This window comes from Mitsuokella jalaludinii (assembly GCF_928722185.1).
Taxonomy (GTDB): domain Bacteria; phylum Bacillota; class Negativicutes; order Selenomonadales; family Selenomonadaceae; genus Mitsuokella; species Mitsuokella jalaludinii.
The window spans coordinates 1,839,485-1,897,155 of record NZ_CAKMXA010000001.1 but is presented as its reverse complement, the minus strand read 5'-3'; the positions used below and the strand labels follow the sequence as shown (position 1 = coordinate 1,897,155).

The following is a 57,671-nucleotide window of genomic DNA, read 5'->3' as shown; positions in this document are numbered from 1 at the left end:
TCCTTGGTGATGACGCCTTCCGTGTTGCCCGTCAGTGCGCTCGAACCCGTGATCGACAGGTCGCGTGTACCGTCACCATTGACGCCCGTGAAGACTGCCTTACCGAAATCGGCTTTCGTACCGTAGACCGTCTTGTACGTCGCGTTCGTGATGAAGTCGTTGACGTTGTCTTCCGTGATGTTCAGCGGCTTGATGTCGACGTAGTTCGTGCCAGCATCGTGGACGTTGTAGTTCCGCAGGACGTTGCTCTTGCTGTTGAGCGTCGCCTTGTAGTCGTACTTGCCGACGTTGTTTGTCTTCGTCAGTTCATCATTGTAGGCCGTACCGTAGTTGCCATTGTCGATGACAATATCGTTCTTGTCGCCATTGACGAGCGTCGTGTAGGTCGTCATATCGCCCGGATCTGTCTTGACCGTGCCATAGACCGTCTCGATGCCCTTGCGCGTGACCGTGAGGTCGGCCTTCTCGACCGTCGCGCTCTTGTCGAACGTGAAGGAGCTCGTGTCTTCGAGACCGTAGTTCTTCTTGTCCTGTGCGCTGAGGCCGTCGAGCGAGACAACCGTGTCATACGCATTCTTGGCTGCATCCTTGGTGATGACGCCTTCCGTGTTGCCCGTCAGTGCGCTCGAACCCGTGATTGACAGGTCGCGCGTACCGTCACCATTGACGCCCGTGAAGACTGCCTTACCGAAATCGGCTTTCGTGCCGTAGACCGTCGTATACGTTGCGTTCGTGATGAAGTCGTTGACGTTGTCTTCCGTGATGTTCAGCGGCTTGATGTCGACGTAGTTCGTGCCAGCATCGTGGACGTTGTAGTTCCGCAGGACGTTGCTCTTGCTGTTGAGCGTCGCCTTGTAGTCGTACTTGCCGACGTTGTTTGTCTTCGTCAGTTCATCATTGTAGGCCGTACCGTAGTTGCCATTGTCGATGACAATGTCGTTCTTGTCGCCATTGACGAGCGTCGTGTAGGTCGTCATATCGCCCGGATCTGTCTTGACCGTGCCATAGACCGTCTCGATGCCCTTGCGCGTGACCGTGAGGTCGGCCTTCTCGACCGTCGCGCTCTTGTCGAACGTGAAGGAGCTCGTGTCTTCGAGACCGTAGTTCTTCTTGTCCTGTGCGCTGAGGCCGTCGAGCGAGACAACCGTGTTATAGGCATTCTCGGCTGCATCCTTGGTGATGACGCCTTCCGTGTTGCCCGTCAGTGCGCTCGAACCCGTGATCGACAAGTCGCGTGTACCGTCACCGTTGACGCCCGTAAAGACTGCCTTACCGAAATCTGCTTTCGAGCCGTAGACCGTCTTGTACGTCGCGTTCGTGATGAAGTTGTTGACGTTGTCTTCCGTGATGTTCAGCGGCGTGACCGTTGCCGTGCCTTTGAGGTACGTGACGTTGTAGTTCGTCAGGCTGTTGGCACCTTCGCCCGTGAGGTCGTAGTTGCCGACTTTCTTCGTCCACTTACCGCCCGTGCCGTCAAGCGCTGCATCGTTCGTATAGTTCATGCCACCGAATGCCGCATCCAGAGTCTCCTCCGTGTCGCCATTCGTGATGCCGGATGCATAGTTGTAACCATACTGCGATTCGTCGAACTTCGTGCCATAGACCGTCGACGCATTGCCAATCTGAATGGTCAGATTAGCTTTGTCAACTTTAAGGTCACCCTGCGTGTTGACGATTTCGTAGTTGACACCTGCACCATTCTCGAAGCCGACATTTACCATATTGACAGCATCTTCATACGAATCTGGGCTAGCATTAGCCGTCGTACGACCATTCTGATTCTCAGCATAGCTGCTGCCGGATTTGATGGAAAGGTTATCGGTACTCTCGTCGAGCTTATCGCCATTGACAATCGCTTCGCCCGTCACGCCTTCTTGTTTACTGGTGAGCGTTGCGGTGAGCGTCCAGTCGTTGATGGTTGCGTTGCCGTAGGTCTGGCTGCCGCTGCCGTTGACGTTGATCTGGCGTCTGAGGATTTCGACGGTGCCGCCATCCTTTGTAGTGGCATCTTTATAGCCGCTTGCTTTACCTTTGTCCGTCAGGTCATAGCTTTCCGAAGCAGCTTTGATGTTGTAAATCGCCTTGTTATCGGGTTCACTGGCCGGTGCTTTATCGCCGCCCGTACGCGTTGCGGTCTTTGCCCAGCCTTTGCTCGTGAACGTGCCGCTGCCATTGTAGTAGTCGGCTACGTCGCCTTCGTTGAAGGCATTCGTATATTCGTTGACGTTATGTTCGTTCTCATCTTGTCCAACGAACGTTGCTTCAGTTGTGGTCGTGACATTGTCATTCGTCAGTTCTTCGCCGTAGACTTTCGTCATGTCGTTAGCGGTGACATAGACGGTCGGCTGTACCTGGAAGATGTACTTGTTGTCATCGTTCTGACTTGCCGAATACGAAGTGCTCGTCGCACCCCACTGTGCGTTCGTGCCGCTGTTGAGGTTCGTGCCGAACTCATCGGCATCTGGCGAGTAAGAATAGACCTTCCAGTTGCCGCCCGTGCCAGTCGTGATGGCTTTCGCTGCCGTCGTGTTATTATGGAAGGAACCGTTCGTGCCGCGAGCATCGATGACAACAGCATCGTTGGCATTCGAAGATGTAATTAAAGCACCGCTGCCGTCTGTATTGTTGGCGAGCGTAATAGCACCATCACCGTTTGCGTCCGTAGAAACAAGACGAATTTTATCAGCATTCTGAATGCCGTGTACGGTGATATCATCTACGGATTCAATCGAAACCAGTCCATCCGTGGCAATCTTGCCATTGACGTTGACATGTTTTTCTGCACCTGTGGACGAAATCTCGACCTTCTTATCTGCGGTGATCTTTCCTACATCGACATTGCCCTGCGTCGTAATTTTGACATTGCCATTTTCCAGATCCGAAGCGGCATTCGTATTGCTATCGTGAACATAAATGGAATCGAGAACCTTGACATCGCCTGTAGTCGTTTTAATCGAGACGTTGCGCAGACCTGTACCTACGCCGCTGCCCAACTTTCCAGTATTGGCAGTTCCTTTTGTACCGACCGTAACAGCACCAGCGCCGCTGTTGATAGAAAGAGCCGAGTTTGGCAGTTCTGTCTCACGGATAAAGCCGTGAATCGTACTTGCGCCGTTGTGGACATCGTCCCAGCCATTCTCATCGGTCCAGCCAATAGCAACATAAGGCTGTTTCATTAAGCCGTTGTTATTGTTCGGTTCGCTGTAGCCATTGCCGCCTTGTACCCAGTTGGTATACATGCCATTCTGGTCGCTGCCCTGGCCGATACCCGAAGAAATATAGAACGTCGTGCCTTTTTCCGGACCCGTAACCCAGGCAAACTGACGTCCGCTTGTACGGCTCGCCGACATATTGGTTGTCTCTTTGCCGCCAGTGAAGTATTCCAGAACCGCGCCATTCTTTTTGACGGCATTGGCCATTGCCGCCGAATTCTCATACTTGTCTGTAATCGTGACAAGATGCATTCCATTCAGCTGATTGCCATCCGGATCCGACACACTATTGCCCTGGGTTGCTGCAAGGTTAGCAAGTTCCCAAGTCTGGGCCAGCGCATTGCTAAGCCGAATCTTTTCAGCAGATGTTAAGTCGCTATAATTAGCAACTATTTTATATCCTCGGGCAATAGCAAACGTCTTTGTAGTGCCATCACTATCTGTATATGTCTTGCCATAGATAGACTGCAGCATCTTTTCCCAAGCCTGGGCTTGTTCAGTTTTTGTCGTTGTTGTTCCTTCATAGTAACTTACAAAGTCATGATCCATGAACGCTTCGTATTTATTCATGGAAGCAACGTTCTTGGCAAATGTCACATTGCCGCCCGACGTATTGATGCTCAGAGTACCGCCATTCAGCTGGAGACGCGCCTCATTCTGGATATTGACTGCGCCACCTGCCGTTTCAATAACACGCTTCGCCTCACCCTCCTGCGTACTGCCAAAGAAAGTAGCACCATTGGCACCGGTAGTCAGGGAGCCGCCACCCGTTCTGATGTCAGCATTGATGTTGACACCGCCTTTATCGTTGCCATCCGAGTCTGCATTCAGGACAACATTCAACGGGCTCGTTGCATTGATATCCGCATTGATATTGACGTCACCCTGCGATTCCAGAGTAAGGGTATTGCGCCCTGTTGTCGTCTGATCGACCTTCAATGCCGAATCCAATGTGATATCAGCATTGCCGTAATCTCTATCTATGGCTTGAATCTTAACATTGTTACTCTTCAGTACATTGACAATAGACGACGTCTTGATGTACGTTGTGCCGTTAGTATACTGATTATTTTCACTTTGAACTTCGGAACTTCCCGTATCATTGATAACAACATTCGTCGGGTCGAGCAGCCACTCGCCTGCTTTGCCGGTCTTGCCGGCTGCGTCGATGTCGACGTTATCGCCGATCTCGAGGTAGTCGCCGGAGGTCTCGATGAGGCCGCCGTCTACTGCGCCGGTTGCATGGAGCGTCGCTCCGTCTTTGACATGGGTCTCTGCGCCGATTGCCTTGATCGAGCCTGCACTCTGCCCGGCCTCCATGCCGGATGCATCAATCGTGCCGCTGAGCTCGACAACGCCGTTATCGCCGCCGTCCAGGAGGATCTCGCCCTTCTCGTTCTGTCGGAGGGTCTTCGCTTCCATCGTACCCGTATTGTTGACGACCGTGCTCATGACATCGCCGGCACTCCTTGCCGTCATGACGAGATAGCCGCCATCTGCCTTGAGCATGCCGCTGTTGAGTGCCTTCGCCTTGGCGAGCGCACCGTCAACGGTAAAGTTGATCTTGCCTGCCGTATCGGCGGACAAGCTGAGGTTCCGCGCGGCTGCAAGTGCCGTCGTACCCTCTGGATTCGTGATCGTACCGCTGTTCTCGACCTCCGCTGCATGCAGCACGACGAGGCCACCTTCTGCGCGGATCGTGCCGGCGTTGATGACCTTGGCCGAAGAATCCTCGGGAATCGCCATCGTGATGCCGTCTGCACCCGCAAAGTTCGTCATGTCGCGGTCGCTGATCCTCGCCGTCGAAGCGACGAGTGAGCCGACGTCAACGCTGGCGTTCTTGCCGAACAGCACACCGTTCGGGTTGATGACATAGACATGCCCGTTGCCCGAGAGCGCGCCGTCGATGACGGATGCGGCATCGCCGACCACGCGGTTCAATGCCACCGAGTCTCTGTCCGGCTGACGGAAGGTCACGCGCTCGTCGTTCGCAATGTCAAAGCCAGCCCAGTCGATGGCCAGGCGTTTGGAGTCCTGGTTGACCGTCATGTCCTTGTCCTGACGCGTGATCTCGCCCTTACCGGAACGGATGACTTCACCCTGCGGCATCGCGTAGGCAATACCGCCGACCGACATCGCCATCATCGCCGCGGTGATTGCTGCGGTCTGGCGCTGCCAAGTCTTTCTTCTTCGCATCGCTCGTTTCATTTTTGGTTCCCCTCTTTTCGTTGTCTAAGTAAACATCTTCTTCCTATCTTGCAAAACCAGAAAAACAGATTGATATAGGCAAACCCATCTGCTTCTCTTCAAACTCACAGCATCAATCGTGCGTTACAGTATTGTCCCTTTCCAATAGGCATACGTACTATTCGCACTATTCTATATATATTATACAAATTATACAAAATTTTTGGACGCGCATCAATAAAAAAGATAAATCCTGATTATATGTTTTTTCAATTCGATAGGATTTATTCATCAATGCGGATAATGTAAGGTTTTCCTCTCAAATCGCAAAAAAAGCAGGCTCCACAAGGAGTCTGCTCTTTTTCATCGGTGCAAATCGATTCGATTTTGATTGGAGGAAACGGTCATCAGAAGTAGACGCCGCCGCGGATCCAGAAGCGGCCGCCCGTGTGGCTCGTGTCGCTCGTCGGCTCTTCGGAGCCGAGCTTCCAGGCGTAGTCGGCGCGCAGGAACCAGTCCTCATAGCGCGACCAGATCAGGCCGAGGCCGATGCCCTGGAGGTTGCGGTGATTCTTGGCACTCGGGTTGATGCTGCTGTCCTTGTTGATCCAGACGCCGCCGTGCTCGAGGTACGAGGCGAGGTGCAGCTGCTGGTCCTTGGCGCCGAGCGGCAGGAGCCAGCGCAGCTCTGCGCGTCAGATAGCCTGTGTCACCCGAAGCCTCGCTCGTTGGATAGGCGCGCACGCCGTACGGGCCGCCGAGAGAGAAATGCTCCGAGGAGTCGAGGTTGTCAAAGGCGTACTGGCCGCGTGCCGAAAGCAGCAGGTAGGTGCGGTCGTTGAGGTCCTGGCGGCGCAGGATGTTGGCGCGGACCTTGTTGTAGGTGCCGAGCGTCTGAGCCGGCGTGAATGCATCGCTCCACGAACTCGAGGAATCATTGCTGATATGGCCAATCTTGTACTCAAAGCGCCAGTCTGTCGCACCCTTACGGTCCTGTTCATCGCCGTAGAGCGAGAGAACGCCCGCATTGCCCGTCTTATCGGCGTACTTGCCGATCTCAGGGATATCGCGGTACTCATCCTGGATATCGCTGTACTCGTAACGGATGCCCGTGTAGAGGTTGTGGCGCTGGCTGCGCTGGATGGCGTAGTCGAGGCCGAGCGAGGCGACGCGCGAATGGCCGAGAGCGTCGAGGCCTTCGTAGTCATCGCCGAGCTGATACGTCAGGACGTTGTAGCCCGCTGTGAGCTTCATACCGTCGCGGATGACCGGGATCGTGTAGTTCGCGCCCCAGTTGAAGAGCTCGTTGCCCGTCGTCGTGATGCCAACGGCCAGGTGGTCGCCCTCATGCGCGAGGTTCAGGAAGTCGTAGTCGACACCGTACTCGTTGTAGCCTGTCGAGCGGTTACCGTAGTTGTCAATCGTGAACAGGCCCTGCTTGCCGTTGTGCGGATTGAGGTCGAGCGTCACATGGACCGTGCCCGGATTCTCGCCCGTCGTCAGGACGGCCTTGGCGTCAGCACCCGCGAGGTCGGAGAGCAGCCAGACGGCGCGCTCAAGGTTGGCGCGCGTTAGGTAGTCGCCCTTCTTGAGGAAGGCCGTCTCGCGCTTGATGACGCCCTCGTGGATCTTCGTGTTGTTCTGGATCGTGATGCCGTCAAAGCGTCCGACCGTTACGGCGTACTCGACGACGCCGTTCTCAATCTTCTGCACGGGCAAGTAGGCGTGTGCCGCGATATAGCCCTTGTCGCGGAAGTAGCGCGAGAGCGTGTCGGCGCCGTCCTGCAGGTCCTTGAACGTCACGAGCTTGCCCTTCTTGTCGGCGAGCAAGCTCTTGAGGGATTCCTCGCTGTAGATATCCTGGCCCGTGATCTTGAAGTCATTGACCTGGACCTTGAGCGTGTCCGGCAGGTCGAGGCTCGGGCGCTGCTCCTGCTCGATCTGGATGTCGGCATTGCCGACGGAGACTCCCGCCTGATCGAAATCCTTCTTATTCCGCTGTTCTTCGACCAGCTGACCGGCATTGACCAGGCGGTCGCGATTTGCGTCAAGGGCCGCCTTGTCCGGCATCACCGGCGCTGCCGACGCCGAGCCCATATTCAGTAAGCCAAAGGCCACGGCTGCCGCCAGCATGCTGAGGCAGTTGCCCGTACTCTTGGCAGCATGTCTGCCATGTCTTCTGTGTTTCATCAAAAAGCCCTCCTCTTTTTCTTCATGAGTTCCTCTCTCATTCATTGCTGCATTTCCTTGCTGTCTATCTTATCCTCATTTCCTTCCAGAAGTTCTCAGAAGCAGAGTTAAGCAGAGTTTGCCTATATTCAGTATTACATTTCGCTTACATTTCGCTTTCTTGAACGCCAATTCCTGCTCGATAAGAAAAATTCTTTCTAAATACCGCCAGGAATACACAAATTGACACTTCTTGCCCATTTGTCCAACGCAAAAGAACAGGCAGACTCCAAACGGAGACTGCCTGCCCAGAAGATCTGTCAATCTTTGATATTCGTGATGATGCGGCCGAGACGCGTGCCGGAGAAGAGGTTCCAGGTCCACTTGATGGCGACCGTGAAGTTGGCATGGGCACCGGCGAGGCGCAGGAGGTGGACGAACATCCATGCACACCATGCGAGGAAGCCCGTCATCTGCGGGTTCATCTTCGTCTTGTCGACGACGGCTTCGCCGCGGCCGATCGTGGCCATAGCGCCGAGGTCTTTGTAGTGGAACGTCGCGAGATCCTGCTGGCCGCGGATGAGCTTCATGATGTTGTCATGAGCTGTCTGCGCCTGCTGCATGGCAACCGGTGCGACCGTCGGCAGCGGACGCTCCGTGCCGTGCTGATAGTGTGCGCAATCGCCGATGGCGAAGACGCAGTCGCTGCCTTCGACCTGCAGTTTCTCGTTGACGATGATGCGGCCGCCGCGGTCGACTTCGCCGCCGCAGTCCTTGATGAACGGCACGGCCTTGACGCCTGCGGCCCAGATGACGGTCTGCGTCGGGATCGTCGTGCCGTCCTTGAGCTTGAGGTCATTGCCGTCGTAGCCGACGACCTGGGTGTTCAGCATGACGTCGACGCCTTTCTTGCGCAGAACCTTGACAGCGTGCTCGCGCAGGTTCGGGGCGACCATCGGCAGGACATTGGCCGTAGCCTCGATGAGCTTGACGCTGACTTCGCTGAAGTCGAGGTTGTGGAACTCCTTCTGCTGGATGCCGAAGAGCTCCGTCAGCGCGCCGGACTCCTCGATGCCCGTCGGGCCGCCGCCGACGACGACGAAGGTCAGCATACGGCGGCGAACCGCCGGGTCCGTCTCCTTGTTGGCGCGCTCGAACATGTGCAGCACGTGGTTGCGGATGTGCAGTGCCTCCTGCAGCGTCTTCATGCCGTAGGAGTGCTCTTCGACTTCCTTCATGCCGAAGAAGTTCGTCGTCGCACCGGCTGCGAGGATGAGGTAGTCGTAAGCGAGCTCACCGTGGTTCGTCAGCAGGACCTTGCGCGCCTGATCGACGCCCTCGGCCTTGGCCATGAAGAATTCCACGTTCTTGGTCTTGCGGAAGAAGGTGCGAACCGGATACGCGATTTCATCCGTCGAAAGGACTGCCGTCGACACCTGATACAGCAATGGCTGGAAGAGCTGGAAGTTGTGGCGGTCGACGAGCATGACGTCGACGTCTTCCTTCGCAAAGAGCTTGGCGAGCTTGACGCCGCCGAAGCCTGCACCGACAATGACAATACGTGGTCTCTTCTGATTCTGCTGATCTGCCATGATAAGTCCTCCCCTGACAATACACACGAAATAAGGAATAATGGAAATAATTGCATAATGGAAATAATTGCATAATTGTAGTGAAAGTGAAAAAATTAACTTTCCGATGAAAAAAATCACATCGTGTAAGCGTCCTTCACGTACCACGATGATTTTGGCGAGCTCTCCGGCAGAGAATGTGCATTTTTTAACTTACCTGTCGGCACTTCTGCACGCCGTTGTTTTCTTTCGGTTACTATCATAGCACGTTTCACGAGTATTGCAAGTCATTTCGCGCTTTTTTTCACAAAGTTATTGTTCATTCCCATTTTCTGTCAGGTTTCCATTTGTTTTACTTCTATGAATCATGGCTATGTCATTCCATACATAGAAGGAATGTAAAAAAGGACTGGTTCTGAGACAAGATGCACAGAACCAGCCTCTATCCGCATACAACGCCTCGGCTCAATAGCGCTTGCGCTTGACGGATGAGTCGTAGCCGAGCTGTTCGCGGTATTTCATGACGGTGCGGCGCGAGAGCGCGATGCCCTCTGCCTTGAGCAGGGTGCAGAGCTTCTGGTCGGAAAGAGGCTTGCGCGGGTCTTCGCCATGGATCAGGTGTTCGATAGCCGACTTGGCCTGCGCTGCCGCGATATCCTCCCCCGCTACCGATTTCACACTGCGGGCCGTGAAAAAACTGCGCAGCGCGATGACGCCCGTCGGCAGCTCGGCGTACTTATTGGCCACGGCGCGGCTGACCGTCGATTCGTGCACGCCGAGAGTATCGGCCACATCCTTCATCGTCATCGGGTGCAGGAAAGACGGCCCGCGCTCCAGGTAGTCTTGCTGACGGCGCACGATTTCCTCGACGACGCGGCGGATTGTCGTGCGGCGCTGCTCGATGCTGTTGATGAGCCAGGCGGCTGCGCGCAGGCGGCTCGCTATGTACTTCTGCGTCGCCTTGTCGAAGGTATCGGACTGTCGGTAGAGCGCGGAGATATGGAGCTGCGGCACGCCGGCCTCTTCGACTTCGACCTCATAGCCCTTCTCGCCCTTCCGGATGATGACATCCGGCGTGATGTAGGCAGAGTCCGCCGCGCCATACGCGGCGCCGGGCTTCGGATTGAGGCGGCGCACGATGTCAACCGCCATCTGGACCTCGGCGGGGCGCACATGCTCGGTAGCGGCAATCTCCTTAAGGCGGTGCACGGCGACTGCATCGAGATAGCGGTCGATGACGGCGGCGACGAGCCCCTCGTAGATGCCCTGGCGCTGGGCCTGCAGGCGCAGGCATTCGGCGAGGTCGCGCGCGCCGACGCCGGCGGGCTCGAAGCTCTGGATGACCGCGAGAATGCGCAGGACCTCTGCCTCACTGCAAGCCATTGCACGGGCCGCCTCCGCCGTCGGCAGCGTCAGGTAGCCGCGGCTGTCGAGTGAGCCGACGAGGAAGGTCGCCACGGCGCGCTCGCTCTCATTCTCGGTGAACGTGAAATTGACCTGCTCGAGCAGCGCCTCCTCCAATGTTGCGTGAAGCGGTGTCGGCGCATCGAACTGGCGCTCGTCTTCATCGGTGAAGTAGGCCGGCTGCTTGCTGCCGCCGTCGAGGTAGTCGGCGAGCGCCCGGACGTTCACGCTGCCGTCCTGCTCATAGCGTTCCCGACGCCCTGTCGAGTACTCCATCTCGAGCACGGGGTTCTCCAGGTATTCTTTTTCAATGGTCGCGCAGAGTTCCTGTGCGGAGAGCTGCAGGATCTCAATCGCCTGCTGCAGCTGCATCGTCATCGCCAAATGCTGCGAGAGATTCATGCCAAGTGACTGCTCGATGGCGCTCACCCCCTTTCTTGTGCCTATTATACCATAAAAAAAACACTGCACCAATGTTCTCGGTGCAGTGTATGTCCTGTGTGATTGTCAAGGCGAAGCGTCTCTTATGCCTGCTGCTGCGACATGGCAGCGGCGATGGCGGCGCCGAGGCCCGAACCGCCGTTCTCGAGTACGGTGTCGACAAGCGGTGCCGACTCACCGAGCAGCTCGGAGAGAGCGCGCATGATGTTCTCTTTCGCCAGCGGCATCTTCTCGTAGACGGAGCCGTCGATGGCGATGTGCTGCTTCTTGATGGCTTCGTCGCCAGCCAGCTGCCAGATGATGCCGACATAGGTGGCCGTGACGAGACGCGCGGAGCGGACGACGAGTGCCGAGGCGAGCTCCTGCAGGCGCTGGCGGTCGACCTCCTCGAGATCGTGGCCCGTCTTGGCGCTGACGATGCGGCCGACTTCTGCAAGGCCTGCCGTCTCGTCGAGGATGATGTTGCTCATGTCAATGCTCGTGAAGCCGTACTTCTTGCCCTTCTCACCGAGCAGCTCAGCGATGGCCATGCCGAAGAGCTCGCCCATGTAGCGGCCGGAGACCATCTTCTCGAGGCGCTGCTCGCCCGGCTTCTCGGACTGAGCATCAAATTCTGCGTCAAAGCGGTTCGGCGCGAGCTTCATGAATCCGCCGGACTCGAGGTTCAGGATCATCGGGCGCTCTGCCTTGCCCTTGAACGGCTCGAAGTAGCAGGTGTTGTGTCCCGTCGCATAGATGGAGCCGATGTAGGTGTCGGCCTGCTTGTAGGCAGCGGCGAGCAGAACGGCGACCGTGTCGTTGATGACAGCCGTCGGCTCGACATTGTCGATGCCCTGGCGGTGCAGCGCTTCCTTGAGCAGGTCATTGACGACCTTGCCCTCGACGCCTGCCGTAGCGAATTCCTTCGTCCAGATGATGAGCTTCGCGTTGTAGAGGTCCGTCTGCTCCGACGGGAAGGAGAAGGTGTGGCCAAGCAGATACTTCGTCGTGTGGTCGCCCTCGATGGCCTCATCGACGAGTTCTGCGATGAAATCGAACTGCTGCTCGGCCGTCGAGCCCTCGCCGACGAAGTCGTAAACGCCCTCGACGCGCAGCGGCTTGGCGACTTTCTTCAGGACTTCGAACTTGCCGTGACCGTCGAGGCGGATGCGCAGGACGCGGACATTCGTGCCGCCGAAGTCGAGTGCGAGGTACTCGCCCGTCTCCTCGCCCGTCGGCAGACCGACGTACGACTTGAGCATGCGCAGCGACGACTCATCCGGATTGTCAAGGCCCTTGCGCAGGTCATAGCGGAAATCCGCTGCGACCTCATGGAGGCGGTCTCCGTCGACCTTGAATTCTTCGATGATCTCAGCAAACTGGTTTTTGTCAAATGCCATGATTACCTTCCCCTTTATTTGAAATAGAGATAAATGATTCGCGTGTTGATTCAGGAGTCCTGCTGTTCGGCGATCTCTTCGAGATAAGCCCAACGCTCCATGAGGTGATCGAGCTCCGCTGCGAGGCGCGTCTCCTCGCGGCCGAGTTCCGCAAGGCGCGTGTAGTCGGACGCATTCTGCTGCATCTCGAGCCGGACGACTTTGAGCTCGCCCTCTTTGCTCGCGATGACGCCCTCGATCTCTGCGTATTCCTTCTGCTCGCCAAAGCTCAGGCGGCGCTTCGCTTCGCGTGCGGGGCGCTCCTGCGCCCTTTTCGGCTCGCGCTCCTTCTTCGCCTCGGCAGCAGGCGGTGCCTGCTGCGCTTTCTTCGCTTCTTCCTCGCGCTCCTTCTCCTTGTAGTAGGAGTAGCCGCCCGCGTAGAGGCGCAGGCTGCCGTCGGGCTGGTAGACGAAGACTTTGTCGGCCAGGCGGTCGACGAAGAAGCGGTCATGCGAGACGAAGAGGATCGCGCCGCGGAAGTCGTCGATGAACGACTCGAGCACGGACATGGTCTCAAGGTCGAGGTCGTTCGTCGGCTCATCTAAGAGCAGGACGTTCGGCTCCTCCATCAGGATGCGCAACAGGAAGAGGCGGCGCTTCTCGCCTCCCGACAGCCGCGCAATCGGCGTCCACTGGAGCTCGCCCGGGAACAGGAAGCGCTCCATGAGCTCCTTGGCCGAGATGCGCGAGCCGTCCGCGAGCGTGATGGCGCGCGCGGCCTCCTGGATGTACTCGATGGCGCGCAGGCGCTCGTCCATGCTGACGGCGCGCTGCGTGAAGTAGCCGATCTTGACCGTCTGGCCAATCGTCACCGTACCGCTCGTCGACTGCAGGCGCCCCGCAAAGATATTGAGGAGCGTCGACTTGCCTGTGCCGTTGCGGCCGAGGATGGCCACGCGGTCATTGCGCAGGACGGTGTAGGAAAAGTCGCGGATGATCGTCCGGCCGCCCACCTCGTAACTCACATGGTCGAGCTCGATGACGGTACGCCCGAGGCGGCTGCCCGCGAGCCCGATCTCGACCGTGCTGCGGTCGAGGTCGACTTTCTTGTTTTTGACCTCCTCGTAGCGCTCGATGCGGGCGCGCTGCTTCGTCGAGCGGGCCTGTGCACCGCGGCGCAACCACTTGAGCTCGTTGCGCAGGAAGTTCTGGCGCTTCTGCTCGCTGGCCTCCTCGCGCTCGATGCGCGCTTCCTTCTGCTCGAGGAACGAAGAGTAGTTGCCCGTGTAGGTGTAGGCACTGCCCTTGTCGAGCTCGAGGATCTTCGTCGCCGTGTTGTCGAGGAAGTAGCGGTCATGTGTGACCATCAGGAGCGCGCCCTTCTGGCCCCTGAGATACTCCTCGAGCCAGGCGATCGTCTCGCTGTCGAGATGGTTTGTCGGCTCGTCTAAAAGAAGCAGGTCACACGGCTGGATGAGCGCCGTCGCGAGAGCCAGGCGCTTCTGCTGGCCGCCCGAGAGCGTGCCGGCCTTGGCCGTGTAGTCGCCGATGCCGAGCTTCTGCAACACCGTCTTGGCCGTGCTCTCGACCTGCCAGCCGTCGAGCTCGTCAATCTTCTCCGCATACTGCATGATGCGCTTCTGTATCGCGGGGCTCTCAGGGTCCTTGGCCGCCTCAGCCAGTGCGAGCTCGTAGCCGCGCAGGGCATCCATCAAGGGCGTCATGCCGCGAAAGACCTCCATGAGCACCGTGTGCTCCGGGTCGAAGACCTTGTCCTGCGCGAGGTACTCGATGCGCAGGCCGCGCATCGTGACCATCGTGCCGTCATCGACGGGCACGAGCCCCGCGATGGCCTTGAGGAACGTCGACTTGCCCGTGCCATTGACACCGACGATGCCGACCTTGTCCCCCGCATCCATGCTGAGGTTGACCCCGGCAAACAGCTGCTTCTCGCCGTAGCTCTTCGTGAAATTCTCGAGTGTTATGATCATCTGTTATCTTCCTGTTTCCACCTGATACGTCTTATTATACTGTCTTTTTCCCGAAAATCCTAGTACAGGAAACGGAATGAGATTCTTAGATTTTACGGCATGTCGACGATCTCATCGTGCTCCTTCACGAGGTCCTCGGCGCAGTGGATGAGCACGCGCGTGATGCGCACGCCGTCAACTTCTTCGACGTAGAAGAGATTGCCGCCCGCAGCCGCCATCTGGCCGACGCGCGGCGTCTGGCCGATCTGGTCGTAGAGCCAGCCGCCGACAGTGTCGACGTCCTCGTCCTCGATGTCGATCTCGAGGATATCCTCGAGCTCTTCGAGCAGCATCTTGGCGTCGACTGAGAAGATGCGCTTGCCGCGGCGCTCGGCCGTCGGACGCTCCTCGTCGAACTCGTCCTGGATGTCGCCGACGATCTCTTCGACGATGTCCTCGATCGTCACCATGCCGGCCGTGCCGCCGTACTCATCGACGACGATGGCCATCTGGGAGCGCTGCTTCTGCATCGTCTTGAGAAGCACGCTGACATCCATGCTCTCCGGCACGATCAGCGCCTTGCGCGCCAAGCGGCGCAGGTTGGGCTTGCGCCCCTCTGCCATGACGCGCATGAGATCCTTGACGTGCAGGAAGCCGACGATATGGTCCTTGTCCTCGCGGCAGATCGGGTAGCGCGTGAGCTGTTCCTCGAGGATGGTCTGGATGTTTTCCTCCATCGTGTTCTCGAGGTAGAGGCAGACCATATCCGTGCGCGGCGTCATGATCTCGCGGACGTTGAGGTCGGTGAAATCGAAGACGTTGTCGACAAAGTCTACTTCTGTGTCATCGATGAGGCCCTGGCGGTGGCTCTCCTCCATGAGCAGGCGTATCTCCTCCTCGGTGTGGGCATCGTCGCCCTCCGAAGCCGTCTGGAAGCCCATGCGGTGCGCGACCCAGTTGGCCACGTGATTGAGCAGCCAGACGAACGGGTACATGACGCGCTGGAAGATCAGCATGGGCAGCGCCACATTCAGCATGATCTTCTCGACATTCTGGATGGCCATCGTCTTTGGCGTCAATTCGCCGAGCACGATGTGCATCCCCGTGATGATGGAAAAGGCGAGTGCCAGCGAAATCGTGTGGCCGACGACATCGTCGAGGCCGACGGCGTGCGTGATCGGCAGGATCAGCGTCGCGACGGCCGGCTCGCCGACCCAGCCGAGGCCGAGCGAGGCGAGCGTGATGCCGAGCTGTGTCACGGAAAGAGATGCGTCAAGGTGGTCGGTCAGCTTCTTGGCGTACTTCGCCTGACGGCTGCCCTCCTGGATGAGCGTCTCGAGACGCGAGGGGCGTATCTTGACGCAGGCAAACTCTGCCGCGACAAAGAAGCCGTTCATCGCGATGAGGAAGATTACGAGCAATAACTGGAATAATATGGGCACAATGTCCAAATCAGAGGAACCTCCTAAGTCCTAAAAAATCGAAAAACATAAAACGCAAAAACACCGCGTGACAGTCACGCTTCTTTTCTTGATGCTTTCTTGATGCTTTACTTATTGTGTTTCTTGGCCGGTCTTGCCGCGCGCGGGCCATGCTGACGGGTCTGCTTCCCTTTTTTTGCTGGAACAGCCGCCCTGGCATGCGGCAGCCGCTCAAACTCGATGCCGAGCTTCTTGCCGAGCTCGGAGAGCTTGACGGCCTCCTTGAAGTCGATCAAGGTGATGACGGCACCCTTTCGGCCAGCGCGCGCCGTGCGGCCAGCGCGGTGCTGGTAGACCTGCGCGCTCTCCGGGAAGTCGAGGTTGATGACGTAGTCGACGGCGGGGATGTCGAGGCCGCGCGCCGCAAGGTCCGTCGAGAGGAGCAGCTGGGCGCGGCCGCCCTTGATGGCGGCGATGGCCGCCTGGCGCGACTGCTTGGCATCCTTGCCGAGAAGCGACTCCGCGCGGATGCCCTCGTAGCGCAGCTTCGCGAGCGTCTGCTCGGCCGCGAACGTCCTGTTGATGAAGACGAGGCCGCGCTCGATTGGCAGGGAACGCGTGAGCTTGCGCACGCGCTCGATCTTCTCGCGGAACGGTACGGTGACGAAGTAATGATGGCAGGCGGCCATCTCCTCGACCGACGCCTCGATCTCGATGCACTCCGGATGGCCGAGGAACGAAGCGCGGTCGCGCGCCTTCTTCGGGTCGGTCGCCGAGAACATCAAGGCCTGGCGGTCTGCCGGCAGCAATTTTACGACATCGGCTGTCGTCATGTCGTTCTGGTCGTCGAGCAGGCGGTCGAACTCGTCGAGCACGAGGAAGCGCACGCCCGCGAGCTTGAGCTTGCCCTTGCGTGCGAGCTCACAGATGCGGCCGCCCGAGCCGACGACGAGCTGCGGCTTCTCCTTGAGCTTGTCGATCTGGCGTGCGATGTTCGCGCCGCCGATGAGGCCCTGCACGCGGATGCCGAGGCCTGCCTTCTGGCTGAGCTCGCGCGCCTCGCCAGCGATCTGCATCGCCAGCTCATACGTCGGGGCCAGCACGACGGCCTGTGTCTCGCGGCGGTCCTTGTCGAGCTGCATGAGGATGGGCAGCAGGTAGGCGAGCGTCTTGCCCGTGCCCGTCGGCGCCACGCCGAGGATGTCCGTGCCAGCGAGGATCTTCGGGATGGCCTGCTGCTGGATGGGCGTCGGCTCCTTGATGTTCTTGTCGGCGAGGACTGCTGCGAGTGCCTCGCTGACGCCTAAGTCGCGAAAGGTTTCCATATCTTCTCCTTATATCTTAAACAGGTATCACTTCTGTCATTTCGTCATTTCAAGAGCGGCTTGCCGTGGTCATCATCGAAGGTCGCCGTGCACCGCGGATAGTTCGAGCAGCCCCAGAAGACGCCGTTCTTGCCGTGGATGCTGCGCAGATGACCCTCGCGGCAGCGCGGGCAGAGGAAGCTCGACGAGGCCGCATCCTTCTCCATATGCTCCATCGGGCTGGCCGAGTACTTGGGCTTGTCGGCCCAGGACTGCCAAGAGGCATCCTTCTGCTGTGCTGCATAGCTCTTTTCGTCGGCCTCCATGCGCGCGGCGTAGTCGTCGGGCGAGAAGAGCGCGTTGAGCGCGGCGATATCGTCGTACGGCTCAGATGCACTGTGCGAGCTGTACGAACTATATGAGCGGTACGATTGGCTCGCGGCCGGAGCATCAGCCTGACGCGACTGCCAGGCCATCGCAGTGGCCGAGACGGCCGCTGGCGCTGCTCTTCGCGACCTGCGCGCGAGACGCGCTTTCGCGTCCTCAAGGTCGGGCTTGCCCTCCTTATCGTTGCAGGTCATGCGGCACTTCGGGTAGTTCGAACAGCCCCAGAATACGCCATTCTTGCCCTTGCGCTTCGTCAGGACGCCCTGATGGCAGCGCGGGCAGACATTCTCACCCTTGACCTCCATGTGGACGTCACCTGCCTTCGCGCAGAGCTTGCGCGTGAAGGCAATCTGCCCCTGCAGGAAATCGGCAAGGCTCTCCCCGCCTTCCGACATCGAGTGGAGCTTGTCCTCCCAGATGGCCGTCGAGTCGGGGTACGTGAGCTCGTCGGGCAAGGCGTCGACGAGCAGATAGGCCGCGGGCGTCGGCACGAGATACTTCTTCTTGCCCTCGGCCTTCATGAACTTGCGGCGGATGAGGTCGTCGATGATTGTCGCGCGCGTCGCCTCTGTGCCGATGCCGTAGACATCCTTGAGCTGCTTCTTCGCTTCGGGATTCTTGACATACTTGTGGATTTCCTTCATGCCGGCCAAAAGCGTCGAGGCCGTGAAGCGCGTCGGCGGCTTCGTCATCTTCTCGAGCATGCGGCCGCGCTGCCAGGCCACGTCATCCTTCTTCTTCATGGCCGGCAATGTCTTGGCGTTGTCTTCTTTGTCTTCCTTTTCGTCCTCCTCATCGGACTCCTGCTTCTTTTTCTGAGACTGGTACATGACCTTCCAGCCGAGGTCGCGCTCCGTGCGGCCACTGGCCGTGAACGTCTCCTCTTTATAGCTGACCTCGACCTTCGTCTGGTCATAGGTGTGGACGGGATAGAACTGCGCGAGGTAACCGCGCGCAATGAGGTGGTAGAGATTGCGCTCCTCCTGCGTCATCTTCGTGACATCGGCCTGCACCGTCGTCGGGATGATCGCATGGTGCGCCGAGATCTTCTTGTCGTTCCAGGCGCGGCTCTTCTGCTTGGGATTGGCCGCCTTCACCCACACGGCAATCTGCGCGTCGCCGGCCTTCGAGAGGTGCGCGAGGATGGTACTTGCATCGCCGAGCTGGTTCGTCGGCAGGTACTCGCAGTCTGAGCGCGGATACGTCGTGAGCTTCTTCTCGTAGAGCTCCTGCGCCGTGTCGAGGACGAGCTGCGGTGCGTAGCCGAAGCGTTTGCCCGCAAGCACCTGCAGCGTCGAGAGCGAGAACGGCAATGGCTGCGGCTCCTGCTTCTTCACCTTCTGGTACGATGAGATCACGGCGTCATGCGGCATCGCCTCGAAAAAGGCGAGCTTCTCGTCCGCGATCTTCTTGTCGACGAGGCGGTTCTCGCTGTCAAGCCCCGCCATCGTGTCCTGCGGCTTCCACTGCGCCTCGAAGCTGCCGTTTGCATGCTGGAAGGTGCCGCGGATGAGGTAGTAGGTCACGGGCTTGAAGTTCTCGATCTCGCGCTCGCGGCGCACGACGAGCGAGAGCGTCGGCGTCTTGACGCGGCCGATCGGCAGCACGAGGCGCTCATGGCCGGCGCGGCGCGCGGCCAATGTGTAGGCGCGCGAGAGATTCATGCCGATGAGCCAGTCGGCGCGGGCTCTGGCAAGTGCCGACTGCTTGAGATTGAAGAAATCGCGGTTGTCGCGCAGGCTCGCATTGGCCTTCTTGATGCTCTTCTCGTCGAGCGCGTTCAAGAGGATGCGGCGCACGGGCTTCTTGTTCCCGAGGTAGTCGAGCACCTCGTCGACGAGCAGCTGGCCCTCGCGGTCCGGGTCACCGCCGTGCACGATCTCGTCAGCCTTCTCAATGAGCGACTTGACGATGGCGAACTGCTTCTCACAGTCCTTGGCGACAAAGAGCTTCCAGTGCTCGGGGATGATGGGCAGGTCGTCGGCGCGCCAGCGCTTGTATTTCGGATCGTACTCCTCAGGCTCCGCCTGGCGCAGGATGTGGCCGAAGAGCCAGGTCACGACGCCGTCCTTCGTCACGAGGTAGCCATCATGGCGCGCGATGGGCCCCGTCAGGCACTTGGCGAGCTCGCGGCCCACACTCGGTTTCTCGGCAATATAAAGACGCAAGAGTCTTGCGGCCTCCTTTCAATAAAATATAGAAAATAAAACGACACAATCACGAGATGAGCTTGTAGATGCCCCAGACGATGACACCGACCCAGGCCAGCAGGAACACGGTCACGAGTATGCCGGCGAGCTTCGCATGGCGGAGAATGTAGTTGGCCTGGCGCTCGCAGTCCGACCGCACGGGGTACGGCAGCATGCGCATGAGCATGGCGATGGCAGCCGGCACGAGCACAGCATCGTCGAGCATGCCGAAGACAGGGATGGCGTCGGGGATGAGGTCAATCGGGCTCAAGAGATAGAAGATGGCCAGGAGCATCATGCCCTTGACCTTCCGCGGTGTCTGGCGGCTCTTGAGCGAGAGCAGCATGACGAGGATGTCATGCCGGAAAAGGCGCAGTACGCCGAGTAATCGTCCCATTTTGCAAACTCCTAGTTCAAAGTAAATACAGTCTCATTTTACCACACAACGAGCCATGCTGTCTGGAAAGGTGCTGAATTTCGAGAAATTGCCGGAATGTCTTATACAATTATAACATAGGAATTGACAGCATTATTCCTATTTGGTATAATAAATTAACATTTTGACAGATAATAATTCTCTTTGGTAGGTTTGTTTTTACAGGAGGACAACATATGAGCAAGAAGACCTTCCCGCTCTCCAAGGAGCAGCTTGAGGAAATCATCAAGAAGTACCCGACTCCGTTCCACATCTACGACGAGCGCGCCATCCGCAAGAACATCCGCAAGCTCCAGAAGGCATTTGCCTGGGCTCCGCGCTTCCGCGAGCAGTTCGCCGTCAAGGCGCTGCCGAACCCGCGCATCCTGCAGGTCCTGCACGAAGAAGGCGCTGGCACGGACAACAGCAGCCTCGCCGAGCTCGTGCTCTCGGAAGCGTCGGGCTACAAGGGCGAGGAGATCCTGCTGACCTCCAACGACACGCCGGCGGACGAGTTCCAGAAGGCCATCGAGCTCGGTGCCATCATCAACCTCGATGACATCAGCCATCTCGACTACCTCGAGAAAAACGCTGGCCTGCCGAAGATCATCTGCTTCCGCTACAACCCGGGCGACCTCATCGAAGGCAACGACATCATCGGCAAGCCGACGGAAGCGAAGTACGGCCTGACGCGCGACCAGCTCTTCGAGGCCTACAAGATGGCACAGGAGAAGGGCGTCAAGCGCTTCGGCCTGCACACGATGGTCGCTTCGAACGAACGCCGCACGGAGGCCTTCGTCTTCACGGCTAAGCTCATGTTCGAGCTGGCAGTCGAGCTCAAGCGCCGCCTCGGCATCCACGTCGAGTTCGTCAACATCGGCGGCGGCATCGGCATCCCCTACCGCCCGGAAGAGGAGCCTGTCGACCTCGAAGCAGTCGGCGAGGGCATCCACAAGCTCTACAATGAGATGATGGTACCGGAGGGCCTCGGCGACGTCGCCATGATGACCGAGAGCGGCCGCGCCATCACGGGTCCTGCTGGCTGGCTCGTCTCGACGGCAATCCACGAGAAGAAGACCTACAAGGACTACATCGGCCTCGACTCCTGCATGGCCAACCTCATGCGCCCGGCCATGTACGGTGCCTACCACCACATCACGATCGCCGGCAAGGAGAACGAGCCCTGCGACCACACGTACGACATCACGGGCTCGCTCTGCGAGAACAACGATAAGTTCGCCATCGACCGCAAGCTGCCAAAGATTGACATCGGCGACCGCGTGATCATCCACGATACGGGTGCACACGGCAGCGCGATGGGCTTCAACTACAACGGCAAGCTCTGGTGCGCCGAGCTGCTGCTCCACGAAGACGGCAGCGTCGAGCTCATCCGCCGCGCCGAGACGCTCGACGATTACTTCGCCACCCTCAAATACCCGGGCAGCGTAATGTAATTTGTGATTGTACGCACATCCGGAGTAGAAGGCGGAGAGGCATGTATTTCGGCTTCGGCGCTCTGCTGAATGGACCCCATGACCAGATTGCGCATCGATGCCGATTCGCCGCCTGCCACGGCGTTCCGACATCGCATGCTTTGCCACGCCTGTCTTGGGGCCCATCCCTGCGGGCAATCGCTTCGCTTCTGCAGGCGAAACACATGCCTCCCCGCTCAGGGCTATGCAAACTGAGTGGCAGGGCTGCTCGTCACGCAGAGCAAAGAGGGGATGGCCGGGCAAAAGCGAAGCGTTTGACCGTCTGCGTCAAGAATCTATTTTTTCCCGACACACATTTCCTGAGGAAAGAGCGTCGTTCAAGCGCAGCGCGTTTAGCTCTTTCCTCAGGCTGCATTAAAAGGGAAAAAATAGATTCAGCAGCCGGTCATCGCGCAGCGTTGCCCGGTCATCCCCGTCTTGCATGCTCCGACACATGCCTCCTCGCCTTCAATGACAAGATGTGAGCATATGCCAATCAGCAAAAAAAGCTGCTACCCAACTCGCTTGGGTAGCAGCTCTTTTTATTCTGTCTTGATTGCCAGACTCTATCAGGCCAGCACGCGTGCGAGGCGCACGAGTTCTGGGTTCAGGGTCTTCGTGTTGTTGACGGCCTCGAAGAGGTTGACGCCTACGACCTTGCCTTCGTTGAAGCCGAAGACGATATCCGATGCGCCCGAGATGATGGCCAGAGCAGCCTTCTCGCCGAGCATCGATGCCTTCATGCGGTCTTCCACCGTCGGCGAGCCGCCGCGCTGGATGTGGCCGAGGACCGAGACGCGCGTGTCGATGCCCGTCTTCTCCTCTACGGCCTTGCCGATCTCGATGGCCGAGCCGGCGCCTTCCGCCACGACGATGATGCTGTAACGCTTGCCTGCATCGTACATTGCCTTGATCTCTTCGCACATCGAGTCGATGTTGAACTTGACCTCCGGTACGAGGACGAACTCAGCGCCGCCCGCGATACCAGACATCATGGCCAGCCAGCCGGAGTTGCGGCCCATGACCTCAACGAGCATGATGCGGCGATGTGCCGAAGCCGTGTCACGCAGCTTGTTGATTGCATCGACAATCGTGTTCGCAGCCGTATCGCAGCCGATCGTGTAGTCCATGCCCCAGACGTCGTTGTCGATCGTGCCCGGCAGGCCGACAATCGGCAGGCCCGTCTCTTTCGAGAGCAGCGAGCCGCCCGTCAGGCTGCCGTCACCGCCGATGATGACGAGGCCTTCGATCCCACGCTTCACGAGGTTCTCAAAGCCCTTGCGGCGGCCTTCCGGCGTCTTGAATTCCGGGCAGCGAGCCGTTCCGAGGAACGTGCCGCCGCGCTGGATGAGGTCGCTGACGCTGCGGCTCGTAAGCTCCTCGATGTCGTCATCGAGCATGCCCTGATAGCCGTTGTTGATGCCATAGACTTTTACACCCTCGTAGAGTGCCGTACGGACAACGGCACGCGCCGCAGCATTCATGCCCGGGCTGTCGCCGCCAGATGTCATTACAGCAATCGCTTTTTTGATCATGGGAACATCTCTCCTATTCCATCAGTTCCATACTTATCCCAATCATCCCGTTGGCCCATGCCGCAGGATAACCAAATGACCTGATAATGTACTTCTTATATATTATCTTTCTTTATTTTACGGAATTCGTCCAAAAATGTAAAGGGTTTCATGCAAAACAACGCCTTCTCCTCGCGGAAAAGGCGTTGCAGATCGTGGATTTTGTTTCAGGACGCGATACACGCATCATTTGAGGACGGCCATGAGATCTCGCTTCTCGTCGGTATCGACTTTGCGGATCTCCAGCTCGATGCCCAGCTCGTGGAGCTTCTTGAAGGCGGCGACGTCCTTGTCATCGACCGAGACGGCGCTCGTGACCTGATGCTTGCCCTCGTAGAAGCTCATGCCGCCGATGTTAACACTCTTGATCGGCACGCCGTGCTCGACGAGGTACAAGACGCTCGTGGGATTCGTGAAGAGCAGCAGGCAGCGGTCATTCTCATACTTCGGGTTGCGGTAGATGCGCACCGCCTTTGCGAGGTCGACGACATGGCTCTTGACGCCCGCTGGTGCGAGCTGCTTCAAGAGCACCGCGCGGATCTTGTCCTTGGCGACCTCGTCGTCACAGACGATGATGCGCTGGCAATCTGTCGCCTTCGACCAAACGGTGGCGACTTGGCCGTGAATCAGGCGGTCATCGATCCGTGCCAATACAATCTTCATAAGAGATCATCATCCTCGTCGTCATCGTCGACAGCAATCTGGCTCGCGTGGAAGAACTGCATGCCGCTCTTGCCAGCTTCTGCCGCTTTATCCATGAGTTCCTGAATGCTCAGGCCTTCGTCCATCATCTGTGCGCTGCACATCTCGATGAGCATCGGCAGGTTGACACCCGTCACGATGCCGTACGCCTCATTGGCGATGACGAGACGGCAGGCTGCATTGTACGGGCTGCCGCCGAAGAGGTCGTTAAGGAAGAGAACGCCGCCCGAGCAGTCAAGCTCCTTGATGGCTTCCTCGTACTTCTTGACGACATCATCCGGCCCCTCGCCCGGCACGAGCGTGACAGCGCGGACATTCTTCTGCTCACCGCAGATCATCTCGCACGAGCGCACGAGCTCCTCTGCAAAAAGACCATGTGTACCAACGATAATCGCAAACATTGGATAACCCCCTTCTGATACTACCTTACCTATACCCTAATACAATGCAAGATGCGTGCCAACTTTGTGTATCAAACCAATATGGATACACAGGTCATCATTCTCGCATCTCTTTGCGTTCAACAACGATGAAATAATACTATCACACTTGCTAGATAATACTCTATCGCGCTATCACCCATCATCCTGATACAGTATCGCCTCTCGCCACCCTAAAAGAAATACACTATCATCTGTATCAGGAAGCATGGCCGTCAGTGTATCAGATCATCTCTGCCATGAAATAATACTCGTCTGCAACCAGTGTCAGGTGCAGCTTCTCCGAAAAGACCTCTGCGGCCTCCTTCAGTGCCTCGACCTTCTCGGTGCGGAGCTCTGACGGATTGCCGCCGTAGTGGAGAGGCTTGCGCATGACGCAGCGCTCGAGCGCACAGCCGCAGTGGACGAGCAGCCGGATGCGCAGGGGATTGGCCAGAGGCTCCCTGCGCCCTGCCTCGAGCCGCTCGTCGAACTCCATGAGGAGCGGCATGACCTTCTCGGGGTTGAGATACGTCAGGAACTTGCAGAGGGATTCTGAGCAGAGACTCTGGACGACGCGGCTTCCCTGACGGTGAGGTGAGGCGCTGCGGCTGCCCGTGACGAGTTCCAAGAGCGCAGCCTCGCCCTCGCCGTCGATGATGGCCTCCAAGGAGATGAACGGGATGCGCATCGCGGGCTTCTTGACGCCGACGGCCGCCACGATGCGATGGCCCTCTGCGATCTCGCGCAGATGCTCCTCGAGCTTGACGATGCCGACGGGAATGACGGGCAAAGGCTGGCCCGCGCCGCGCAGGATCTCCTCGACGAGCGACTTGAGCTTGAGCGCCGTGCCCTGCCCCGTCGAGCAGATGGTCACGACGACGCGGCCGTCGTCCGTCACCTTCTCGAGCTCCGTATCCTGCGTGACGTCGCGCGCCTCGTAGCCGTGGAAGCTCGCGAGCGAGTCGTAGAGACCGTCGAGGTCCATGCCCGCGAGCTCCGCCTTGCGCATGGCCTCGAGGATCAGCGGCGTCGAGACCATGTCAATCGTGCGCACGGGCACATCGAGGCGCTTCTCCAGGCTCGGGCCGAGATTACAGAGCGAGCCCATGTCTGCGAGTATCAGGACGCCCTTGAGGCAGGGCACGGACCGCAACATGGCCGCCATCTTGTCGAGCACGGCCTGCGGACGGACCTCGAGCGGCATGTCGACGGCCAGCACGCTGACGTCCGTCGTGCCGAACAAGCGCTGCGCGACTTCGACCATCGAGGTCGCCGTGCTCTGGCCATGCGTCGCGACGACGAGGACGACGCGATCGTCGCGGTCATCCTCCTGCGACGATTCCAACAGCAGGGCGATGTACTCGATCTCGACGCGCGGCACCTCGATGCGGTAATGCTTCTCGATGAGGCTGCCGATCTCGGTCGCCACCTCGAGGCAGAGCGAGTCCTGCGGCACAGTGCCCTCGAGCTCTTTGTGCGCCGCATCCTTCGACTTGACCCGCTTGAGAAAGGCCGAGAGGTGCAGGCTGAAGGCGTAGAGGAAGCGGTCGTGATAGCTTGCATTCATGCGCTTCTGCACGTAGAGCGCCACCTGCTCCGCGAAGTCGACGAGCGAGGCGTCGACGATCTTCAGCAGGCGCTCGCGCGTCGTCATGTTGACCGAAGCTTTCTTGTTGTAGAGATTGCGCACGTAGACATTGACATCCGCCGCGAGGATCTGCTTGATGAGGTCGCTGCTGATGCCCTCTCCCTTGAGGAGCTCGACTTTCGCCTCGACGACCTGGTAGAGATTGAACTCCGCGCCGCTCACGCCGTCCGTCAGCGGGAAATCCGGCCCCAGCGGCACGATGATGCACGAGTCGCTGCCGAGAGCTTTCGTGACCTCCGTCAAGGCCTGGCGGTTGGCCGAGAGCGTCAAGAGGCCGCTCCGGATCTGCTGCGGCAGCATCTTGAAGTCGACCTCGATGCCCTCCGGGCTGTCAATGCCGTTGAGGAAGGCCTGCGCGCAGAGCAGCTTGATGTTCGACTTGAGCTGGCCGGTATTGCCGCTGCCGATGCTGCCGACGAGAGCCTTTATTGTCTCGACGCCCACGCGGATCGGCTTCTTGACGCGCTGCGCCTCATCCTGGAACATCAGCTTGATGATGTCGAGCTTCTCGTCCGTGCTGCGCTCCGCGAGCGGCGGTATCTTCATGATGTTCGGGATGCGGCGCACGAAGGTCTTCGTCAGCGCGGAGTCGGGGTCCTCCGTCGTCGCCCCGATGATCAGGACTTTGGCCCTGCGGCTGCGCTGCGTCTCGCCGAGCCGGTTGAACGTGCCCGTATCCATGAAGTAGAAGATCATCTCCTGCCCCTCAGGCGGCAGGCGGTGGATCTCATCGAGGAACAGCACGCCGCCGTCTGCCTCCTCGACGAGGCCCGCCTTTGACTGATCCGCACCCGTGAACGCCCCCTTCATGTAGCCGAAGATATGCGAGATCAGAAGTTGCGGGTTGTTGTAGTAGTCGGCACAGTTGAACGTCACAAACGGCGCCTCCTCCGCGAAGCGGTGCATGACCTTGCCGTACTCGAACATCATGTGCGCGAAGAGCGTCTTGCCGACGCCCGTCTGGCCGACGATCAAGGTGTGCAGGCCGTCGGGCGGGTAGAGAATAGCCGCCTTGGCCTGCTCGACTTGGCGCCTCAGGCTCCTGTCCGCGCCGATGAGCCGCGCGAAGGGATTCTCGGGCTCCTGCGGCTTCTTCGACTGGCAGATGGCCTCGACATCGTCAAACTGGCACTCCCCCTCGCCGAGCGTCACGCCGAGTGCCGACTCCAGGCAAGCCCTGTCAAAGTAGAGCACCGGCCGCCCCGAGAACTTCACGATCCTGCCCTGGCGCTGCAGCGCGTTGAGTTCCTTCGAGACATTGTTGCGCAGGATGCCGAGTGCCTCCGCGATTTCCTGCGCCCCAAAGCCGACACGCCCCTTGAGCTTTTCCTCTGGCCAGGCCTCCGACTTCTCTTCGATATACGAATAGATGCGCTCCCCTCGTTTCATCCGCATTCCCCTCCATACCTCAACATACACATCCTATTATAGCATACAGCAAAAAGGAGCAGCGCCTTGCGCTGCCCCTTTTCAAGCCTGTGAATGAGACTCAGCCTACGAGCTCGTAGCCAGCATCCTCGATGACTTTGCGGAAGTCGGCCTCTGGGATGTCGTGAGTTGCCTTGACATCGGCCTTGCCGCCCTCGAGGTCGACGGTGACATCCGTGACGCCGTCCATCTTGGCGAGTGCATCGTGAACGTGTTTCTGGCAGTGGGCACACATCATGCCCTCGATCTTCAGTGTCTTTTCCATGGTAATCGCTTCTTTCTCCTGTACAGATTGTGCGGCTGCCGAGTCGGCGGCCTCGTGATTCTTTCTATCAGATGAAACGGCTGCTGCCGTCTGCTCTGCTGATATTTCTGCCCCATGGTCTGGCTTAAAGAAGCGCAGGCGCAGGGCGTTCATGACGACGCAGACGCTCGACAGGCTCATGGCTGCAGCGCCGATGACCGGCGAGAGCTTGATGCCGAAAGCGGGGTAGAGGATGCCCGCCGCGAGCGGGATGCAGATGACGTTGTAGATGAGCGCCCAGAAGAGGTTCTCCTTGATGTTTTTCAGCACGGCCTTGGAAAGGCGTATCGCACTGACGGCATCGAGAAGGTCGCTCTTCATGAGCACGGCATCGGCGCTCTCGATGGCAACGTCCGTGCCAGCGCCGATGGCGATGCCGAGATCGGCCTGCGCGAGCGCCGGCGCATCGTTGATGCCGTCGCCGATCATCGCGACCTTGTGGCCTTCCGTCTGGAGCTTCTTGATGTGCTCCGCCTTGTTCTCCGGCAGGACACCAGCAATGACCTTCTCGATGCCCATGCGGCGGCGGATGGCCTCCGCCGTGCGCGCATTATCGCCCGTCAGCATGACGACCTCGATGCCCATCTCGCGGAAGTGCGCGATGGCCTCGCGGCTCGTCGCCTTCTCCACATCGGCGGCGGCGAGGATGCCGATGACGCGGTCGTCCTCAGCGAAGATCAGCGGCGTACAGCCGTCATCCGCCAGCGAGGCCAGGTGCGCTTCATATGGTGCAAGATCGATTCCCTTCTCGGCCATGAGCTTGTCGTTGCCGGCCGCGTAGACGTGGCCGTCGGCCTTGGCTTCAACGCCGCGGCCAAAGAGCGCCTGAAACTCCGTCATGGCCTTCGGTGCGATGCCCCTCTCCCTAGCTGCCGTCATCACGGCCTCTGCCAGCGGATGCTCGCTGCCCTTCTCGAGGCCTGCGGCGATGGCGAGGAACTCCTGCTCCGAGACGCCGTCGACCGTCGTGATATCCGTGACCACCGGACGGCCCTCCGTGATCGTGCCGGTCTTATCCATGACGACTGTGTCGACGGACTGTGCGATTTCGAGCGCCTCGCCCGACTTGATGAGGATGCCGTTCTCTGCCCCCTTGCCCGTACCGACCATGATGGCGACCGGCGTCGCGAGGCCCAGGGAGCAGGGGCACGAGATGACGAGGATGCAGATGGCAATCGAGAAAGAGAACTCGACGCTCGCGCCCATGGCCAGCCAGACGGCACCCGCCAGCACGGCAATCGCGATGACCGCTGGCACAAAGACGCCAGCAATCTTGTCAGCCATGCGCGCGATCGGTGCCTTCGAGGCACTCGCCGCATCGACAAGGCGGATGATCTGGCTGATCGTCGTGTCCTCGCCGACGCGCTCCGCGCTGAAATGGATGGATCCCTGCTTGTTGATTGTGGCCGAAGTGACCTTGTCGCCCGCCTGTTTCTCGACGGGAATCGGCTCACCCGTGATGGCCGACTCATCGACGCTCGTCGTGCCCGAGAGCACCATGCCGTCTGCGGGGATGCGCTCCCCCGGGCGCACGATGACTTCATCGCCCGCGACGAGTTCTTCTGCCGGGATGACTTGTTCCACACCGCCGCGCACGACGCACGCCTGTTTCGGCGCGAGATCCATGAGCTTCTCGAGCGCCTTGCTCGTCTGCCCTTTCACGCGCGCCTCGAGGTACTTGCCGACGGTGATGAGTGTGACGATCATGCCGGCCGACTCGAAGTAGAGATTCGTGCTGTACTCCTGCACGAGTGCCATGTCGCCGTGGCCGAAGCCCCAGCCCATGCGGAAGATGGCGAAGGCGCCGAAGAGCGCCGCCGCCATCGACCCCATGCCGACGAGGCTGTCCATGTTCGGCGCACCGCGGAAGAGATTGCGGAAGCCTGCGATGTAGTAGCGGCGGTTGAGATACATGATTGGCAGCACGAGCAAGAACTGCGAGAAGGCAAATATGATGGCATTTTCCGGGCCGTCAAAGACCGCGCCGACAATCTGCGGCACGGGCAGCCCGAAGAGCTTCTCAAAGAGGCCGTGCATCGAGATGTACATCGTCGGCAGCAGAAAGGCAATGGACCAGACGAGGCGGTGCTTCATCTCGTCAATGCTCTTCTTGACCGGATCTTCCTGCGGCGCGGCTTTGGCCGCCGCCTGCTTGCCTTTGACCGAGGCGCCGTAACCAGCATCGACGACGGCCTTGATGATGGCCGGCACACTCGTCTTTTGCTCATCGTATTCGAGCTGCATGCTGTTCGTCAGCAGATTGACGCTGACATCTTTCGTGCCGTCAACCTTCGTGACGGCCTTCTCCACACGGGCCGAGCAGGCCGAGCATGTCATGCCCGTGATCGTGAATTGTTGTTTCTTCATCTTGGATTTCAGCCTCCTTGGTGGCTATTGGGAAACGACGGGTCATTTCATGACCTTCTGGAGCGTCGCAACGAGCTCATCGACTACCTCATCGTGACCGGCGCGGATGTCGTCGACTACGCACGACTTGATGTGCTGTGCGAGCAGTTCCTTGTTGAACGCATTGAGCGCCGACTGGATGGCGCTGACCTGCGTGAGGATGTCGACGCAGTAGCGGTCATCCTCGACCATCTTGCAGACGCCGCGGACCTGTCCCTCGATGCGCCGCAGGCGCGAGACGAGGCACTTGTATTCCTTGCTGTCCTTGTCGCGGTGCTTGTGCTTGACACAGCCACTGCAGGTGTGCTGCTCTGCACTCGCCTCTGCCATAGCAGCCGCCTGACATTTCTTATCTTCACATGATTCCACGAATATACCCCCTAACGGTATATTATCTTATACCACGAGGGGGTATCTGTCAAGTCAAAAAAAAGCTCCCGCAATGCGGGAGAAAAATCAGCGCATACCGGCCATGGCCTGCTCTACAGCAACCTGCCAGCCATCGTAGAGACGTTCGCGCTCCACCTCATCCATATGCGGCTCATAGCGGACATACGGTGGCCATAATTTCCTCAGCTCATCGAGATTCTGCCAGAAGCCAATGGCCAAGCCAGCGAGATAAGCAGCTCCCAATGCCGTCGTCTCCATAATCTCCGGGCGAATGACAGGAAGGCCCATGATGTCTGCCTGGAATTGCATCAGAAGATTATTCTGGCTGGCACCGCCGCTGACCTTGAGTTCCTTGATTGGCACGGGGATATCTGGAGAGAGTGCCTCGTAGATATCACGCACCTGGTACGCCAGCGCCGCCAAAGCCGCCCGGATGATGTGAGCGCGGTTGACATCATCGCTAAGGCCGACGATGAGTCCCTTCGACTCCATATCCCAGTACGGTGCAGAGAGGCCTCGGAAGGACGGCACGAGATAGACGCCATTCGTATCGGGCACGCGCTTCGCGATCCATTCGGACTCCGGCATGGAATCCAAGATGCCAATCCCGTGCTTGAGCCATTCTAGGCTGATGCCCGAAACGAGCGTACTGCCCTCCAGAGCATATGTGACCTTATCGCCAATGCCCCAGGCAATCGTCGTCACCAGCCCGTTCTTAGAACGGACGTGACAGTCACCCGTGTTGACCAGGAAGAACGAACCGACACCATACGAATTCTTTGCTTCCCCCGGCTTAAAGCAAACTTCACCAAAGAGGTCTGCCTGCTGGTTGCCGATGCAGGATGCAATGGGAATCCTTGCCCCGAGCCAATTAGCTGCAGTCTCTCCGTAGAGATGGCTTGACGGATAGACGTCCGGCAAGATCTGGCGGGGAATATCGAGTGCCTCCAGGATATCCTCATCCCAAGTCAGATCCTTGATGTGGAACAGCATCGTGCGGGAAGCATTCGAATAATCCGTCGCAAAAACCTCGCCGCCACTGAGTTTCCACATGAGCCAGGTGTCCACAGTGCCAAAGCGCAGGCGTCCCTTCTGTGCCAGCTCTCTGGCACCTGGAACATTCTCAAAAATCCAGCAGAGTTTCGTGCCCGAGAAGTACGGCGCGATGACAAGAGAAGTCTTCTGCCAGATCTCTTCCTGATACCCTTCCTTGAGCAGTCGCTTGCAGATATCCCCCGTCTGGCGCGATTGCCAGCTGATAGCCGGATAGATGGGGCGTCCCGTCTTCTCATCCCAGACAATCGTCGTTTCACGCTGATTCGTCACGGCAATTGCCGCAATTTCTGACGGTTCCAGTCTCGCTAACTTGATTGCTTTGCGCGCCACAAAGAGCTGTGTCGACCAAATCTCATCTGGGTCCTGCTCCACCCAGCTTTCATGCGGCGTATACATCGATATCTTCTTTTCCGCATACGAGCATATCTGCCCTTCGCGATTGATGATGACTGCACGATTCTTGACCGACCCAGAATCGAGCGCCAGAATATACTGTTTTTTCAAGAACATCCCCCTTCCCGCTACCCCATTCATCATATACCATTCTTATTAAGGTTACGTCTCATTATATCATTGTTGCAATCCTTTTACAAAAAAATCTCCCGCGCAAAACGCGGGAGAAAGACTTATAGGAAAGGAAAGTCTCAAAGTATCATTGGGGAGTCAATGGAATACACAATAAAATGGATAAAGCGATTGGAACATAATTATGATAGGAACAGCTCGTAATAATCAGAACAAGCCAATAGCCGAGCCAACGACATAGGCTGCGCCTGCACCCATGAGCGGAGCAATGACCGGTACCCAGGCGTAACCCCAATCCGATCCGCCCTTGCCAGCAATCGGCAGGATTGCATGAGCCAGGCGAGGTCCGAGGTCACGAGCAGGATTCATGGCATAGCCCGTCGGACCGCCGAGCGAAAGGCCCAGCGCCCAGATGAGTACACCGACGATGTAGGGGCCGAAACCGGCCGGCATAGCACCGACTTGTTTCGAGAAGATGGCCCAGATCAGGAACAGCAGGAAGAACGTCGCAATGAACTCCGTCAGGAACGCTGTTCCCAAATTGCGGACGGCCGGAGCCGTGCAGAAGATGCCGAGTTTTGCGGCAGGATCCTTGGTGAGGCCCCAATGCGGCAGATACGCGAGCCAAACGATTGCCGCACCAGCAATGCCGCCGAGGATCTGGACGATGGACGTCACGACGAACTGGGTGAACGTATAGATGCCCAGAAGCATCTTGCCGAACGTAACAGCCGGATTGAGGTCGCCTTGCGGAGCGCCCAGCGACGTTGCCGTAAAGACACCGAGCGTGACGGCAAAGCCCCATCCGATCGCGATATTGACCCAGCCCGAAGCCTGCCCCTTAGAGCGTTCCAAGGTCAAATTTGCACAGACGCCGCAGCCGAAGACCAGCAGGACCATCGTGCCAAAGAATTCACCTAAAAGATTCTCATAACCGACAACCATAGCGGATTTTCCCTCCTGTTATTCTTCGCTGAGCCAGTGCATCGAGTGCTTGACAGCCTTCTGCCAGCCCTTGTAGTACTTCGCAGCATCTACCTCCGGCATCGTCGGCTCAAAGCGCGTATCGAGCTTCCACGCCGTCTTGACCTCTTCCTTGTCCTGCCAGACACCGACAGCCAGGCCAGCGAGATAAGCTGCACCGAGAGCCGTCGTCTCAATCGTCTGCGGACGGTCCACCGGGCACTGCAGGATGTCGGCCTGGAACTGCATGAGGAGGTTATTCGCGCACGCACCGCCATCCACTTTGAGGGACTGCAGCTTCTCGCCAGAATCTTCTTCCATGGCCATCAGGACATCCTTGGTCTGATAAGCGAGCGACTCGAGCGTAGCGCGGACGATATGAGCCTTTGTCGTACCGCGCGTGATGCCGATGATCGTACCGCGCGCATCCTGATCCCAGTACGGTGCACCGAGGCCGACGAATGCCGGGACAACGTAGACACCTGCCGTATCCTTGACCTTCTTGGCCACCCATTCAGAATCCGGGGCCGAGTCGACGAGACGGATGCCGTCGCGAAGCCACTGGATGGCCGAGCCAGCTACGAAGACAGAGCCCTCGAGAGCATACTCTACCTTGCCGTCCAGCCCCCAGGCAATCGTCGTGACGAGGCCCTTATGGGATTTCTTGAGCTCCGTGCCCGTGTTCATGAGCAGGAAGCAGCCTGTGCCATACGTGTTCTTTGCCATGCCCGGCTCGAAGCAGTTCTGGCCGAACAGAGCGCACTGCTGGTCGCCAGCTGCGCCAGCGACAGGGATTGAAGCGCCGAGGATGCTCGGGACGCTATGGCCGTATACATAAGAGGACGGCTTCACTTCCGGCAACATGGCTTTCGGGATATTGAGATAGCCCAGCAGTGCATCATCCCATTCGAGCGTGTTGATGTTGAAGAGCATCGTACGCGACGCATTCGAGTAATCCGTAACATAAGCTTTGCCGCCCGTCAGCTTCCAGATCAGCCAGGTGTCAATCGTGCCGAAGAGGAGCTCCCCCTTCTCTGCACGCTCCTGTGCACCCTCGACATGGTCGAGGATCCAGCGGATCTTCGTCGCGGAGAAGTACGCATCGATCAGCAGACCAGTCTTATCCTTCACTTCATCGACAAGGCCCTTGGCCTTGAGGTCTTCCGCAATGGATGCCGTCTGACGGGACTGCCAAACAATCGCGTTGTAGATAGGACGTCCTGTCTTCTTGTCCCAGATGACAGCCGTCTCGCGCTGGTTCGTGATGCCGATACCTGCGATGTCACTTGCCACGAGGCCCGACTGTTCGAGTGCCTCTTTCATGACGGTGACCATCGTGCTCCAGATTTCTTCTGCATCGTGCTCAACCCAGCCCGGTTCCGGGAAATGCTGCGTGAATTCCTTCTGAGATACGCCGATGACCTTGGAATTACTGTCAAAGATGATGGCGCGATTCGAGGTCGTACCTGCATCTAATGCCATAACAAACTTCGTTGCCATGTTTTAAAAGCCCCTTTCAAAAACCCCTTATATTTCTCTTATGTATTCGAGCAGACCAATCAGTAATCGCCTGCTTCTTTCTGTGCAAAGTCGAGAATGCCCGCCGCATCAATCTTCCCGTAAAATTCACGCGGGATCAACGCCACTTTGACATTCGGATACTTCACCTTGAGCGAGCCGAGCTCGCTCGCCGTCTGCGGAGCCAGAAGCATGACGTCGGCAAAAGCAGCTGCTTCATCTGCCTCTGCGACAGGATAGAAACTGATGGAACATGGGTAGCCTAGGCGTGCTGCTTCTGCTTCCATGCGCCTGACCAAGAGATTCGTCGAGATACCCGCAGAGCATAACAGGACGATGCGCCGAATTTCGTCGTGCATGAAAATCACCTCCTTTCATCTCACGCAAAGCCTATCGTCTCAGCGATACGCTTCTTCCAATATTTCAATCGGGTGGCAGGGATCAGTCTGCGTCCCGTGCTTGATCTGCATGCGGCACGTCGGGCAGTCACAGATGACGTCATCCGCCGTACTCTCTTTGATCCTCTCGAAAAGCTTCTCTCCTATTTTCATTGAGATATCATACTTTTCCTTCTTGAAGCCATAGTTGCCGGAGATGCCACAGCAACCGGCATCAGCGAGCTCCACCTCAACACCAGGGACCTGCTTGAGCACGGATACGGCCGGCGTCCCGATGCCCTGCGTTTTCAGATGACACGGCACGTGATAGATGAGTTTCTTGTCAACCCGCTTGAAGTCTGTCTTGAGTTCGCCCTTCGACATGAGTTCTTCAAGGAATTCAAAGGCATCGTAGATATTCTCTGCCGCGTCCTCCATACGCTGCTCACCGAAGAGCTCCGCGTATTCGGCTCTCAGCATCAGCGAGCAACTGGTGCAGCAAACGACGACAGGGATGCCCTGCTCCTTCCACTTCAAGATTCTCGATACATTGTTGTCCGCGTGTTCCTTTGCCTCATCGAGATAACCTGTAACGACGAGCGGGGAACCGCAACAGTTCATGCCCTCATCCACAAGGACTTCATAGCCGTTGTGGTTCATGACCTTGACGAAGGCGATGCCGATATGTGGCTCATTGTAGTTGATGGAACAGCCCGGATAGAACAAGACTTTCTTGTCGCTCTTCGGCTGCTTGATGTCCTTGAACTGACGGTAGAACGTCTTTGAAGCGTACGAGGGCATCGAACGCTGGCCCGCAATCCCCATAGCCGAGAGGACGCCGAGCGCACCGCCGACCTTCGTACCGAGGTTCGCAAAGGTCGAGCCGAATGGTATAGCCGAGACAAGTTTTGCCATGCGTTCCCCGTGTGCGAGCATGTCATCACGCTTCGAATGCGGATGATGGCGATAGTATTCGCCACGCATCAGCATATTGAGCGTCGAGACGGCTACACCTGAAGGGCATGCGCGGTCACAGCTCTTGCAGTTCGAGCAAAAATCCAGCGAATCCTCATAGTCATCCTGAGAGAAATGCATGCGTCCGTGTGCCGGTGCCACGAGTTTCGGGCCACGGTACTCCAGAGATGCTGCCATGACAGGGCAATTGGCCATGCACGAGGTGCAGGACAGACAGTGATCACCCGAATAGACGGCTTGTTTGTCTTCTTCAATCATCTTTGTATCGCTCATAGCATCTATCCCCCTCATTCTCTTGCAGCCTTATAGGCCGAGGAAATCGCTACACCGTTGCCCGAATGCTCAAAGCAGAAATCGTATCCAGCAAGCATCCGGCCGCAGACACGCACATTCTCGAGAACAACTTTGCCATCCGCACCGAGCGGGCGCATCGCTGCATCCGTCCGGATGCCAGTCTTGGCAAACCCCTGCGGCTGATCCGAGAACAATTTATCGTTAGCCCAGCCTGCTTCTCCCTTGACAAACGATACCGGCAGATTGAACACCACTTCCTTGGGCTTATCGAAGTCCCGCATCGTGATGCCGCCGCTATAAAAACCACCCGTCGCCAGTATGAAGCGCTCTGCCGTGTATTCCTTCTTGCGCGCACAGCCTTCCGCCGTGACAGAGATTGCCTTGCTTCCCTTGACCTTCGCACCGATGACACGCGTGTTCTCTACGATATTGACACCCGCCTTGCGCAGGGCATCGATCAGGATGCGCTGCACGCGCATGCCGTTGACAGAAGGAGGCAGGCACGTCGTCTCGACGAGCGGGGTCCCCAGCCTTTCTTCCAGTTCTTCGCTGAGCTTGCCATCCTTGAGGCCGAGCACTTGCGGCACGATGAACACCGCATCACTGCCGCCTCTGCTACGCAGCTGTGCCACGAAATCGCGTTTGCCCTTATCCGACTCCAGCCAGCGTGCGACATCCTGTGTCGTGATATCGCGTCCACCGCCAAGGTTCGGATTCACTACGGCGACCTCATACGAACGGCTTTCCCCTAATTCTTTCTTCAGGTTTTCCAGCATGATCGGCCCATAGAAGTCCTTGAGCCCGCGGACGGAGACGACTACGATCTTTCTCCGCCCCTGGAACACACGGCTCCCCGCCAGAGATCCCGGCGCAAAGCTCGTCGGCTTCAGCGTGCCGACAGCCGTCGGCACGAACAAGTGACGATCAAACGAGCCCGCATACGGCAGGCCATTTGCACCCATGACCTCGCGGAAGAATGAGATTCCCTCCTCGACGGCCTCACGGCCGATTCGATGGTAGGGATGCTCTTCCGGCAATGACTCCATTGCCTTCATGGGATCCTCGACGTAATGATGTTGCTGGTCATAGGCCAGGATATCAATCACACCGCTATTCAAGGGAAGCGTTCCTTCACCGTACGTCAGCATCGTCACGCGCTTACCGTCTCTCGCACTGACAAGCGCTGCCACCATGCCAGCGATACCGCCGCCGATGACGATCACATCCGATTCGATCATTTCGTTGCGCCTCCATTCACGTGAAATAAGAGTTCATACATACCGCGCGTCATTTCCATCTCGCGGATGGTGCGACCAAGCAAGACTGGGCGAATGCCCTTCCAACGGCCTTCCAGGAGTTCTTTCATCTGTGCCAGAGAATCCTGCGCAGCGTCATCCTGCCGCCCCTTGCGACAATCCGCAAAGATACTGGCACTGCGCAAAGCGCAGAAGTTTGCCTGACATGTTCCCATGCCGACGCGCGTGCGACGGCGGATATCACTGAGCTGATGGACGGAAGGTTCATTTGCGATTTCCTCCACCTCTGCACGCGTGACGTTCTCGCACTCGCAAACGAGCTCGCGCTTCTCCGGATCCTGCTTGAGTCTTCGCACGACGCTCTTGAAACGATCTGGGCCGAGACGCGTCGCTGCGAGGTCCGTACCGTAAGATGGGAAATACGACCGTGCCTCTTTGCGCTCTTCTTCCGGTACTTCGGGGACAAGCGGCTCCTCAGCCGTCCGGCATGGCATCGTATTGCCCAGTTTCTTGCAGACAGCATCTGAGAGCTTCTCAGCCATCAGGCGATACGTCGTGAACTTGCCGCCAACCATCGTGAACATTCCCTCGAGGCCGTCCTGCTCACCGTGATCGACGATGGCAAAGCCGCGCGAAGCACTTCGTCCGACAGCACCTCCTGGCGGGATGTAGAGCGGACGCGATCCTGCAAAGCAACGCAGGATGCGGTAATCGCGCAGATGCTCGAAGGTCTGCTCACCGATGGCCAGCAGGCTCTCGACTTCATCACGCGCCGTGCTCGTATCTTCGGCATCGTCCACACTCATCGACGTCGTGCCGAGAATCGTGATGGAACCATGCGGTACGAAGATATCGCCGTCCGACGATTTGTGCAGGCGATTGACGATGTGGTTGCAGATGCGCTGGTTGAATGCAATCAGCGTTCCTTTGTCCGGCTGCACGCCAACATCCAGTCCCGCGAGCTTGGCCACCTGGCCAGCCCAGCCGCCTGCGACATTGACAAGGATATCACAGGAGATTTTCGTGATGAGCCCCGTGAAGGCGTTGCGCGTGCGTATGCCCTTGACCTTGCCGTTCTGCGTGATGATGCCCACGACTTCCTCGTATGTCTTAGCTCGGCCGCCATAACGTCTCGCACTATCGACATTCTGCCAGGAGAGGCGGAAACCATCTACTGCTGCATCCGGGACCATGTAGGCCGAAACGACGTTCTTTGAAAGGCGCGGCTCGATACGGAACGCTTCGTCCAGAGAGATCTGCTTGGCCTCGATGCCGCTGACACGACATCCCTCCACCCATGCGTCCTCAAAATCCGCCGGGTCACTGTTGAGGCGAACGAACATGCCCCCATATGGTTCTACGCACGAGCGGCCAATCTTGCGGAGAATCTTGTTCTCCTCGATACACTCACGTGCTGCTTCCTGATCTTTGACGGCATAGCGCCCACCGCTGTGCAGCAGGCCGTGATAACGAGAACTTGCCCCGTTAACGAGATCTGCTTTTTCAATCAGCAGCGTATCGATGCCACGCATCGAAAGATCGCGCAGGATACCGACACCAGTCGCTCCACCGCCAATGACGATGACCGTTGCATGCTCCATTGCTAAGCTCTCCTTCCAGATGGTTCCAATCCTTTCGATATTTCAGACTTCTAGCTGTGATATGGATAAACATTGCTACAGAAGCGGAATACGACAACAAGGGCTGCTTTGCAGCAGGGCTCAAACCCTTCCACTGTGAAATGTCAAAATATCGTTTTGATTGGTTTTTGTAATATTATTTCGTGTTTACATTCGTAATGATACACGAAATATCGTGTTCTGTCAATACTATATTTCGTGTATCATTATGTTTTTTCGTATATATCACGAGAATAAAGGCGGTCCGGCGCGATTCTGGTATTGAAAAAGCATTATGGCGCCGCTATAATAAATAGTAGTTTTTAAATCAGGATTTCATCTATAAACAGATGTTATCGAGAAAGCAGGTGCAAGATGACCCGAGAGGATTTCATCAAGACCTTGATCAAATCAAAGGGGTATACACTCAAGGCCTTTTCCCAGGAGATCAATATGCCCTACACAACATTATTGTCTATCCTGAATGGCTCTATCGGCGGCGCTGCCATGGACAATGTCCTGAAGATATGCCGCGCCCTCAACCTATCGCTCGATGATCTCGCAACCGTTGGACAGGAACATGCCGCAACGCCAGAGAGTGCCTCCATCGACGAACACCTCACCGCACTGATCCACGACCTCTCTGACGAGAAGAAAACAGCTTTGATCATCCTGCTCTCTAAATTCTGAGCAGGATTTTTTTGTAAAAAAAACAGCCCACAAAATCGTGAGCTGTACTAAATTTCGTATTTTCTTTATCGCATCCTCAGCCCTTGTCCATCGAGTGGATGATGATGTCAGTGAGGATCTTCGTCCAGTCGATGCGGCCGCTTGAACTGCCGGAACCTTGCTCGGCCGGCTGCTGTGGCGGCGGGTTCTTGGCGCGCTCGGCAGCGAGACGCGCGGTGCGCAGGTCGTTGGCGAGCGCCTGGTCTTGCTTGTCGGAATAGTTCCAGGCAATCTCGAGCTCGCGCACGGCGTCGTCGTAGCGTCCCTCGTCGTAGTAGATGAGGCCTTCGTACTGATGACAGCGCCAGATGGGATACGTCGCGTTATCGTGCTTCGTCGCGTTGGCCGCGCTGAAGTCCTCGAGCGCGTCGTGCGGCCGGTTGAGGCCGTAGTAGGCGCGGCCGCGCAGGTAGTAGGCATAGGCGCGCGGGTTGCCTGTCACCTGGCGGTCCCCGATGAGCGTCGTCAGCTCATCGATGGCCTTCGTGTATTCACTGCGCTGGATGTTGCCCATGCTGCGGTCGAAGATCTTGCCGTAATCGTAATTCGTCTCGAGCCGCGTGCCGAGCTTGCGCTTCTCCAGTCCGTTGGCCTTCTGGTACTGCTGCAGGAGCTCCTCGTTCTGCTTCTTGAGGGCGTCGCGCTCCTGCTGCAATTTCTCGATTTCATCCTTCTTGGCCAGCATGGCCTTGAAGTCGATGTTGTCGGTGTCGACCTCTGCCGTCAGGTTGACGGTGTACTTCCATGTCTTGCCCGAAAGTTCCGGCACGGAATCCTCCTTGATGACCTTGAGCACGGCGCCCGAGATCATCTTGACGTCATCCTCTGTCAGCTGCATGTTCTTGGTGCGCGAATAACTCTCGACGTAGACGCCGGCCTTCTCGACAGCGGCGCGCATGGCCTCCTGCCGCGCCGCATCGCGCGCGATCTTCGGCGAATCGTTGTCGCCCATGATGTAGACGCCCGTCGCCTCGATGACCTGAGGCGCCGCTTCAGCAGGACTCATACCGCCCGGCCAGATACAGACAGCCGCCATCAGCACGAGACAGGCTCGCCATAGTCCCTTCATAACCCAACACCATCCTAACGTAAAATAGTGTACTTTGCTAACTACTATTATACGGATGTAGAATCCGCCTGCCAATTAAAAACGCATGAATTTCAGGCAGATTCCACCTCCTCAAAAAAATTTTGCGGAATCGCAAAAAAAAGATTGACAGACAGGCGCGATATCGATATACTATATCTTGTCAGTTGCGACAAGCGACAGATGCTGATTTAGCTCAGTTGGTAGAGCAGCTCATTCGTAATGAGCAGGTCGTAGGTTCAAGTCCTATAATCAGCTCCATCTTTTGCTGATTTAGCTCAGTTGGTAGAGCAGCTCATTCGTAATGAGCAGGTCGTAGGTTCAAGTCCTATAATCAGCTCCATCTGGAACATCAGGCTTTCGAGAAATCGAAAGCCTTTTTTGTTGTCCGCCCCTGCCTCCATCTGCCATCATCTGCTATAATAATGGAAGAGAGCAGAGCTTTGAAGCGATAAACAGGAGGAATCATCATGAAGATTGCAATGGCAAATGACCATGCCGGCACGAAACTCAAGAACGAGATCAAGGCGTATCTTGAGAGCGAAGGCCATGAAGTCAAGGATTTCGGCACGTACGACGAAGAGTCCTGTGACCTGTCGGACTTCGTCTACCCGGCTGCACTCTCCGTCGCAAAGGGTGAATGCGACCGCGGCATCTTTGTCGACGGCGTCGGCTACGGCAGCGCGATGATCGCCAACAAACTGCGCGGCATCTTCGCCGTCGTCTGCCAGGACCCGTTCTGCGCCGCCCTCGCCCGCCAGCACAACGACAGCAACGTCCTCTGCCTCGGCGGCAAGATCATCGGGCCGGCGATTGCCATGGAGATCGTCAAGACCTGGATGCACACCGATCCTCTGACGGCCGAAAAATACCGCCGCCGCGTCAAGAAAGTCCAGAAAATCGACGCCAAGCACTGTGTCGCCGTAAAATAAACGACTGAAAACGTCATACCCTTACAGAGAAATGCCCAGGCATCATGCCTGGGCATTTTATCTATACGCGATCGCCTTTGTCGCGGCAGTAATTGACGAGCAAGTCAATAAAGGCGCGCGCCGCATGCGACAAATACGCCTTCTTGCGCCAGGCGACGAGTGCATGGCGGCGTGGGCGCGTCGGCAGCGCCGCATAACACGGTCGCGTCTCCGGCTGGAAGGCGCGCAGGAGCGTCATCGGCAGCAGCGTCGCGCCGAGGCCCGCAGACGCCAGTGTCAGGGCCGTCTCCATGCTGCGTGTCTGCAAGTAGATCTGCGGGACAAAGCCGGCTTCCGCGCACAGTGAGAGAAGCTGTTGATGGAGCTTCTGCTCGCTGTGCATCTGAATGAACGGCGTGTCTTTCAGGAGACCGATGGGCAGGAGCGGCAGCGTGCCATGGCAGTCCTGCGGCAGATGGTACTTCTTGGACAGTTCATGATTGGCCGGCAGGACGAGAACCATCTCCTCCGAATAGAGCTCTGCAAACGAGAAGGCATCCTCATCGACCGGCTGTGTCGCGATGATGAGGTCGACATCACCAGAGAGCACCGATTCCTCCAAGCGCTTCGAGGTGTGCTCCGCCAGCTGCAGGCGGATTCCCGGATATTCCGCCTGGAATTTCGGCAGGAATGCCGCGAGGAAGTACGTACTGCGGAACGGCGAACTGCCGACGACGAGGTTCCCCTGCGCGCAGCCGAGCTCATCCTCGACATAGCGGCGGAACTCTGTGTCAAGCTCCATGATCTGCTGTGCCGTCTCCAAGTACTTCTGCCCGATGGTCGTCGGGCGCAGCGGCTTCAAGCTACGATCGAAGAGCGGCGCACCAACCTTTTTTTCGACACTCTTCAAGAGCTGCGAGAGCGATGGCTGCGAGATATAGAGTTTCTCTGCCGCACGCGAGATAGAGCCCATCTCATAAATGGTCCGGATATAATGAAAATGACGGATCTCCAAGCGAATTCCTCCTAGTATAAGAATTATCCTATGAAATCAATAAGTAATTTTGCAAATCATGATATATGTGATTTTTAGAACAAAATCGCTAAAATGGCAGTATCCTTTGATATGTAAGAAATACATGCAAAGTATTCATGATATATCTCTATTTTATCATATATTTTAGATTATGTCTTGAATAAAACATCTAGTATTATACTTATATTCAATTTCATACTATAATAAAGACATCAAATCAAGAAAGAAATAGATGAGAACAAGAATTCTGTAAGGAGGTCTTCCCATGTCGTTAACATATTATTTCCTGCCGACCCGCAATGTCTTTGGCGAAGGTGCTGTCAATGAAGCTGGCAAGCTCATGAAGAGCCTAGACGGCACGCATCCGATGATTGTCACGGACGCTTTCCTCGCGAAGTCCGGCATGGCTGACCAGGTCAAGAAGATTCTCGAGGATGAAGGCCTGCCGACGTACATCTTCGGCGGCGCTGAACCGAACCCGACAGACAAGAACGTCGTGGCTGGCGTAGCGGCTTTCAAAGAAAACAAATGCGACTGCATCCTCTCTCTCGGCGGCGGTTCTTCGCACGACTGCGCGAAGGCCATCGGCCTCATTGCGGCCAACGGCGGTGAGATTTACGACTACGAAGGCATCGACATCTCCAAGAACAAGATGGTCCCGCTGATGGCCATCAACACAACGGCTGGCACGGCCTCCGAGATCACGCGTTTCTGCATCATCACGGACACACGCCGCAAGGTCAAGATGGCCATCCTCGACTGGCGCGTCACGCCGCAGATCGCCATCAACGACCCGGTCCTCATGAAGGGCATGCCGCCGCGCCTCACGGCCGCAACGGGCATGGACGCTCTGACGCACGCCATCGAGGCATACGTCTCCTCCGCCGCCAACCCGCTGACGGATGCCGCCGCCCTGCAGGCCATCAACATGATCCAGAAGTACCTGCCGAAAGCCGTCGCCAACGGCGATTACCTCTACGCCCGCGACAAGATGGCCTATGGCCAGTACCTCGCAGGCATCGCGTTCAACAATGCCTCCCTCGGCTACGTCCACGCCATGGCTCACCAGCTCGGCGGTTTCTACAATCTGCCGCACGGCGTCTGCAATGCCATCCTGCTGCCGTACGTCTGTGAGTTCAACCTCATCAGCAACCTCAACCGCTTCCGCGACATCGCCCGCGCGATGGGCGAGATGATCGACGGCCTCAGCACGAACGATGCCGCCGACAAGGGCATCAATGCCATCCGCCGCCTGAGCCGCGAAGTCGGCATCCCGCAGACGCTCAAGGAACTCGGCGTAAAGCCAGAGGACTTCGAGCTCATGGCAGGCAACGCCCTCAAGGACGCCTGCGCCCTGACGAGCCCGCGCAAATACACGAAGGACGAGGTCGTCGAGCTCTACCGCCGCGCCTACGAAGGCGACTGGGTTGACTCTACGCTCTGATTCCCCCATAATCCCCCGCATAAAAGAGGCTGCCGTATCGGCAGCCTCTTTTGATATGTCTGCTTCTTCCAATTTCTATCAATCCCCATCAATTCCCATCAATACCACATCAATTCGCATTCCCGCCATCATGACAGCAAGATTTTATAGTCCTGTTTCCACACACCTCCGTCCCGCTTGAATCATCCCTGTACTTTTCAAAAAATTACACCAAAAAAATGAAGAATATACGGTGCACTTCATGCTATAATAAACATAAAGTTAATCAAGAAGAACAATATAGATAACAAAAAATTGTTCAATAGCAGTCAGAGAAAGGCGGTTATCACAATGATTAAAGTTGGTATTATCGGTGCAGGCCGTATCGGTCATGTACATGGCGAGAGCATCTCGAAGTTCGTCAAGAACGCAACGGTCAAGACGATTGCTGATCCGTTCATGAACGAGAAGACGGAAGCTTGGGCAAAGTCCCTCGGCATCGAGAAGACGACGAAAGATTACCATGAGATCTTCAACGATCCTGAGATTGAAGCCGTCCTGATCTGCGCTTCCACGGACCAGCATTCCCCGCTCTCCATCGAAGCACTGCGCGCCGGCAAGCACGTCTTCTGTGAGAAACCGATTGACCATGATGTCAATAAGATCAAGGAAGTTCTCGACGTCGTCAAAGAGACGGGCAAGAAATACCAGGTCGGCTTCAACCGCCGCTTTGACCACAACTTCAAGGCTATCCGCGATGCTGTCGTCGCCGGAAAAGTCGGCAAGCAGCAGATCATCAAGATCACGTCCCGTGATCCGGAACCGCCTTCCATCGATTACGTAAAGATTTCCGGCGGTATCTTCCTCGACATGACGATTCATGACTTCGATATGGTCCGCTATCTCTCCGGCGCAGAAGTCGAGGAAGTCTATGCAGAGGGCTCTGTCACCGTCGATCCGGAAATCGGCAAGGCTGGCGACATCGATACGGCCATCATCACGCTGAAGCTCGACAATGGCGCTACGGCTGTCATCGACAACTGCCGTGCCGCTTGCTATGGCTATGACCAGCGCGCTGAAGTCTTCGGCACAAAGGGCTGCGTCGCCATCTCCAACGATTCGGATTCCAATGCAGTCTACAGCTGCAAGGACGGCGTCATCGCCGAGAAGCCGATGTTCTTCTTCCTCGAGCGCTACATGATGGCTTATGCAAACGAAGTCAATCAGTTCGTCGAAGCGATCGTCAATGACACGCCGACCCCGGTCAATGCAAACGACGGCCTGCAGCCGGTCCTCATTGGCCTCGCTGCCAAGAAGTCGGTCGAAGAGCATCGCCCGGTCAAGATTGCAGAGATCCGCGCCCAGTACGGCCTCTGATTCAACATCATCTTCTACCGATCCTGAACCCAATCATTTATTCCTTCGTTCCTCTCCGTTCCTCTCCGTGCGGCACCCCCTGCCGCATGGTTCCATACCAAATCAAAGGGCCCCTTCCCCGGGGTCCTTTTTGTTATAAGTATATGTTATATATTGATTTATTCTTGATAAATTCATGATAAAATATTTGCACATATATGTGCACTCTGCTAAAATAGAACCAGATACATGATGCAGAATGATTATGTTACGATCTATTTGATATATGCACTCTGTCAGGAGGGGAGTTTGTTGCTTCAGTATTTTCCCAATCACCGCTATCGTTCTACCTTCTGCAAGAACTCCACGCCGCGTCTCGAATACGTCTGTCACGTCGGAGCAGATGCCTCGCATATGCCGCGAAGCATGCACGAGCATGATTATCTCTGTGAAGTCGTGCTCATCACGCAGGGTGCGGGCATCTACATGATTGACGGACAGCGCTACACGGCGCAGAAGGGCGACCTGATCTTTTACAACAGCCATACCGTCCACGACGAATTCGGTGGCAGTGGCAGCAACCTGGCAACCTACTGCATCGCGATCAACGGGCTCCGCATCGAGGGACTGTCCGTCGATCATCTGCTGCCGGACGGATACTGCCCCATCCAGCCAACGAAGCAGCACTTCTCCGAGATCCTGAACCTCTTCGCAGCCATCGAGCAGGAGGCAAAGGCGCACGCTGAGATTGCCAACTATCTCACCATGGCACTTGCCGCCAAGCTCACAGCGCTCCTGCGCGAAGAAGGTGTAAAACAGCGCCAGCAGACGCCGACGCTCGCGGCAAAAGCCCGCGCCTTCATCGACAAGAACTACAAAGAGAACATCCGCCTCGGTGACATCGCCGCTGCCACACATACGAATGCCTATTACCTCTCTCACCTCTTCAAGGCAGAGATTGGCCTCTCACCGATGAAGTACGTCATCCTGCGCCGCATCGGCGAGGCTCAAAACCTCTTGATCAACACAGACATGACAATCACCCAGATTGCCGCTCAGGTCGGCTACAACAACTCCAATTACTTCCAGAACGTCTTCAAGGGCGCGCTCGGCATGACACCGGGCGAATACCGCCGCAAATGGACAGTCTGACCAAAGGCCCGACAGAGCCATCGCGCTCTGCCGGGCCTTTTGCACCTTCATCCCTCCAGGGCAACATTGGGATGATTTTGTACCATGCCTATCGTATGAAAGTATGCCAGCCGCAACGCTTGGCGCTGTGGCTGGCATACTTTCATTTTATATGTCTTATATGTCGCTTGCTCGTATCTTCCAGCACTGCTCAATATTCGATGGCAACCGGCTTGTCTTCTTTGTACGACTGCGTCGTGGCAAAGGCAATCTATGTTGATTTCGTGCCATCTTGACACTCCCCATACCTACAGGCAGGGGATTCTTGGTTCGACAACCACTGCGCCGCCTCCAAAGAATTGGCGTCTTACACGATTTCCCCAAGCGTGAATTCCCGTGTGCCCCACGGTACATATTTATTACAGCTTATGCCGCTGTGGATCTGTCCTCCAAAGCCTTGCGCAGGATATTCTTTGCGGCATTCACATCCCTGTCGTGATGCGTTCCACACGCCGGGCAATCCCATTCGTGAACCTTCAGGTCCTTCGTCAGCGGGTTCTAATAGCCGCAAAGACTGCAGGTCTGGCTCGACGGGTAGAAGGTATCCACTTTCAGCAGTTCGCCGCCGTGCAGTTCCGTCTTGTACGCAAGCTGGCGGAAAAACTCACTCCAACTTACATCGGAAATCGACTTTGCAAGTCTGTGATTCCGAAGCATTCCTTTGATATTCAAGTGTTCCACGGCGACCGTTTGGTTTTCACGGGCAAGCCGTGTGGACAACTTGTGCAGGAAGTCCTTGCGAATGTTTGCAATGCGTTCATGGAGGCGTGCAACACAGATACGGGCTTTCTCTCGATTCCTTGATTTCGGCATTTTGCGAGAGAGCCGCCTCTGTTCTCGACGGAGCTGGCGCTGGAGGCTCTTGAGCGGGCGCGGACTCGCCACCGTATTGCCGTCGCTGTCCGAATAGAACGCTTTCAGACCAACGTCAATGCCAATCTGCCTGCCGCCGTTTGGATGAAGCAGCGCCGTTTTGTCCATCTCGACGCAAAGGGAAACAAAGTATGTTCCAGAATCTGCGCGGCTGACTGTGGCATTCAGGATCCTGCCTTCAAACGTCCGGCTCTGCTTGATTTTCACAAGGCCGACCTTCGGCAGCTTGATCCGGTTGCCTTCGATGCGGATGCCGTTTCCCTGATTGCGCGTCCGGTAGGACTGACTGCGACTATGCTTTGACTTGAAACGCGGATAGCCTGCTCTTTTTTGGAAGAAGTTCTCATAGGCGCGGTCAAGATTGCGCAGAGATTCCTGCAACGCCATGCTGTCTGCTTCGGAAAGCCAGGATGTATCCTCGCGCTTCTTGAGATTGGTGAGGAGCTGACACGTCTTGACGTAAGTCAGAGAATGATGGTTCGCTTTCCATTCATCACACCTGACCGCAAGGAAGTGGTTAAACACGAAACGGACACAGCCGAGCGTGCGGTTGATTAACCGTGCCTGCGTCTTATTCGGATAGATGCGAAATTTGTATCCCAGTGTATATGTTTCCACATTCTCACTTTCTTTGCGATGTTTTCTGGCTCTCGATATACTGTTTGACGATTCCCAAGGGAGCACCGCCTACTGTCGAGACAAAATAGGAATTTGTCCAAAGTGTCGGCAGTTTCGTTGTCAAGAAATGGAATTCCTGCCGAAGTATCCGCGATGTCCTGCCTTTTATAGTTTTGACTGCCTTATGGATACCGAACTGAGGGTCAACTTCCAAGAGGAGATGAACATGGTCTGGCATGATCTCCATCTCAATGACCTCGAACGAATACTCCTCGGCAATCTGCTCAACAAGCTCCTTCAATCTTGTATCTACACCGTTCACTAAAACCTTACGGCGGTATTTGGGGCAGAATACGACATGATACTTGCATGAATAGACGATGTTGTGATTTGAATGGTATATTCTTTTCATATTTATATTATACAACATACGCTAAACTAATACAATAGTTGGGGAGTTGTCCGCCTTCAATTCTTTACGTAAATTCAGCGGGCACGCCGTCGCGCCAGAGCACGCCCGGTTCTTCAACTGCCATACCATATCCTCCCTTCACCGCCTTTTATTATGCCCGCTGCTTCCTGCGGGTGACGACGACGTAAATGCCGGCCATGATCATGAGCATGCCCAAAAGGATATGCAGCGTCATGGGTTCGCCGAGGCAGATAATGCCGCCGATGACGCCGACGATCGGCACAGCCAGCACCGCGACGGATGCCTTGCTGACCTCGATGTGCTGCAGGATCCAGCTCCAGAGAAAGAATGCCAGAGCGGAAGCGAGCACGCCGTTGTAGAGCAGGCAGAGGATGGATTCTTTGTTCCAGATGACCGGTCCCTGCGGCACGGCTGTCGTGTAGACGAGCAGCGTCAAGGATGCACAGACCATCTGCCACGTCGTCAGGGAAATCGCGTTGACATCCGACAGCTTGAGCTTGACGAAGATGCTCGCGAGGCCCCAGAAGACGGCGCTCAGAAGGCCGATGAAGATGGCCGTGACATCGCCGCCCGCATGCACATCCATGAGGACGGCCATGCCGGCAAGGGCCAGAACAATGCCGAGCCCCTTGCGCCATGTCAATTTCTCTCCAAGCAGGAAGTGCGCCATGACGGCGGCAAAGACCGGCATGCTGTAATTGAGCACGGAGACCATGCCTGCGCCGAGCGTCACCATGCTCGTCTGCGCCGCGATGTTGTTGAGTCCCATCTGCAGGATGCCTGTGAGAAAAATCCACGGCCAGTACTTCTTCTTCGGCAGCGGCAGGCGCAGCCAGAGCCAGACCGACAACAGGACGGCCGCACCGAACAAAAATCGGTACGCCACAAAGGTAATGGGCGGAAAGAACGAATTCGCCGTCTTCATGACGACCCAATTCATGCCCCAGATCAGATAAATCAAGCATAATGCCTTGATCAAGAAAATCGCCTCCTACAAATGCGCAACGCCATTCACATATATCTTTTATACTACCACATCGAGTCAAAAGAAAAATAAGATTCACAAAATCTTATAGCATCCTGTCAGACGCCTTGACAACCCCCTGTCCCTGCTCTATACTGAGCTTATTACATTGATGTACATCGATATGACTACAGGAGGTGCTTTCGATGGATTCCATGGAAACCGTCAAGATTCTCAAGGCCCTGGCAGATGCCAACCGACTGCATATCCTCGAGCTTCTGGGCAGTGGGGAGCAATGCGCCTGTGTGCTGCTCGGGAATCTGGATCTTTCTCAACCAACACTCTCACACCACATGAAAATCCTCTGCGACGCAGGACTCGTCACGAGTCGCAAAGCGGGAAAGTGGATCTACTACACACGCCGGGCCGAGACCCTCGACAGGATCGGCGCCTGCCTCCAGGCACTCGGCCACACAACGCCGACAGATGACCTGGCCACTGACTGCCGCTGCCGCGAGTGACGGCAGTATTTTTTTCTTTTATAGATTTACAAATTTCTATCTATCTATCCAAGAGGTGTTTTCTATGCAACATGAACAAGCGGGCGGCATCAATTTCTTCCAGCGCTACCTGACCGTCTGGGTCCTGCTCTGCATGATCGTCGGCGTCGCCATCGGCCATTTCCTGCCGTCTGTGCCCGCCTTTCTCTCGACACTCCAGGTTGACGGCATCTCGATCCCGATCGCCATCCTGATCTGGCTCATGATCTACCCGATGATGATGAAGGTCGACTTCAAGAGCGTCAAGGCCGTCAGCAGGGCGCCCAAAGGACTCTTCGTGACCTGGATCGCCAACTGGCTCATCAAGCCGTTCACGATGTACGCCCTCGCTTATCTCTTCTTCTTCGTCATCTTCCGCGCCATGCTGCCAGAAAACCTTGCCACGTCTTACCTGGCCGGAGCGGTGCTCCTGGGCGCTGCTCCCTGCACAGCCATGGTCTTTGTCTGGAGCACGCTGACGCGCGGCAACCCTGCCTACACCGTCATCCAGGTCGCCACAAATGACTTGATCATCCTCGTGGCCTTTGTGCCAATCGTCAAGTTCCTGCTCGGCGTCTCTCATGTCACCGTTCCGTATGATATGCTGTTCCTGAGCATCGTCCTCTTTGTCGTCATCCCGCTGATTGGCGGCATCCTCACGCGCCTCTCCGTCATCCGCCGCAAGGGGCAGGCCTACTTTGACCAGATCTTCGTCCACAAATTCGACGGCGTGACGACCTGGGGCCTGCTCTTGACGCTCGTCATCATCTTCAGTTCCCAGGCACAGGTCATCCTCGAGAATCCCCTGCACATCGTGCTGATTGCCGTGCCGCTCATCCTGCAGACCTTCCTGATTTTCTTCCTTACCTACGGCGTTTGCTATCTGCTGCGCCTGCCCTTTGCCATCGCCGCCCCGGCCGGGTTCATCGGCGCCTCGAATTTCTTCGAGCTCGCCGTTGCCGTGGCCATCGCCCTATTCGGCGTGACGAGCCCCGCAGCTCTCGCGACGACCGTCGGCGTGCTGACGGAAGTCCCCGTTATGCTGACGCTCGTGCGCATTGCCAATGCGAGCAGGCAGCATTTCCGCAACTAAACACAGCAAAAAATAAACCATCCGTATGGATGGTTTATTTTTTGTGAAACGATGTCTCAGGCCTCAGCCGCTTTTTTCTGACGCAGTTCGATGTACGAAATGATCAGGTCAGCTGCGGCCTCGAGCGAGATCTTGCTCGTGTTGATCATGAGGTCGTAATTCTGCGGATCGCCCCAGGTGCGGCCCGTGTAATAAGCATAGTACTGCTCGCGGTGCTTGTCCTCGGCATCGAGCTCCTTGATCGTATGGCCGGCATAGTGCGTCTTGGCGCGGGCCAGGCGGTAATCATCATCCGCGTAGATGAAGAAGGAATATGTATTGGGTTGATCCTTGAGGATGTAGTCCGCGCAGCGGCCGAGGAATACAGCGCTGCCGTCCTCTTTCGCGACCTCGAGGATGACCTTGGCCTGCTCGATGTACATGCGGTTGTGCTGCGGCACGCGCTCATAGGCGTAGTCGCCGAGGTTGCCAAGGCAGTTGTCCGGCGCATTGTACGAGCGCTCAATGAGATCGTGGAAGTTCGCCTCATCGCCGAGCTTCTCGGCAGCCATGGCCACGACTTTGCGGTCATAGCGGCGCACCCCCATCTTCTTCGCCACGAGGTCTGCGACCTCACGGCCGCCGCTGCCGTACTGACGCGTGATCGTGACAAGCGTGTTCTTTTCCATAAATTCCCTCTCCTTCCAAAATACAAAGAAATTCTAAACATAAAGCCGGCTCATCCATAGAACAAGCCGGCTGTACATATAGCAGATATCAGAGCTCGCCTTTTGCTTCACGAGCGATGAGGTCACGCATGATCTGCGGATAGACCTTATCGAGCTTGTAGAAGAACAGGACGAGAAGCAGGACAGCCCAGACGAAGATCGGGCCCCACTCGTAGATGGAGACGATCATGTTGATGACGTCCTGAGACTGAGCGACTGCACCCGAAGAAGATGCAACATAGCCAACGTAGGAGAGCAGGCCCGTCAAGGCTGCACTCGTGAGGCCGGAGCCAACCTTCGTGCCGACGGAACCGCCGGAGAAGATCAGGCCTTCCTGGCGGATGTGGGTCTTCCACTGGCCATACTCAACAGCATCGCCGAGGAAGCCGAAGATGACGGACTGGACCGGAGCAAAACCGATGCCGCGGATGACGCAGCTGAAGACGACCCAGTTGAAGTCCGTCGGGTTCAGCAGGAAGATCGCATGACCGACGAAGCAGATGATGACACCGTAAAGGCTCATGTTGCGCTTGCCGAAACGCTTGAGGAGTCTCGGGCTGAAGACGGCCATGACAAAGATCGTGATGAGCGTCTCCAAGAGGTACAGTCCGCTGTACAGCGAATCATCCATGAAGATGTACTTGCAGTAATACGGCAGGATGGTACCGGTGATCGTGAAGATGACGTTCTGCATCATCCAGATGATCATGCCAGCCCAGAAGTATTTGTTGACGGCCAGGCACTTGAGTGCTTTGCCGACTGGTACCTTAGCGACCTTCTTGCGCGCCTCGATGACGACCGTCTCTTTACATTTCGAGAAGCAGAAGAGCAGCAGCAGCAGGGCAACGACAGCCCATACGCTCATGACTTCGACCCAGGCCATCTGATTGTCGCCAAAGATCTTGACGAGCGGCAGCGTAGCCGAGACGGAAAGGATACGGCCCCAAGGAGACAGGCACATACGCGTGATGGAAAGCATGTCACGCTCTTTCGAGGAGCGCGTCATCATCGCGGACAGCGAACCGTACGGCAGGTTGAGTGCCGTGTAGCAGACCGTCGTGCAGAGGTTGTAGGTCACGAACAGGTATGCAAACTGCATAGCCGAGGAACCATGTGGTACCGTATAGATGAGGACGATGGAAATAGCGAATGGCACGCTCATCCAGAGAATCCACGGTCTTGATTTGCCCCATTTGGAATTCGTGCGCTCTACGATGAAGCCCATGATGACATCGGAGAAACCATCGAAGCAACGGGAAATCAACATGACCAGACCGACCATGGCCGGGTCGATGCCCGCGTAGTCGGTGTAGAAGAATGTCAGGATGCCCATTGCACCCCAGACGACGTTCTGTGCCGTATCACCGAGACCGTACGCTATACGCGTCAGCCAAGGCAGATGCGCACCGGATTCAGCCGGAGCTGCTCCTGGATTACTCATTGAAAACCCCTCCCAATTGAATATTGAATGATGATACATTTGATATCTCGTGGATGAAGTCGCTCTTCATCTCTATCTATATACTATATTAATATTTTTCGAACTATTTCATCTATACTTTCTTGTCTTTCTTGAGTATGTTATGATTTTCTTTTGTTATCTTTCTTAGCATTTTCAATGCTTTCTTGGGGCTATCTTTATGAAGGCGAATTATCTTGCTATAAAATATTGTTTTTTGCCTCTAAAACAATAAGAAAAGCGGTCAAACGCCATGCATCTGACCGCTTTTCTAGTAATCTCTCTGAGGGCCGACTCACCGAAGGCCGCCATGTGTCGTCAGGTAGACGCCGCCAAAGATGGCCGCTGCGCCGAGCAGTTCCATGATGCCGATGACCTCGCCGAAGCAGAGGACACCGCCGATCATGCCGACGACTGGCGTGATGTTCTGGAAGATGGAGGTGACGCTGGCACCGGCATTGTGCACGCCGATGTTCCAGAAGAGCATCGCCATGACGCCGCCGAAGATGACCGTGTAGAAGAACGCAATCCAGAGCGTGGGCGTCAGCATGACGGGCGCGAACTGCCCCGTCACCAAGCCGTAGCCCGTCACGATGAAGGCGCCGAAGAGCCCGGCCCAGCCCGTCGTCTGAAGCGCAGACATACGGCGCATGATCTTCAGGGCAATCAGAGAATACGTCGTCCAGGCCACCTGCGCAAGCAGGAAGAGGATATCGCCTGCATTGAACGACATCGTCTGGATCACGTTGAGCGAGCCGTGGCTGATGACGAGCAGCGCGCCGAGGAAGGACAGGACGATGCCTCCCCAGGCCAGCAGGCTCAGCCGCTCGCGCACGAAGATGACCGCCATGAATGCCGTGATGGCGGGGCTGGCCGCCGCGATCAGCGTGCAGTTCGTCACCGTCGAGATAGCGAGGCCCGTGAACTGCATGACATTATTGAGCCCAATGCCCGTGACCCCCATGAAGAAGAGACCGAGGAGGCAGCTGCGCGGCGGCAGCAGGCGCTCGCCGCGGTAGACGGAGAGTGCCAGGAGCGTCGTGCCAATCAGGTAGTAGCGCATGGCCGTGATCGTCACAGGCGACCAGGTCGTCACGAGCCACTTGATGCAGAGCGGCTGGATGCCCCAGATGATCGTCGTCGCCGCCAACAGGAAATACGTCTTTCGTTTTGTCGCTTCGTCCATATGAGACATCCTCCTTTTTCTAGCGTCTCGATCTCTGCTGCTCGTCATTCAATACCTGTCATCAGGTAGACGCCCAGGCAGGCGAAGACGACAAGCGTCTTCAGGAGCGTCAGGATCACAACGTCGTAATACGACTCGCGATGCGTCAGGCCGCAGACGGCGAGCAGTGTGACGAGTGCGCCCGACTGCGGCACGGTGTCGATGCACTCAGAGGCCATGCAGATGATGCGGTGCAGGACATCTGCACTCATGCCGATCTGCTGCGCCCAGGCCAGCCACTCCTGTCCGAGCATGCCGAGGGCAATCGTCATGCCGCCCGAGGAAGAGCCCGTGACGCCCGTCATGATGCCCGTCGTCACGATGGCAGACATCAGCGGGCCGTCGCCGAGGTGCAGGCCGAGCAATGCTTCCTTGATGATCGTGAAGGCTGGCAAGGCTGCGATGACACAGCCGTAGGCGTAGCCTGAAGCTACGTTGAGGATGGCCGTCGTCGAGCCGATGGCTCCCGTGTTGATGGGCTTTGAGAGACCGCCCTTGAGTCTCAGCCGTCTGCGGCCGATGATGGCCGCGACGATGGAGCTCACGATAAGAGCCGCATTGATGGACCAGATGGCCTGTACCTTGTCGACGCCGCCCGCGAGCAGGGAGAGGTGCAGTGGGATGAAACTGTCGAGGCTTTCCGGATCCCAGTGGTACGCCCAATCCCAGTGGAACGGATTGCTGATCAGGAGATTCAGCACGATGACGAGAAGCAGCGGCAGTGAGGACAGGCGCCAGTCCGGCAGAGCCTCCCGCGACTCCTCCGGCTCATTGAGCACATGGTGACCGTATCCCTCACCCTTTGCCTTGAGTTTCTTGTGGCGATAGCTGATCCAGCCCCAGGCCAGTCCGAAGTAGAGCACGGCACCGATGAGGCCGAGCACCGGAGCCGACCAGGTCGAAGTGCCAAAGAACGACGTCGGAATGATGTTCTGGATCTGCGGTGTGCCCGGGATGGCCACCATGCTGTAGGTGAAGATACCCATCCAGAGCAGCCCCGGCAACAGACGCTTCGGGATATCAGCCTGCTTGAAGAGGATGGCAGCAAATGGGTACATGACAAAGGCGACGACGAAGACAGAGAGACCGCCGTACGTCAGGACGCCGCATCCGAGCAGTACGGCCAGAATGGCCTTGTCGCGGCCCAGCGCCGAGACGATCTTGTCGGCCACGGCCGCCGCGAGCCCGCCCTGCTCCATGATCTTGGCGAAGACGGCGCCGAGCAGGAAGACGGGGTAATACGTCTTGATGTACTCCGCGGCTTTCGTCATATAGATCTCACTGTAGACCGGCATGGAGGCGTGGCCGCTGCCGATGGCGGCGACGACGGCGAAAATCGGTGCGATGAAGATGATGGAATAGCCACGATACGCGAAGAACATCAAAAGTATCAGGCTGAAGACAATCATGCTGATGCCCATGGGGATAATTCCTTTCTAGATGATCCTGAATAATTCCAAGAGAAACGGTGAACCGGCAGAAAAAAAGCTCCCCTGCCCATAGTGGACAGGAGAGCAGCCTTTCTGGGAATCCGATGCCTTACGGCAATCAGATATGTGCTTTTTCCTTGATGTACTTGCGAGCTTTGATCGCGTACTCGAGCGGATTGGCTTTGGCCGGATCCTGCTCAGCTTCGACGATGAACCAGCCATCGTAGTCGCTGTCATTGATGATGTCGAAGACCGGACCGAAGTCGAAGTCGCCATCGCCCGGGACCGTGAACATGCCTGCGCGGACGCCTGCGAGGAAGCTCATGTTCTCTTCCTTGACTTTGTTGCGGATGTCCATGCGGATGTCCTTGAGATGTACGTGACGGATGCGCGGCAGGTACTTCTTGAGGATGTAGATCGGGTCCTCACCGGAGCAGACGAGATGGCCCGTATCGTAGAGCAGGAAGACGAGGTCTGGATCCGTCATCTCCATGAGGCGGTCAATCTCTTCCGTCGTCTGGACACAGGTGCCCATGTGATGATGGTACGTCATCGTCAGGCCAATCTTCTTGGCGACAGCACCGAGCTTGTTGAGGCCCTCAGCGAGCGTCTTCCACTGCTCTTCCGTGTTGTGTGGCTTGTCGCGGAAGACAGCCTTGTCGAGCTTGCCCTGAACGCTCGTGCCCTGCTCTGCGACGTTGCAGAACTTCGCGCCCATGGCCTTGAGGAATTCGCAGTGCTTGATGAAGTCCTTCTCGACCTGCTCGTACGGCTGCGTGAGGAGGTAGGAGCTGAACCATGCGCTGGCGATCTGGAGTCCGCGAAGGTCGAGTGCTTTCTTGAGGACAGCCGGATCTTTCGGGTACTTGTTACCGATCTCGCAGCCCGTGAAGCCAGCCAGTGCCATCTCACTGACGCACTGTTCAAACGTATTCTCTTTGCCGAGATCCGGCATGTCGTCGTTCGTCCAAGCAATCGGAGCGATACCAAGTTTGATATTAGCCATTTGATAAACCCCCAAAATTCAATTTATACAACAGGGCCTCCCCGCCGCAGATGCGGCAGGTACCCTTCATACACAAGATAGACAAGAAAACAAATCAATACTTGCGAGCTGCATCGTAATGCGGCTTCATGAGATTCTCGTAGCAGTCGTGAATCTTCTTGCTCTTGGAGACCTGTGCGACGCCGACACGCCACCAGTCACCGTAACCATGAACCATCGTCTTCGGCATGACCTTGCAGTCGATGAGCGTCGAGACCTTCTGCTTCTTGGCATCCTCGATAGCCGCGATGAGCTCTTCCTCGGTATGAGCCGTGTAGCTCTTGCAGCCGTAGGAAGCGGCGTTCATGGCGAAGTCAACCGGTACATAGGCACCGTCGAGCTGGCCCGTCTTCTCGTTGCGGAAGCGGAACTCCGTGCCGTAGCTGCCCTGGCCATGGCCGATCTCGAGGTTGTTGATGCAACCGCCCTGCATGTTGTCGAACAGGATGACGTTGATCTTCTTGCCCTCAGCGATGGACGTCGGCAGTTCCGAATGGAGCATCATGTAAGCGTAGTCGCCAACGAGCGCATAGACTTCGCGCTGCGGCTCAGCGAGCTTGACGCCGAGTGCTGCGTTGACTTCATAACCCATGCA

General features: G+C 57.0%; 40 protein-coding genes, 2 tRNA genes and 2 pseudogenes (2 of these 44 running past the window's edge). 10 read left to right on the top strand and 34 right to left on the bottom strand.

The genetic code is table 11. From position 1 onward, the window contains the following. From QDI87_RS08770 to QDI87_RS11765, 10 genes and pseudogenes are all read right to left on the bottom strand, one after another. Positions 1-5,420, bottom strand: the 5' portion of a protein-coding gene (locus QDI87_RS08770; RefSeq protein WP_278743006.1) for a filamentous hemagglutinin N-terminal domain-containing protein. 2,890 nt of this gene lie to the left of the window's left edge; only the first 5,420 of its 8,310 coding nucleotides appear in the window; its start codon is at positions 5,418-5,420; its stop codon lies off the left edge, out of view. 498 nt (positions 5,421-5,918) lie between these two features. After that, positions 5,919-7,589: a ShlB/FhaC/HecB family hemolysin secretion/activation protein gene (locus QDI87_RS08765; protein ID WP_278743003.1), complete on the bottom strand. Its 1,671-nt coding sequence runs from the start codon at positions 7,587-7,589 to the stop codon at positions 5,919-5,921. 299 nt (positions 7,590-7,888) lie between these two features. Next, entirely contained in the window at positions 7,889-9,160 is a 1,272-nt protein-coding gene (locus QDI87_RS08760) for an NAD(P)/FAD-dependent oxidoreductase (RefSeq protein ID WP_278743001.1), read from the bottom strand. A gap of 444 nt (positions 9,161-9,604) precedes the next feature. After that, a complete protein-coding gene (gene rpoN, locus QDI87_RS08755; RefSeq protein ID WP_278743000.1) occupies positions 9,605-10,972 on the bottom strand; it encodes an RNA polymerase factor sigma-54 in 1,368 nt (455 codons plus the stop codon). Between the two features lie 95 nt (positions 10,973-11,067). Beyond that, positions 11,068-12,363, bottom strand: coding sequence for a hexokinase family protein (locus QDI87_RS08750; protein ID WP_278742998.1), 1,296 nt, complete (start codon positions 12,361-12,363; stop codon positions 11,068-11,070). A gap of 50 nt (positions 12,364-12,413) precedes the next feature. Then, the gene (locus QDI87_RS08745) at positions 12,414-14,333 is read right to left on the bottom strand and encodes an ABC-F family ATP-binding cassette domain-containing protein (RefSeq protein ID WP_278742995.1); all 1,920 of its coding nucleotides are present in this window, start codon (positions 14,331-14,333) and stop codon (positions 12,414-12,416) included. A gap of 92 nt (positions 14,334-14,425) precedes the next feature. Beyond that, complete coding sequence (locus tag QDI87_RS08740; RefSeq protein WP_270527948.1) at positions 14,426-15,763, bottom strand: hemolysin family protein; 1,338 nt, start codon at positions 15,761-15,763, stop codon at positions 14,426-14,428. A gap of 98 nt (positions 15,764-15,861) precedes the next feature. Then, complete coding sequence (locus QDI87_RS08735; protein WP_278742990.1) at positions 15,862-17,058, bottom strand: DEAD/DEAH box helicase; 1,197 nt, start codon at positions 17,056-17,058, stop codon at positions 15,862-15,864. 44 nt (positions 17,059-17,102) lie between these two features. After that, the gene (locus QDI87_RS08730) at positions 17,103-19,592 is read right to left on the bottom strand and encodes a DNA topoisomerase 3 (RefSeq protein WP_278742987.1); all 2,490 of its coding nucleotides are present in this window, start codon (positions 19,590-19,592) and stop codon (positions 17,103-17,105) included. A gap of 210 nt (positions 19,593-19,802) precedes the next feature. Next, positions 19,803-19,890, bottom strand: a pseudogene (locus tag QDI87_RS11765) (DUF1232 domain-containing protein); the annotation flags it as partial. Positions 19,891-20,225: 335 nt separating this feature from the next. Between QDI87_RS11765 and QDI87_RS08720 the strand changes: the two are divergent. After that, positions 20,226-21,482 carry a diaminopimelate decarboxylase family protein gene (locus tag QDI87_RS08720; RefSeq protein WP_278742984.1) on the top strand — a complete coding sequence of 419 codons (1,257 nt, stop codon included), beginning with the start codon at positions 20,226-20,228 and terminating at the stop codon, positions 21,480-21,482. A gap of 587 nt (positions 21,483-22,069) precedes the next feature. Here QDI87_RS08720 and pfkA read toward each other — a convergent pair. The 13 genes from pfkA to glpA form a co-directional block, all read right to left on the bottom strand. Continuing rightward, the gene (pfkA, locus tag QDI87_RS08715) at positions 22,070-23,035 is read right to left on the bottom strand and encodes a 6-phosphofructokinase (protein ID WP_036378375.1); all 966 of its coding nucleotides are present in this window, start codon (positions 23,033-23,035) and stop codon (positions 22,070-22,072) included. A gap of 225 nt (positions 23,036-23,260) precedes the next feature. Continuing rightward, on the bottom strand, positions 23,261-23,737 hold the full coding sequence (locus tag QDI87_RS08710) for a mannose/fructose/sorbose PTS transporter subunit IIB (protein ID WP_055162588.1): 477 nt from the start codon (positions 23,735-23,737) through the stop codon (positions 23,261-23,263). Next, positions 23,734-24,177 (bottom strand): PTS sugar transporter subunit IIA, encoded by a 444-nt coding sequence (locus QDI87_RS08705; RefSeq protein ID WP_036378373.1) that lies wholly within the window; start codon positions 24,175-24,177, stop codon positions 23,734-23,736. The genes QDI87_RS08710 and QDI87_RS08705 overlap by 4 nt, the downstream gene beginning before the upstream one ends. Positions 24,178-24,439: 262 nt before the next feature. Next, positions 24,440-27,235 carry a sigma-54-dependent transcriptional regulator gene (locus QDI87_RS08700; protein WP_278742981.1) on the bottom strand — a complete coding sequence of 932 codons (2,796 nt, stop codon included), beginning with the start codon at positions 27,233-27,235 and terminating at the stop codon, positions 24,440-24,442. Between the two features lie 100 nt (positions 27,236-27,335). Next, a complete protein-coding gene (locus QDI87_RS08695; protein ID WP_278742978.1) occupies positions 27,336-29,945 on the bottom strand; it encodes a heavy metal translocating P-type ATPase in 2,610 nt (869 codons plus the stop codon). Between the two features lie 42 nt (positions 29,946-29,987). Then, positions 29,988-30,353 carry a metal-sensing transcriptional repressor gene (locus QDI87_RS08690; RefSeq protein WP_278742975.1) on the bottom strand — a complete coding sequence of 122 codons (366 nt, stop codon included), beginning with the start codon at positions 30,351-30,353 and terminating at the stop codon, positions 29,988-29,990. Positions 30,354-30,440: 87 nt separating this feature from the next. Further along, positions 30,441-31,934, bottom strand: a complete 1,494-nt coding sequence (glpK, locus tag QDI87_RS08685; RefSeq protein ID WP_278742973.1) for a glycerol kinase GlpK — start codon at positions 31,932-31,934, stop codon at positions 30,441-30,443. A 228-nt stretch (positions 31,935-32,162) separates the two neighbouring features. Beyond that, positions 32,163-32,900, bottom strand: a complete 738-nt coding sequence (locus QDI87_RS08680) for an MIP/aquaporin family protein (RefSeq protein WP_270838046.1) — start codon at positions 32,898-32,900, stop codon at positions 32,163-32,165. Between the two features lie 18 nt (positions 32,901-32,918). Then, positions 32,919-34,418, bottom strand: a complete 1,500-nt coding sequence (glpK, locus tag QDI87_RS08675; RefSeq protein WP_270838045.1) for a glycerol kinase GlpK — start codon at positions 34,416-34,418, stop codon at positions 32,919-32,921. A gap of 59 nt (positions 34,419-34,477) precedes the next feature. Next, positions 34,478-34,795, bottom strand: a complete 318-nt coding sequence (locus QDI87_RS08670; protein WP_248617178.1) for a PTS lactose transporter subunit IIB — start codon at positions 34,793-34,795, stop codon at positions 34,478-34,480. Positions 34,796-34,834: 39 nt separating this feature from the next. Further along, entirely contained in the window at positions 34,835-36,061 is a 1,227-nt protein-coding gene (locus QDI87_RS08665; RefSeq protein WP_278742970.1) for an anaerobic glycerol-3-phosphate dehydrogenase subunit C, read from the bottom strand. Between the two features lie 14 nt (positions 36,062-36,075). Then, entirely contained in the window at positions 36,076-37,320 is a 1,245-nt protein-coding gene (gene glpB / locus QDI87_RS08660) for an anaerobic glycerol-3-phosphate dehydrogenase subunit GlpB (RefSeq protein WP_278742967.1), read from the bottom strand. Further along, a complete protein-coding gene (glpA, locus tag QDI87_RS08655) occupies positions 37,317-38,939 on the bottom strand; it encodes an anaerobic glycerol-3-phosphate dehydrogenase subunit GlpA (protein WP_036378366.1) in 1,623 nt (540 codons plus the stop codon). Before glpA ends, glpB begins: the two co-directional genes overlap by 4 nt. Positions 38,940-39,410: 471 nt before the next feature. On the opposite strand from glpA, the gene QDI87_RS08650 reads away from it, so the two are divergent. Continuing rightward, positions 39,411-39,647 carry an XRE family transcriptional regulator gene (locus tag QDI87_RS08650; protein WP_248617180.1) on the top strand — a complete coding sequence of 79 codons (237 nt, stop codon included), beginning with the start codon at positions 39,411-39,413 and terminating at the stop codon, positions 39,645-39,647. Between the two features lie 76 nt (positions 39,648-39,723). Here QDI87_RS08650 and QDI87_RS08645 read toward each other — a convergent pair whose 3' ends face one another. Continuing rightward, entirely contained in the window at positions 39,724-40,755 is a 1,032-nt protein-coding gene (locus tag QDI87_RS08645; protein WP_036378364.1) for a hypothetical protein, read from the bottom strand. A 203-nt stretch (positions 40,756-40,958) separates the two neighbouring features. On the opposite strand from QDI87_RS08645, the gene QDI87_RS08640 reads away from it, so the two are divergent. The 3 genes from QDI87_RS08640 (at position 40,959) to QDI87_RS08630 (ending at position 41,705) form a co-directional block, all read left to right on the top strand. Next, positions 40,959-41,034, top strand: a tRNA-Thr gene (locus QDI87_RS08640). Positions 41,035-41,040: 6 nt separating this feature from the next. After that, positions 41,041-41,116, top strand: a tRNA-Thr gene (locus QDI87_RS08635). Between the two features lie 127 nt (positions 41,117-41,243). Further along, on the top strand, positions 41,244-41,705 hold the full coding sequence (locus QDI87_RS08630) for an RpiB/LacA/LacB family sugar-phosphate isomerase (protein ID WP_055162576.1): 462 nt from the start codon (positions 41,244-41,246) through the stop codon (positions 41,703-41,705). A 61-nt stretch (positions 41,706-41,766) separates the two neighbouring features. On the opposite strand, the gene QDI87_RS08625 is transcribed toward QDI87_RS08630, so the two are convergent. Further along, complete coding sequence (locus QDI87_RS08625) at positions 41,767-42,699, bottom strand: LysR family transcriptional regulator (protein WP_055162573.1); 933 nt, start codon at positions 42,697-42,699, stop codon at positions 41,767-41,769. 286 nt (positions 42,700-42,985) lie between these two features. Here QDI87_RS08625 and QDI87_RS08620 point away from each other — a divergent pair, with 286 nt between their 5' ends. The 3 genes from QDI87_RS08620 to QDI87_RS08610 all read left to right on the top strand — a co-directional run bounded on the left by QDI87_RS08620 (position 42,986) and on the right by QDI87_RS08610 (position 46,651). Beyond that, entirely contained in the window at positions 42,986-44,164 is a 1,179-nt protein-coding gene (locus QDI87_RS08620; protein ID WP_278742961.1) for an iron-containing alcohol dehydrogenase, read from the top strand. Between the two features lie 330 nt (positions 44,165-44,494). Then, the gene (iolG, locus tag QDI87_RS08615; RefSeq protein ID WP_055162567.1) at positions 44,495-45,520 is read left to right on the top strand and encodes an inositol 2-dehydrogenase; all 1,026 of its coding nucleotides are present in this window, start codon (positions 44,495-44,497) and stop codon (positions 45,518-45,520) included. Between the two features lie 291 nt (positions 45,521-45,811). Further along, positions 45,812-46,651, top strand: a complete 840-nt coding sequence (locus QDI87_RS08610; RefSeq protein ID WP_278742958.1) for a helix-turn-helix transcriptional regulator — start codon at positions 45,812-45,814, stop codon at positions 46,649-46,651. 405 nt (positions 46,652-47,056) lie between these two features. Here QDI87_RS08610 and tnpB read toward each other — a convergent pair. From tnpB to QDI87_RS08595, 3 genes and pseudogenes are all read right to left on the bottom strand, one after another. Then, positions 47,057-48,181 (bottom strand): annotated as a pseudogene (gene tnpB / locus QDI87_RS08605) (IS200/IS605 family element RNA-guided endonuclease TnpB). A 4-nt stretch (positions 48,182-48,185) separates the two neighbouring features. After that, positions 48,186-48,593: an IS200/IS605 family transposase gene (gene tnpA, locus QDI87_RS08600; RefSeq protein ID WP_270527961.1), complete on the bottom strand. Its 408-nt coding sequence runs from the start codon at positions 48,591-48,593 to the stop codon at positions 48,186-48,188. Positions 48,594-48,744: 151 nt separating this feature from the next. After that, positions 48,745-49,593 carry a DMT family transporter gene (locus QDI87_RS08595; protein WP_270527962.1) on the bottom strand — a complete coding sequence of 283 codons (849 nt, stop codon included), beginning with the start codon at positions 49,591-49,593 and terminating at the stop codon, positions 48,745-48,747. A gap of 191 nt (positions 49,594-49,784) precedes the next feature. Between QDI87_RS08595 and QDI87_RS08590 the strand changes: the two genes are divergently transcribed. Together QDI87_RS08590 and arsB are read left to right on the top strand one after the other, a co-directional pair. Further along, a complete protein-coding gene (locus tag QDI87_RS08590; RefSeq protein WP_278742950.1) occupies positions 49,785-50,099 on the top strand; it encodes an ArsR/SmtB family transcription factor in 315 nt (104 codons plus the stop codon). Between the two features lie 64 nt (positions 50,100-50,163). Continuing rightward, a complete protein-coding gene (gene arsB / locus QDI87_RS08585) occupies positions 50,164-51,210 on the top strand; it encodes an ACR3 family arsenite efflux transporter (RefSeq protein WP_278742947.1) in 1,047 nt (348 codons plus the stop codon). A gap of 56 nt (positions 51,211-51,266) precedes the next feature. On the opposite strand, the gene QDI87_RS08580 is transcribed toward arsB, so the two are convergent. The 6 genes from QDI87_RS08580 to iolD all read right to left on the bottom strand — a co-directional run. Further along, a complete protein-coding gene (locus tag QDI87_RS08580) occupies positions 51,267-51,878 on the bottom strand; it encodes an AAA family ATPase (protein WP_270527964.1) in 612 nt (203 codons plus the stop codon). Positions 51,879-51,966: 88 nt separating this feature from the next. Next, positions 51,967-53,358, bottom strand: a complete 1,392-nt coding sequence (locus QDI87_RS08575) for an MFS transporter (protein ID WP_270527965.1) — start codon at positions 53,356-53,358, stop codon at positions 51,967-51,969. A 313-nt stretch (positions 53,359-53,671) separates the two neighbouring features. Further along, on the bottom strand, positions 53,672-54,562 hold the full coding sequence (locus QDI87_RS08570; RefSeq protein ID WP_226868311.1) for a DMT family transporter: 891 nt from the start codon (positions 54,560-54,562) through the stop codon (positions 53,672-53,674). Positions 54,563-54,606: 44 nt separating this feature from the next. Then, positions 54,607-56,022: a GntP family permease gene (locus QDI87_RS08565; protein ID WP_036375839.1), complete on the bottom strand. Its 1,416-nt coding sequence runs from the start codon at positions 56,020-56,022 to the stop codon at positions 54,607-54,609. Positions 56,023-56,149: 127 nt separating this feature from the next. Next, complete coding sequence (gene iolE, locus QDI87_RS08560; RefSeq protein WP_005841104.1) at positions 56,150-57,037, bottom strand: myo-inosose-2 dehydratase; 888 nt, start codon at positions 57,035-57,037, stop codon at positions 56,150-56,152. 94 nt (positions 57,038-57,131) lie between these two features. After that, on the bottom strand, positions 57,132-57,671 hold the end of the coding sequence (gene iolD / locus QDI87_RS08555; RefSeq protein WP_036375837.1) for a 3D-(3,5/4)-trihydroxycyclohexane-1,2-dione acylhydrolase (decyclizing). The gene runs 1,410 nt beyond the window's last position; only the last 540 of its 1,950 coding nucleotides appear in the window; its start codon lies beyond the right edge, outside the window — the gene reads right to left on this strand; it ends in the stop codon at positions 57,132-57,134.

Coding starts and splice junctions, on each gene's coding strand:
- QDI87_RS08765 (WP_278743003.1), bottom strand. CDS start 7,589: ATGAAACACAGAAGACATGGCAGACATGCTGCCAAGAGTACGGGCAAC.
- QDI87_RS08760 (WP_278743001.1), bottom strand. CDS start 9,160: ATGGCAGATCAGCAGAATCAGAAGAGACCACGTATTGTCATTGTCGGT.
- QDI87_RS08750 (WP_278742998.1), bottom strand. CDS start 12,363: ATGGCATTTGACAAAAACCAGTTTGCTGAGATCATCGAAGAATTCAAG.
- QDI87_RS08745 (WP_278742995.1), bottom strand. CDS start 14,333: ATGATCATAACACTCGAGAATTTCACGAAGAGCTACGGCGAGAAGCAG.
- QDI87_RS08735 (WP_278742990.1), bottom strand. CDS start 17,058: ATGGAAACCTTTCGCGACTTAGGCGTCAGCGAGGCACTCGCAGCAGTC.
- QDI87_RS08720 (WP_278742984.1), top strand. CDS start 20,226: ATGAGCAAGAAGACCTTCCCGCTCTCCAAGGAGCAGCTTGAGGAAATC.
- pfkA (WP_036378375.1), bottom strand. CDS start 23,035: ATGATCAAAAAAGCGATTGCTGTAATGACATCTGGCGGCGACAGCCCG.
- QDI87_RS08710 (WP_055162588.1), bottom strand. CDS start 23,737: ATGAAGATTGTATTGGCACGGATCGATGACCGCCTGATTCACGGCCAA.
- QDI87_RS08705 (WP_036378373.1), bottom strand. CDS start 24,177: ATGTTTGCGATTATCGTTGGTACACATGGTCTTTTTGCAGAGGAGCTC.
- QDI87_RS08700 (WP_278742981.1), bottom strand. CDS start 27,235: ATGAAACGAGGGGAGCGCATCTATTCGTATATCGAAGAGAAGTCGGAG.
- QDI87_RS08695 (WP_278742978.1), bottom strand. CDS start 29,945: ATGAAGAAACAACAATTCACGATCACGGGCATGACATGCTCGGCCTGC.
- QDI87_RS08680 (WP_270838046.1), bottom strand. CDS start 32,900: ATGGTTGTCGGTTATGAGAATCTTTTAGGTGAATTCTTTGGCACGATG.
- glpK (WP_270838045.1), bottom strand. CDS start 34,418: ATGGCAACGAAGTTTGTTATGGCATTAGATGCAGGTACGACCTCGAAT.
- QDI87_RS08670 (WP_248617178.1), bottom strand. CDS start 34,795: ATGCACGACGAAATTCGGCGCATCGTCCTGTTATGCTCTGCGGGTATC.
- QDI87_RS08665 (WP_278742970.1), bottom strand. CDS start 36,061: ATGAGCGATACAAAGATGATTGAAGAAGACAAACAAGCCGTCTATTCG.
- glpB (WP_278742967.1), bottom strand. CDS start 37,320: ATGATCGAATCGGATGTGATCGTCATCGGCGGCGGTATCGCTGGCATG.
- glpA (WP_036378366.1), bottom strand. CDS start 38,939: ATGGAGCATGCAACGGTCATCGTCATTGGCGGTGGAGCGACTGGTGTC.
- QDI87_RS08650 (WP_248617180.1), top strand. CDS start 39,411: ATGCCCTACACAACATTATTGTCTATCCTGAATGGCTCTATCGGCGGC.
- QDI87_RS08645 (WP_036378364.1), bottom strand. CDS start 40,755: ATGAAGGGACTATGGCGAGCCTGTCTCGTGCTGATGGCGGCTGTCTGT.
- QDI87_RS08630 (WP_055162576.1), top strand. CDS start 41,244: ATGAAGATTGCAATGGCAAATGACCATGCCGGCACGAAACTCAAGAAC.
- QDI87_RS08620 (WP_278742961.1), top strand. CDS start 42,986: ATGTCGTTAACATATTATTTCCTGCCGACCCGCAATGTCTTTGGCGAA.
- iolG (WP_055162567.1), top strand. CDS start 44,495: ATGATTAAAGTTGGTATTATCGGTGCAGGCCGTATCGGTCATGTACAT.
- tnpA (WP_270527961.1), bottom strand. CDS start 48,593: ATGAAAAGAATATACCATTCAAATCACAACATCGTCTATTCATGCAAG.
- QDI87_RS08590 (WP_278742950.1), top strand. CDS start 49,785: ATGGATTCCATGGAAACCGTCAAGATTCTCAAGGCCCTGGCAGATGCC.
- arsB (WP_278742947.1), top strand. CDS start 50,164: ATGCAACATGAACAAGCGGGCGGCATCAATTTCTTCCAGCGCTACCTG.
- QDI87_RS08580 (WP_270527964.1), bottom strand. CDS start 51,878: ATGGAAAAGAACACGCTTGTCACGATCACGCGTCAGTACGGCAGCGGC.
- QDI87_RS08575 (WP_270527965.1), bottom strand. CDS start 53,358: ATGAGTAATCCAGGAGCAGCTCCGGCTGAATCCGGTGCGCATCTGCCT.
- QDI87_RS08570 (WP_226868311.1), bottom strand. CDS start 54,562: ATGGACGAAGCGACAAAACGAAAGACGTATTTCCTGTTGGCGGCGACG.
- QDI87_RS08565 (WP_036375839.1), bottom strand. CDS start 56,022: ATGGGCATCAGCATGATTGTCTTCAGCCTGATACTTTTGATGTTCTTC.
- iolE (WP_005841104.1), bottom strand. CDS start 57,037: ATGGCTAATATCAAACTTGGTATCGCTCCGATTGCTTGGACGAACGAC.